Raw genomic sequence first — 57,671 nt, 5'->3', positions numbered from 1 at the left:
TATTGCGCAGTTGATCAAATCTTACCCGATCAAAAGTGAGGTAGTGATTAGCCACATCCGCCAAGCGAATCGTGGCCAAGTGTCGTTAGAAAATACCCATCCGTTCACTCGAGAGTTGTGGGGGCGTTATTGGAGTTACGCGCATAATGGTCAGTTATCGGATTATCAACAAATGTTGGCAACGCATCGGTTTCAACCCGTGGGTGAAACCGATAGTGAGATGGCGTTTTGCTGGATTTTAGAAGCCGTCGCTAATGAATTCGGGGCGATTCCTCCGGTGGAGATGCGGCCTGTATTTGAATTTATCGCCCAGTTGGCGGAGCAGATCCGCCACAAGGGGATTTTTAACCTGATTATCTCTGATGGTGATTACTTGATGTGTTTTTGCAGTAATAACCTCAGCTACATCACCCGTAGAGCACCGTTTGGTAACGCTAAGCTGATTGATACGGATGTGGTGATCGACTTTGATAAAGAAACCACGCCAAACGACGTGGTGTCTATTATTGCGACGCGGCCGTTAACCGATAATGAGAATTGGCATGTGATGCAGCCCGGCGAATGGAAGCTATTCCGCCTTGGCGAGATCATCACTGAAGGTGGTAGTGCCGAATTGTGCGCGAGTTAGGCTCAGCTCTAGTGCGCTATCACCTTTTTTCTGGTGGATAAATTTCACGGGTAGATAACCTAGATCAGGTGCCATCCATGCGACGGTGCGACGTTTATCGGTGTTGCGCTTAACTTCTAATTTGATCGTTTGATACTTATGGCCATTAACGATCACCGTTGCTGGCCCCAAGTTGGTAAAGGTATAGTCATTGATTTTGTTATCTTTGACCATGTTATAAGCCAACGCTTGCTTGCCTAGGCTCAAATCCAATCTAAATTGCAGTTGCACCATCATGGCATCGTACAAGGGACCGCTGTAGTCCAGCGTTTTTGTCTCGGCTTTGTACACGGAAAATACTTTGTTGAGATCTTTATCAAAGCGCACTTGCTCTGAAAAATCTGATCCAGTCCCCGTGCGCTGATGGTCAAATCTTTGTGGCAGTAGCTGTTCTCCATTACGGGTAAAGTCACTGCTGATCACTCGTTCATCGGAGACAATAAGCAAACTTAGTTTACTCTGTAGCGCGTAATGGTAGTGATTGTCGACTGGCTTATCGAGGACAAAGGTGGCATCCCCCAAACCAATGCTGCCGTACTGCACGTGATATTCTGCTACTTGCGGCGCTAGCGGGTCTTCAGCGGCAAACAGGCTCAAAGGTAATAATGTTGCGATACCGGCAAATACTGCGGCTAGTTTCAATCTGTCACTCCTTTTTAGAACGGCATTCCTAGCACTAACGTGGCGACATCTGGGTGCCACTCATACTCAGACCAGCGAATTTTGCCTTGGTTCACCATGACGCCTTCGCTGCGTAGTAATTGGGCTTGCTCACGAAATGGTGCGCTATCTGCGGGAAAAGCGATTTTACCTTGTGCATTCACCACGCGGTGCCACGGTAAGCTTAGTTCAGTTGGCGCAAGTTTGAGTGCACGTGATACATAGCGGGCTCGCCCCGGTAATCCCGCCATATCAGCGACTTTGCCATAACTGGTGATCGTCCCAGATGGGATCATCGCCACAATCCACCAGATGCGCTGCATTGGCGATAGTGGCTCGGGATTCTCAGACGTCATCAGTAGCCTGCGTTAGCCTTAGGTGAGTTATAACTACGATTGTAGAGAATTGTACTCCGTGCGGTAAAGCCTTAGCCATAGATTGCCGTTGCGACGCGAAAATTAGCTATATACGTGCTTAAATTCTGGGCGATTAATGGTAAAAGTCGGTAGCCGAGGTGAACACTCTCCTGCGTAGATCTATTGCAAGGTGCCAAAATCGCACTATACTGTATAAAAATACAGTACTTGGTGTTTTTATGCATTTACCTTCACAACCCGCACTGACATCACTGCTCAATCGACAAGATTTATGGCTCGGTGAGCAAGCTGCAACTCAGCTAACAGGTCTGAGTACCGGCTTTGCCGAGCTTACCCAGCACTTGCCGTATTGGCCCGCCCACGGAGTATGCGAGTTATATAGCCAAGGCTTAGGTTGTGGTGAGTTAGGGCTGTTACATCCCTTAATGCGGGCGTTATGTACCGAGCAGCCGCTAGCGCCCATTATGTTGATAGCACCGCCAGCGTTGCCCAATGCACTGGGGCTGGCATTGCTACAGCTGCCGCCAGAACGGTTTATCTGGCTAAACATCTCATCAGCTCGTGAAGCGTTATGGGCGATGGAACAAGCGCTACACAGTGGTAGTTGCAGTTTAGTGCTTGGTTGGTTTGCCCATTTGTCATTAAAAGCGGCGCGTCGTCTGCAGTTGGCGGCAGAAGAGGGTAACAGCTTGGGGTTTTGTGTTTTGCCATTATCGCAAGCTGGTAATCAACATCCGTTACCGCTGAAATTAGCGCTGCAGGCCGATAGCTCGGCTATTCGTCTGAGTATTCTCAAACGTCGTGGTGGTTGGCCAGTCAGTGATATTGCCTTACCTAATATCGCGGTACCTATCTGGCGCAAAATGGCGCTCGCGGCGACAGCATCCCCCGCCATGTTTACTGCGCCGCGTGATCATCAGACGCGGCAACAAACGGGTGTTGATGTATCTCTCGCGCGATTGAATGCGGCAAACGACCATGCTCAGCATGAGGCGCAAGATGGCTGAATGTTGGCTTGCGGTGTATTTCCCAGGATTGCTATTACAGTTTCATGCGTGGAGTCTAGGCACTGGTCATGCTGAAAACGCTGATGTCTTTAGTGGCTTAGCACCACAGGCGCTATTCGATCAGCGTTCGCGGCAAATTGTAGCAGCATCTCCTGAGGCGCAGGCTGAAGGTGTGACCGTGGGGTTGAGTACTACCACCGCACAAGCATTGCTGCCGACGTTACAACTGACCGAATACACCCAAGTAGATCGCGCTCGGCTTACTCAATGGTTGTGCCAATGGCATTACGATTTTAGCGCCCGTATATTGCCGGCATTGGTTGATGCGCCTAGTGCCAGTAAAGCGAGTAGCTTGGCACAGCAATCTTTACAGTTGGCGATTTGGCCACAAGAGACGCTAGTGCTTGAGGTCGGCTCCATGCTGAAGTTATTTGCTGGTGTTGACAAGTTACTGGCGAGATATCAGCAGCGACTTAGCCATTATGGGTTACACGCACAATGGGCATTAGCCAAACAACCGCTACAAGCTGCAGTACTGGCGGCACAACATACCGACATTAGCGCGCCTGAAATTACGCCGCATCACGCATCGACTCCAAGACAAACGCGGTTTAGCCCAGCAATGGCGACGGCGAGCTACACAGTTACTGCGAACATGAGTGCTGAGCTGATAGCGAGTGAATTACCCGATCATTTAGCGATCAGCCAATTGCCATTAGCACCACAAACACGGCACCGATTACAACAGATGGGCATTCATTGTTGGCAACAGTTACGCCAACTCCCGCGTGCTGAGCTTGGCAAACGGTTTGGGCAAGCGTTGTTAACCTTACTACTGCAATTAGAAGGGCGACTGAGCTGTCAGCGGCAGGCATATCAATTACCCGCAACGTTTGCACTAGCGGTGTTATTGCCACACGATGTGGAGTTTATTGAAGGGCTGACGTTTCCGCTCGCGCCAATGTTAACGCAACTGGCGGATTATCTACGCGGACGACAGTTAGCCGTGCGTCAGCTGCAACTGATGCTGGTTTATCGCGAACGAGAGCAACTGCCACTCACTCTTACCATCGATTATCCATTGGGAGAGTATCGTGCCGATGGGCTATTGCAGTTGTGTCGCTTACAGTTAGCGCGCTTAACCTTGGTATCGCCTGTGACCGAGATTAAATTGCTGGCAGAGCACTTCATTGAGCCAGAAATTCCGAGCACGGCCTTAGCCAATGATAGTCAAACCCAGCAGCCATTTACGCAACTACTGGCAAAGCTACAAGCGAGGTTGGGCGTGGAACAAGTACGCGGCTTAATTGCCAGCCCGCATCCATTACCGGAGCAGGCAAGTGCTAGCCAAGCCATCAGCCAATGGCCCCCGAAACCGCAGCCTCCACAGGTAGCATTAGCATTACGACCGTTATGGCTATTGGATGAGCCAGAAGCCATCGCCGCGGCTGATGTGACTTTGCTGCGAGGGCCTGAACGCATCAGTTATTGCTGGTCAACCGCTCGCTATCCACAACGGGATTATTATGTGGCATTGCATCAATCTGGACGATATTGCTGGGTGTTCCGCAGTCAACAACAACTGTTATTGCATGGGTGGATGTCGTGAATTACGCCGAGTTACACACCATCTCGAACTATAGCTTTTTGCGTGGAGCCTCTCATCCACAGGAGCTGGTGGCTCGAGCGGCCGAGTTGGGCTACCACGCGATTGCATTGACGGATGAATGCTCACTGGCCGGTGTAGTTAAAGCACACGATGCAGCATTGCAACATGGCATCAAACTGCTGGTAGGGGCTGAATTTCATTTAGCTGAAGGTTTGCTGGTGGTGCTGGCGCAAAATCGGCAAGGTTATGCTGGCCTCAGTCAATTGATCACTTTGGGGCGACGCCGCGCAGAGAAAGGTAGTTATCAGTTGGCATTGGCCGATTTTGCCTCTTTACAGCATTGCTTCTGTCTCTGGCGACCGCCGCTATATGCGGAGCTGGTCGCTGAACACCCTGACAAGGATATTGCGTTTGCAGAGCAGCAGTTGGCTACCTTAGCTGAACGCCTGAATGAAACGCTGACGCAACTGCCTTGCTATCTGTTAGCTGAGCGGCAGTTAAATGCGGGGGAAGCATGGCAGCTTGAAACATTGCAGCGGCTGTCAGAGCGTTGGCAATTCCCCTGTGTTGCCGCGGGCAATGTCCATATGCACCATGTTAGCGAGCAGCGCATGTTAGATGTGTTGACCTGTATTCGTCATGGTAAAGCGATAGATGACGCGATGGGCCTGCTGCCTCAAAATGCTGAAACAGCCATGAAACCAATTGATGCCATCGCCAAACGCTTTCCTATCGAATGGCTTGAAAATAGCGTGCGCATTGCCGATAGCTGCCAATTTCAGCTAACAGAATTACGTTATGAATACCCGGCGGAGCTGGTTCCTCAGGGATTGACTGCGACACAGTATCTAGCGCAAGAGGTCAACAAAGGTGCCATCAAACGCTTTGATGGTAATATTCCTCTGTCAGTAAGAAGACAATACTCACGCGAACTCGAGATCATCGCTGAACTGGGTTATGAGTATTTCTTTTTGACCATTTATGACTTGGTTTCCTTTGCTAAAAGTAGCCATATTCTGCATCAGGGGCGCGGTTCGGCAGCTAACTCTATTGTGTGTTACTGCCTCGGTATTACCGAGGTGGACCCAACTAAAGTCAATATGTTGTTTGAACGATTTATTTCAAAGGAACGGCATGAACCACCAGATATCGACGTAGATTTTGAGCACGAGCGCCGTGAAGAAGTCATTCAATATATCTACCAAAAATATGGGCGTGACCGCGCCGCGTTAGCCGCCAGCGTGATCACTTACCGGTTTCGCAGCGCCATGCGTGATGTGGGTAAATCGCTAGGCTTGGATGAACAACGAGTAGAACAGCTGTTGGCGAGTGTCGATCGGCGCGACAACGAGGCTTGGACGCAGCAACTGCAGACGCAAAACCTCATTGCTAGTGCTGGTCATGCACAGTGGTTACTGCCATTAGTTGAACGTTTGATGGGATTCCCTCGGCATCTGTCACAGCATGTTGGCGGTTTTATTATTTCTGCAGGACCACTGGCGGAGTTAGTGCCGATAGAAAATGCTGCCATGGCAGATCGCACGGTGATCCAGTGGGACAAAGATGATTTAGAGAGTTTAGGGCTGCTCAAAGTCGATGTGCTGGCTTTGGGGATGCTCACCGCCATTCGCAAGTGCTTTAGCTTGCTCACTCGCCACTATTATCCCTTTTCGATGGCACAGGTCGCGTGGGAAGATCCTCAGGTGTATCGCATGCTGCAACAAGCGGACAGTATGGGCGTGTTTCAGGTGGAATCGCGGGCGCAAATGTCGATGTTGCCGCGCTTGAAGCCAAACTGTTACTACGACTTAGTGGTGCAGATCGCCATTGTGCGACCGGGGCCGATTCAAGGTGATATGGTGCATCCTTATTTACGGCGGCGCGATGGAATAGAGCAGGTTGATTATCCTTCAGACGCCGTACGTTCCGTGTTAGAGCGCACCCTCGGAGTGCCCATTTTCCAAGAGCAGGTGATCCAATTGGCGATGGTTGCTGCGGGGTTTTCTGGCGGCGAGGCGGATCAGCTACGCCGAGCCATGGCGAGTTGGAAACGTACTGGCGAACTCAGTAAGTTTGAGAAAAAACTGACTGAGGGCATGGCAGCTAATGGTTATAGTGCGCAGTTTTCGCAGCAGATATTTCAGCAAATTCGAGGCTTTGGTGAATACGGCTTTCCCGAGTCTCACTCGGCAAGCTTCGCTTTGCTGGCGTATGTTTCCGCCTATCTCAAATACTATTATCCAGCCGCTTTTTGCTGCGCATTGCTTAACAGTCAGCCGATGGGGTTTTATAGTCCGTCGCAGTTGCTACAAGATCTCCAACACCACCAAGGCCGCGTGTTGCCAGTGTGCATCAATCGCAGTGAATGGGATTGTACTTTAGAGCCTCTCGCCAATGGCGATTATGGTTTACGGCTTGGCTTACGTTTAGTCAAAGGGTTGAGTGAGCATAGTGCTAAGCGGTTGTTGGCTGGACGCCAGCAGGATTTTGCTAGCATGGCTGAGCTTACCCTGTTCGCCATTGCCCGTGATGAATTAGAAGCACTTGCCAGTGCCAACGCGTTTGCCGCATTGAGTGGCGATCGCCATCAGGCGCGCTGGCAATTGGCCGCGAGTCAGCAGCTTACATTGCCGTTACTTGCTCAAGCTGATCAGCAAGAGCAATGTGTCGCACTGCCCGCGGTGGATGAAGTCAGCGCCATGCTGGCAGATTATCAGCAACTTGGGTTGACCTTAGGCAAGCATCCCATGACGATGCTGCGGGCGAGCGGTCAGCTTCGTGGTTGCCACACCGCAGAGCAGCTTTGGCAGTGTCGGCATGGACAAGTGGTGCGGGTTGCGGGATTGGTGGTTGGGCGACAGCGGCCTAGCACGGCCAGTGGTGTGACATTTATTACCTTGGAAGATGAAACCGGTCACACCAATCTGGTGGTATGGGCGGCAACAGCTAGCGCGCAGCGTCAGCCGTTCCTATCCGCCCGGATCTTACAGGTCACTGGTGTGGTGGAGTTCGCAGATGGCGTGTTGCATGTGATAGCTGGGCAGCTCACCGACATTTCCAAGCTAATGGCTAAACTGGCGGTGAGCTCGCGTGATTTTCACTAATTACCGATTTGGGATCACGGTGAGATAGATACACAGGAAGTGACAGACCGCACCACCCAGCACAAACAGGTGCCAGATGGCATGATTATATGGAATGCGCTTAATTGCATAAAACGGTACGCCTAAGCTATAGCTCAAGCCGCCAGCCACTAATAACCAGAATCCAGTAGTTGAGAGATTCGCCAGCAAATCAGGTAGCACGGCCATACATAACCAGCCCATGGTCAGGTAAAGCCCCAAGCTGAAGAATTTAAATCTGTGCACGAAGAAGCTTTTAAACAATACGCCGCTACCTGCAAGCGCCCAAATCGCGATGAGTACCCATTCGGCATCGCTATTAGCAAGGGCGATCAACATCAACGGCGTATAAGTACCAGCAATCAGCAGGTAGATAGCACAGTGATCTAAGATTTTTAGGCGCCGCTTCCAATGTAATGCGGGCACACTGTGATAGAGGGTTGAGCACAGAAACAGCAAGACGAAACTGCTACCGTAAAGGATGACACCTGTAAGTTGAATGTTGGTAAGTGATGAATCACCTTTCAGTACCATTAATACCAAACCGACAATACCCAACAGCACACCAATGCCATGCGTAATACTGTTAATTAGCTCTTCTGGTGCCGAATAATCGGCTGAATATACTGTGGGAGATGCGTAATTAGACATAAGTTTGTTCAAAGCACTAAGTTTACTTGAGTCTACCAAGTCAGTCGCATAAAGACTATCAAAATTAGAATACACGTGTACGCCGAATTAAAAATGGCTGTATTTGCCGTCCATGTTCAGCATTAATCTGACACAACTCATTGAACTATCAATAGGTTACATGTTCAAACGTTTTAGCTAACTACTGATAACATTTGCATGGACGCATGACAACTTTGGAACATAACGAGTATTACTCTCGTCAACACTCTACACTAGAGTCAATCCCGATCACGGCGCCTTTGTGGCGATTCCTGATCGTTGTCGCTGCGATCCATGCTGCGATCTTGAGTTGGCTCTCGTTACGGCCCGCGTTGCCAATATTGCCTGATACAGTTGACGCGCCTCGTTCAATTCGCTCATTTCTGTATCATGCGCCTGCCGCCCCTAAGGAACTAAGCGCCCCCGCTAACACCACGGCTGCTAGCGAGAATTCAACACCGACCACGCCGATTGAGCCAGCACCAGCAACATCAACCACGAATACAGCCACAGAATTGAACCAACAGCATACCGTTAACCCTACCGCACCACGTCAAGTCGCTGTCAAAGTTAACGCACCCGCGAAAGTAAATATCCGAGCTGCCACGGCTAATTACTTACAGCAACAACGTACGCAGGTAATAGGGCGGTTCGATGATGGGTACGCCACAGCGGCTCATCCACAGCGTCAGAGTGATATGGGCACACCATCAAAGTCGCTACAGCTACCACAACAACCGTTGGCCGAACGCAACGGCTCGTTAGACTCGGCGTTAGATCCTAACCGGATTGTTAAAGTCGGCAGTACCTGTTATCGCGTGGTCAAAACACCGACTCAGCTTAACCCGAATGCAAAAAATCTCGGGTTTCCGTTCAAATGCGGTCAAACCGATGATGAGCGGCTGCTTGATGCTTCCTTAAAGGCGCGCATTCAACAACACCGACATTAAGGCTTAGCGAGTTGATTGCATGGCTCAATGTTGGAAAATTTTAATCGTTCCGACACCTTAGATAATGCTCGCACTCTGTAAGCCATTCAGCAGATAAGAGCTGTAACTGCGCTTGAACGATCCCGTCACGACATCGCTGCAAATCTTCCTCGATAAAGGCGGTAGTGAGGCTGTACATTTGTTAGTGAATGCACAATAATTAAGCGATGCATCATGCTCGTTATTCTCGTGTGATATTACCGTTTACTCGCGCATGATATTTATTCCGCAAGGAGACCGATATGCAAATCCAATCTGCCTTTAACGCTGGTGTTCAAGGGTTACAAAATGCCCAGAATGGCCTCATGCAAGCCACTATTGAAGTCGCTAAGCCAACAGAAAACCAACAAGCACAAAGCGGCGTAGAATCTCCTCAAGCTGTCGATCAAACTGGCGCTATCGTTTCTGCGTTAGCTTCTGAACGTCAAGGTGAAGCCTCTGCAAATGTGATTTCACGTGCGAATGAAGCCATTGGCAGCATAATCGACATCGAGGTGTAACGTGCTTACGGCGCTTTCTAGCGGAAATGCGCCATCACTGACATCGGTGAATGTCAGCAGGTCTCAGCGTGCGATTGCCGAAGCGCCAGCAGCTGTCGCAGTAACTAAGGCGCCAAGTGCCGCTCCTGTGGTGGCATCACCCTCAGTCAGTTCAACCTCAACCGCTCACCTAGCAGCGGTTACCCATCCCACTAATGCCCAACCTCATGATTCAACCGAGTCAGCGGCAACAGGTCAATCTCGCGATGGTTTGGTCAGTCTCAGTAAAGGCTTTCTCGGGGCTAGCGGTTTAGCAAGTGCCGCCAGCTCGACCGATGATGTTACTGTATCTGAGCCGGAGACAAATGCTGAAGATACTACTAACGCTGACGAGACCGGAGAGCAGCAAAACGCAGCCAGTACAGAGTTAAGCGCTGAGGCATCTGCATCACAACCGACCAGTCCCAACAGGGTGCCGTTAACCGAGCAAGAGATACAAGAGCTGGACGAGCTAGCACAGCGGGATGAAGAGGTCCGCGCCCATGAGCAAGCTCATGCCGCTGTCGGCGGTAATTTAGCGGGCCAGCCGGGTTTGGAATATCAGCAAGGTCCAGATGGCAAACGCTATGCGGTCAGTGGTGAAGTGCAGATCGATATCTCCGTTGTGGAAGGCGACCCAGAGGAGACCATGCAAAAAATGCGGCAGGTGTATTCCGCTGCCATGGCACCGGTGGAACCTTCGGCAGCTGATATGCGGATCGCGGCCGATGCGATGCGTAAATATAACGACGCGCGGCAAGAGCTTACTGATGAACGTATGGCAGAACTTAAAACGACAGAGACTGACGCCGAAACTGAAACCAGTGGCCAACCTTCGTTAGCCGACGCCGCTAATAGCGAAAGCGATAATCAAGCGCCAACCTACAATATGGGCATTGCGTTGGTGATGGCTAAACTTGGGCCAAAAAACGATGAAGCGAGTAATCAAACTGCTAGTGTTGAGCGTTTGGATAATTTAACGCCCCCGAATGCTAATCTCAATGCTCGGGAGCGAGCGGCTAATGGCGAGTTTTATCGTTCCAGCATGTAGGGGGTAAGTTCGGATGACGTTTGCGCGTGTTGCTCTAAAATAATTGATTCGAGCAATTTACAGGCGGGTCCTTGATTATCTCTTTGCGGTACTACCAGCGTTAATACGATACGGCGAGTACTGGCACCTTTGACTTTCAAGCGTACTAATTTACCCGTTTTGATCTCATCCTCGACCAAGTGACGTGGTACCCAGCAAAAACCAATCCCTTTGGATAAAATCACCTTAGCTTCGTGGAAATTGCTCACTGTCCAACGCTGCTCGGCTTTGAGCCAACCAATCTCTTGCGCAGGATTGACGCCAGTATCTTTGATCACTAACTGTAGATGTTGAGCTAGCTCATGATCGTCTTCTAATTCACCAACCTCGGCCAACGGGTGCTGCGGATGGCATACCAAGTAAAACTCTAAATCGCATAACGGCTCAGCAATGTAGCCTTTGGGTGGCATGCCGCAAATGGCGAGATCCACTTCGTTATTCACAATCAGCTCACTTGTGCCGTTGATCACCGTATCCACTACTGTAATGCGTGTACCACGACTTTCTGGTAAGAATTTCGCCAGCGCATCGGTCAATATATCCATCGGATACACCAGCTCACGGGCGATAACTAACGATGGTTCCCAACCTTGTTCTAGATTACTCGCGAGTTGTTCTAATTCGTTAACAGTTTGGGTGAGGTGGCGAGAGCGGCGTAACAGTACTTCGCCTTGTTCGGTGAGATATGCCTTGCGACCACGAACTTCCAGCAACTGAATCCCTAACTGATATTGCAGCTTTGCCACCGCATGGTTAAGTGAAGACTGGCTTTTGTTGAGGTGTTCTGCAGCTTGAGCATAACCGCCGTAATCTACCACGGCTTGCAGAATACGCCATTGTTCGAGAGTGGATTTGGGTCTATGCATATGTACAATTAAATCGAATTGTTTCGCTGATAGTGCCCTGAAAAATCGAATTAATCAAATCATTGCATTCGCTATGTTGATGAAAACATGCTTTATATCAAACTGAACGCGTTAACATGTCCACTGCCACACCTACAAAGAGCCTGTTCTTATCATGTCAAATCTGGTGCTAGAGGCAAGACTCAGGGGCGAACATACTCATGAATGCTAGCTATTTGGCGCTGGTTACTTTTAAGTAGATACAGGCATTGTGCGGCGGATCATGGTCATCGGCACGCGTAGCATGGTGGTGCAGCAGACTCTGCGTCGCGTCCACGGTTTAATGCAAGCGCTGTGCAACTGTGAGCTAACCTAACGCTCGGCGAGCTCAAGTATAGTAGGGCAAACCTCGCTAGCGGTATCGTCATTAGAAGCTAATTGCTGGATAAATCCGTCAATGCCATTAGGCCAGAATTGCTGCAACAATGGCTCTAGTGGTTGCTGTTGCTCATTCACCACTAGAGTGTTAAACAGCATGGCAGGTGAACAATGGGTGGTACGCTGTACTAATGCGCTAGCTAATTGCTGTTGCAGTAGATGACTGAAATAAAGTGGGCCACTATCAGCAATACCAGCAAAGGTGTAGGGCAACATCGCGGCTTGTGACCAATCATGGCCGAAAGAACGCTTAAAGGCATCTGATAAGTTGATACTGCTATCTCGCGTGTAAAACTTTAACGCGGCTAGGGCATTGATACGTTCAAATTGTTGCTGGTATTGCTGATATAACGCTTCTCGCGACTGCGGCGCGTAGCTGATTGTCATTTGCTTATCTAAATAGTCTGTTAGCCAATTTGCTGCCAACGACTGTGTATCAGCTTGCTGTGAAAATTCGTTGATCAGCGAGTAGCGTCCACCGGCAGCCATCATGGTGACCATGTGTGCAACTGCTTCGTTGGCGCGCTCAACATGTACTGGGCGGTTGAAACTTTCCGGCAAACTCAGATAACTTATGCCCGTTTGATGACCAACAACGCTGCGGCGCATTAGTAGTGCGGCAGGTTTACCTTCCGACAGCATCACATCCCCCAGCAGCCGTTGCTGGTGCCATAGCCTTAGCCATTCATGGTTAACGTTTTCTAGTGTTATCCCTAGCGTGGCTAACGCCGAGGTCAACTGCTGCAGATATTCTGACTTAGGTAACGGCGTGAACGGCGTCTTAGGTGCCGCTCGCAGTTGTTGTCCGATACTCCACGGCGACACCCCTACGGGGTGCTGCATCGCTTGTAAAAAGGCTTTAGCCGTCGCAGCATTGCCAACCAAAGTATGCCTAAACACTAACTCGGCATAGTCGTGGTAGCCTTGGGCTTGCGCTTGTTTATCGCGAATATCGGTTAAGGTTGCTAAATCAGTTTTAACCGCAGCTACGGCACGCGTTTGAAATGCTGACCATACCTTGTAGCGACAATCTTCATCGTTTTGTGCCATGAGATAGCGAGCTATCGATTGGTTAAATGGCTGTGGTTCTTCGGCGGGGGGGCCGAGTGCACAACTGCCTAAATCCATCTGAAAACTACTGCTGTTGAGACGTTGTTTTATCGCCGTTTGCGCCGTAGTTAGCCGAATTTTGTCAGCGTCGTTAAGCTGCTGCTGTTGAAAAAACTGATAGCGGGCGGCGAGCGCACGATGTTGTGGTTGCGAAGAGCTTGCCAACTGCTGCAGTAATTCGGGTAATTCGGCAGAATGCAATATTTTAGACGTCGTTGCGGCGACCGATAACTGACATTGCAGCAACCATTCCTGATCATCACTGGAAAGCTGAAACTGGCGGTAGTATTGCACTCGGTCATTAAGATTTTGTAGCCCGAGCGTTTGTCGCTCTAGCGCGGTGGCATCGGTGAAGTCAGCACTGAAGTTGTCGTTGTACTCTAAGCATTGATTGACGAACAGTGACACTGCGTCCAGTGCATGCGCTGGTGTAGTGGCTAAACAGCAGAATATGGACGCTGCGATCAAATAAAATGGACGGTATTTGCCTTTATTTACTGTACTGTTAGTTAATCGCATTGGCCGTCCATGTTTCCTTTGTCAAATTATTTGATGGCAATAAATGTCGCTCGGCGTGGTGCCGGGTGGCCCTCAACCGTTAATGCTGGATTGCTTGGGTCAAGAAAGTCTGGCAGCGATTCATTACGCATCCATTCGGTGGTACGTTGCTCGTCAAGCGATGTTTCATCAACGTTTACACAACGCACGTCAGTGAATTCACATTTCTTCAGCCACAACTCTAGTGCCGCAACCGAGGGAATAAACCATACGTTGTTCATTTTGCCGTAACGGTCTGGTGGCACCAATACTGTATTTTCATCGCCTTCAATGACCAAGGTTTCTAGCACCAATTCTCCGCCATCGCGCAGTTGGTCGCGCAACTGCAACAGATGATCAATCGGTGAGCGGCGATGATATAACACCCCCATCGAGAACACGGTATCAAAGGTGTCATATGCTGGCAGCTCTTCAATCCCCAATGGCAGTAGATGCACCGGAAGATGTTCACCCGCTAAACGTTTAATGGCTTCAAATTGGCATAAAAATAGTGACGAAGGATCAATCCCCACCACAAACTTAGCGCCTTCCCCGTACATGCGCCACATGTGATAACCGCTACCACAACCGACATCGAGCACGGTGCGATTTTCAAGTGGAGAGATATGCGGCAACACGCGATCCCATTTCCAATCGGAGCGCCATTCCGTATCAATGTGAATGCCGTGGACGTAGAACGGCCCTTTACGCCATGGGTGCAGCAGTTGCAGCAGATTTTCGAGTTTTTCTTTTGGTCCTTCAGCTAACTGGTCGCCACTGCCGATTGTCACTGAGGTTTTCAAATCAAGCTTATCTGGCGCGGGGTAGTTAAGCTTAGCCAGCACCTTTTCCCACTTGGGTAAGGCGCCATGTTTATTTTCACGCTGCCATGTGGCTAATTTAGCGGGCAGATGTTCTAACCAAACTTGCAGTTGATTTTCAGCAATATCTTTATAAAAACGTGTAAAACTAATCACTTGACCGCCACCATTGAGGCAAAATTTAAACACTGAAACCACACGTTGTGGTGGGTAAAACCCACCTCACTAAAGCGCGCTTGATGAATGGCAAGCGTGTCGGTTTTCATCACATTTTCGATTGCGCTGCGCTTTTGGCTGATTTCCAATTCGCTGTAACCATTGGCCCGTTTGAAATCTAGATGGTGCTCGTCAATCACTTGCTGAATCACATCATCTTCAAAGCGCAGTTTCTCGGACAAAATCAATGCGCCGCCTGGTACTAAGCCTTGGTAGACTTTGCTCAGTAAGGTACGACGATCTTCGGGCGGCAAAAATTGCAGGGTAAAGTTGAGCACCACCATGGAGGCGTTGTTAATCTCAACATCACGAATGTCGGCACATATCAGTTCAACTGGCGTGTCACTCACGTAGGCGTTGAGATGTTCGCGGCAGCGCTCTGTCATAGCGGCGGAGTTGTCGACGGCTATAATTTTGCAGTTTCTGCCACCGATATGACGGCGCATGCTCAACGTGGCCGCGCCAAGAGAACAGCCTAAGTCATATACCTGCGTATCGTTTTTAGCAAAACGATACGCAAAGTCGCCAATAGAATTCACAATTTGAGCGTAACCCGGCACTGAACGCTGGATCATATCGCTAAACACGCCAGCCACTCGGTCGTCAAAGGTAAAGTCGGTCACTTTACCAAGTGCGGAGGCGTAAATATTGTCTTGAGAAGATTGCATCGGTAGGTTCTTAAATACGAAAACGGGCGTATTTTACAGATTTCTGCCCACCAGCAGCAAGGGATTCGCTCAATCGAGACCGTTTCAAGCGGCGAACAGCTAAATTTTGTTGGTATTTTGGCCGTTTATCTTCACGGACTCAGTCTGGCTATGGTCAAAAACCTTAAAGTGTTTGATACTTCACCGTCTAGTAAAGCGGGGCTTTGGTAAATGGCATTAATTCAATATAATGCTGCCCCAAAATCTATTTTCGTACCGGCGCCATCCGGCAGCAACAAAGGATAATACGATGCGCAGCCATTATTGTGGGGACGTAAACAAGTCTCACGTTGGACAAGAAGTAACTTTGGTAGGTTGGGTTAACCGCAGCCGTGACTTAGGCGGTGTGGTATTTTTGGATCTTCGCGACCGCGAAGGCCTGATCCAAGTAGTTTATGATCCCGATTTGCCAGAAGTATTCGACGTTGCCAGCTCGCTGCGTAGCGAATTTTGTGTGCAAGTAAAAGGCGTGGTGCGTGCTCGCCCTGACAGCCAAGTAAATGCACAGATGCGCACCGGCGAAATTGAAGTGTTAGGTACTGCACTGACCATTATCAACGCGTCTGAACCGCTGCCGCTGAGTATGGATAACTTCCAGAACAACAGCGAAGAGCAACGTCTGAAATATCGTTATTTAGACCTGCGTCGTCCAGAGATGACTCAGCGCTTGATCTTCCGTGCCAAAGTGACCAGCGCTGTGCGCCGTTATCTTGATGGCAACGGTTTCCTCGATATTGAAACCCCAATTCTGACCAAAGCCACACCTGAAGGTGCCCGTGACTATTTAGTTCCTAGCCGTACTTATAAAGGTCACTTCTTTGCCTTGCCACAATCACCACAGCTGTTCAAACAGCTGCTGATGATGTCTGGTTTTGATCGTTACTATCAAATCGTTAAATGCTTCCGTGATGAAGATTTACGTGCTGACCGTCAGCCAGAATTTACCCAGATTGATATCGAAACTTCGTTCATGACCTCTGAGCAGGTGATGGAAAAAACCGAAGAGATGGTACGCGGTCTGTTCCAAGAGTTGCTGAATGTTGATCTTGGCGAATTCCCGAAGATGACTTGGGACGAAGCGATGCGTCGTTTCGGCTCAGACAAACCGGATCTGCGTAACCCGCTGGAGCTAGTTGACGTAGCGGACTTGGTAAAAGACGTCGATTTCGCCGTTTTCAAGGGCCCCGCTAATGACGCAGAAGGCCGTGTTGCCGCGATTAAAGTGCCGAATGGCGTGAGCTTGTCGCGTAAACAAATTGATGACTACACCAAGTACGTTAGCATCTACGGAGCTAAAGGCTTGGCATGGATGAAAGTTAACGATATCGATGCGGGCTTGGACGGTATCCAATCGCCAGTATTGAAATTCTTGAACGAAGAGATTGTTAGCAACATCCTCGCACGCGTTGATGCCAAAACAGGTGACATTATTCTGTTTGGTGCTGATAAGGCTAACGTAGTGGCTGAAGCCATGGGCGCGCTGCGCTTGAAACTGGGCCAAGATTTTGACTTATTGCAAGGCGAGTGGAAGCCGCTGTGGGTGGTTGATTTCCCAATGTTTGAGAAAGCGGATGGCCGTTGGTATGCCGTGCATCATCCATTTACTGCGCCAAGCACAGTGAATGCGCAAGAGTTAGCTGCAAATCCAGGTGCTGCAGTATCTGATGCCTACGACATGGTACTGAACGGCGTAGAGCTGGGCGGTGGTTCGGTGCGTATCCACAAACAAGATATGCAGGCCACAGTATTTAAGGTTTTGGGTATCTCCGATGAAGAAGCCCAAGAAAAATTTGGCTTCCTGTTGGAAGCGTTGCGCTACGGTACGCCACCACACGCGGGCTTGGCCTTCGGTCTGGACCGTATGGTGATGTTGATGACTGGCGCTACGTCAATCCGTGATGTTATGGCGTTCCCTAAAACAACGACAGCGGCATGTCCTTTGACTGACGCGCCAAGTCTAGCGAATCCACAACAACTGGTTGAGCTTGGCATCGACGTGACTAAAGCTGAAAAAGCCGCTGAAAAATCAGAGTAATTTTATTTAATTTGAACTAAGCCGAGGCATTTGCCTCGGTCTGTTTATCTATCGGGCGACCATTTCCCGATAATAAAGAGGAGTAATTTATGGCAGGTCATAGTAAATGGGCCAACATCAAGCACCGCAAAGGTCGTCAGGACGCGAAGCGCGGCAAACTGTTCACCAAATTCATTCGCGAACTGACTGTATCAGCGCGTGAAGGTGGTTCAGATCCTGATTCCAACCCACGTCTGCGTGCCGCCATGGATAAAGCGTTATCTAACAACATGACGCGTGATACCGTCGAGCGCGCTATCAAGCGTGGTGCGGGGGAGTTGGATGGTGAAAACTTAGAAACCATCACCTACGAAGGATACGGACCAGGCGGCACCGCGGTATTGGTTGAATGTATGACTGACAACCGCAACCGTACCGTCACTGGCGTACGTAACGCTTTCAACAAGTCTGGCGGTAACTTAGGTACTGATGGTTCTGTCGCTTACTTGTTTACCAAACAAGGCGTTATCAGCTATGACACCGGTATCGATGAAGACGAAATCATGGAAGCTGCGTTGGAAGCGGGCGCTGACGACGTACAAGTCAATGATGATGGTTCTATCGACGTTTATACTGAACCAGCCGCTTTCGGTACCGTGAAAGATGCCTTAGATGCCGCGGGCTTTGAATCAGTGAATGCCGAAGTGACTATGGTGCCTTCAACAAAATCTGATCTGGATGAAGAAACTGCCGCTAAATTCCTGCGCTTGATCGACACCTTAGAAGACCACGATGACGTGCAAGAAGTTTATCACAACGCAGAAATCTCTGACGAAGTGATGGAAAAACTCGACTAATCCCTATGCCCATCATTCTAGGGATTGACCCCGGCTCACGGATCACCGGTTATGGCGTGATCCAGTGCCAGGGTCGCCATCAAATTTACCTCGGTAGCGGCTGCATACGCACCGTTTCCGATGACTTACCGCAACGTCTGCAACAAATTTTTACCGGCATCAGCGAAATTATTCGACAATATCAGCCTGATCAAATGGCAATTGAACGAGTGTTTCTTGCAAAAAATGCTGACTCAGCGTTAAAGCTTGGGCAAGCCCGTGGTGCTGCTATTGTGGCATCAACCAACGCTGGGTTACCGGTATCGGAATATAGTGCCACGCAGATTAAAAGTGCGGTGGTGGGCACTGGACGAGCGCAAAAAGCGCAGGTGCAACATATGATTACGCAAATTCTCAAGTTGCCCGGTAAGCCACAAGCGGACGCTGCAGATGCGCTCAGTGTTGCAGTGTGTCATTATCATACCTGTCAAAGCTTGGTTGCCTTTAGTGGTCAAGCTACCACCAGAACTTACGGAAGATATCGATGATTGGTCGTCTACAGGGCGTTATTATTGAAAAGCAAGCGCCAGAACTGCTGATTGATGTGCATGGTGTCGGCTATGAATTGCAGATGCCGCTCACCAGTTTCTATGAGCTACCTGAACTCAATCAGTCGGCGACTATCTACACCCATTTTGTGGTACGTGAAGATGCGCAACTGTTGTACGGTTTTATGACGAAACAGGAACGTTCACTGTTTCGTCTGTTGATCAAAGCCAATGGTGTCGGTCCTAAACTCGCATTGACCATTTTATCCGGCATGACGGCTAACGAATTTGTGGGTTGTGTAGAGCGTGATGATATTGCAACCTTAGTGAAACTACCGGGCGTTGGTAAAAAGACGGCTGAGCGCTTGCTGGTAGAAATGCGCGACAAGCTTAAGAGCCTGATGGAAGCCTCCAGTGGCAGCGAACGTGAGTTTGTGCTCAAGTCTAACTTCACGCCAGCACCGGTGGAAAACACTGCCGAAGAAGATGCCATTGCAGCGTTATTATCGCTGGGGTACAAGCCCGCTCAAGCAAGCAAGGCTGTTTCCGGCGTGTTCGTTGAAGGCATGGATTCAGAAACCCTCATTAAAGCTGCGCTTAAATCGATGTTATAGGAACTAAGCATTCATGATTGAAGCAGATCGTCTTATTCAGCCCCACAATAATAATCCGCAAGAGGAGCTGATTGACCGTGCGATGCGGCCTAAGTTACTCGATGAATATACCGGGCAAAATGAAGCACGCGAGCAGCTTAAAGTGTTTATTCAGGCGGCCAAAAACCGTAACGAAGCTCTCGATCATATGTTGATTTATGGTCCTCCAGGTTTAGGTAAAACCACTTTGGCGATGATTGTTGCCAATGAGATGGGCGTGAACATCAAATCCACCTCCGGCCCTGTGTTGGAAAAGGCTGGCGATTTAGCTGCGCTGTTGACCAATCTGGAGGCGGGGGATGTGCTATTTATTGATGAAATTCACCGCCTAAGCCCAGTGGTAGAAGAGATCCTTTACCCGGCGATGGAAGACTACCAGTTGGATATCATGATTGGTGAAGGCCCTGCCGCACGTTCCATTAAACTGGATATTCCGCCATTTACCTTAATCGGTGCCACCACGCGGGCAGGGGCGTTAACTTCGCCACTGCGAGCACGTTTTGGCATTCCATTGCGATTAGAGTTTTATAACGTCGATGATCTCAGCACCATTGTAGCGCGTTCTGCCACCATGTTAGATCTTCCGCTCGATGCCGAGGGCGCTCGTGAAATTGCCATGCGCTCACGTGGCACGCCACGTATTGCTAACCGTTTGCTACGCCGCGTGCGTGATTATGCCGAAGTTAAACATGATGGCCATGTCACCCAACACGTGGCTCAACAAGCGCTGGATATGTTGGATGTTGACGGTGAAGGCTTCGATTACATGGACCGTAAGTTACTGCTTGCCATTATCGACAAGTTTATGGGGGGCCCTGTTGGCCTCGATAACTTAGCGGCGGCGATTGGTGAAGAGCGTGAGACCATTGAAGATGTGTTAGAGCCGTTCTTAATCCAACAAGGTTTTATTCAGCGTACCCCGCGTGGACGAATCGCCACCGATCGCGCTTATCGTCACTTCGAGATAATGAAACCAGCATAATCTCCGCAAAGTAGACCAGTGTTTTTTTTGCTGACTCGACTGATAAAAAGCCGCTCAGTGAGCGGCTTTTTATCGTTAGTTATCCAGCCAAATCTTAATGTTCAGCTTTATCGTGATGATGTCCATGTGGCAGCACTAAGTTTAACAAGATTGCCACGATACCGCACAAGCTAATGCCAGTTAGACTGAAATCGCCGATACCAAATGCCATACCGCCGATGCCAAATACCAACGTCACACCGACAATGGCCAAATTACGAGGCTCGTTCAGATCCACCTGTGCTTTAATCATCGCATTCAAACCTACCGCCGCAATGGAGCCAAACAGCAAACACATAATACCGCCCATCACTGGGACAGGAATGGTTTGCAGTGCTGCACCCAACTTACCGACAAATGCCAGCACAATGGCGCAAACTGCCGCCCAAGTCATCACGACAGGGTTGAAGTTTTTGGTCAGTGTTACTGCCCCTGTCACTTCAGAATAAGTCGTGTTTGGTGGGCCTCCCAGAGCGGTTGCTGCAATTGTTGCTAAACCATCACCGGCGAGTGTGCGGTGTAAGCCTGGCTTTTTGAAGAAGTCCTTGCCAGTGACGTTGGAAATCGCGATGACATCACCGATATGTTCCACTGCGGGGGCAATGGCGACGGGAATCATATAAGCAATGGCGTACCAGTTAAACTCAGGGGTAATGAAATCGGGCATCGCGAACCAAGACGCTTCAGCTATTTTGTCAAAGCTAACAATGCCTAAGTAAAGGCTCGCCAGATAACCAACGACGATCCCTGATAGAATCGGCATCAACCGCAGCAGACCCTTAGCGAAAATAGCCACCGCGATGGTCGTTACCAGTGACAGCATAGAGATAATCAACGCTGGCTCGGCAGCAACCAACACCAGTTTACCATCGCCACTTTTACCCAGCGCCATGTTGACGGCTGTGGGTGCTAAGCCCAAACCAATGATCATGATCACCGGCCCAACAACTACGGGCGGCAATAATTTTTTGATAAAGCCTGAACCACGCAGTTTGATAATGGTGGCTAACACGACGTAGACACAGCCTGCAGCAATCAAACCGCCCATGGTGGCGGCAATGCCGAAATTGCTCACGCCAAATTGAATCGGTGCGATGAACGCAAATGATGATGCCAAAAATACTGGCACTTCGCGTTTGGTACAAAGCTGAAAGATCAGTGTACCGAGACCTGCAGTAAATAGCGCAACGCTGGCGTTGAGTCCCGTCAGTAACGGCACCAACACCAATGCGCCGAAGGCGACAAATAACATCTGTGCGCCTTGCAGTGGAAGGGTGAGGTTTTTCATTATTATGCCCTTGGCTGTTAAAATTCGGCATATGCTACCAGCATGCCGTTTTCGCTTCAGAATATTTTTGACGATTTAGTTCAAATTTTTGTCAATCCATTGGCTTTCATAACGGTTGCTGACTGAATAGCCGCAAAGCACTCGCTGACGGATTTGCTGAATCAATATCTGTGGTACACTTGCGCCACATCAATCGTAGGCAACCAAGCACGTATGCTCAAATATCTTTCAGGGATTTTCGCCACTATAAGCTTACTGTTGGCGACACAAATGGCAGCTGCGGTCGAAATTGACCAGCTTGATAGTTCAACCGTAACCGTTGATTCGCGAGCTAATAATGATCGTAGCGATGCTTTGCAACAAGCGTTGTTTAATGTGTTGTTACTTAACTCGGGTGCAAAAGAGTTACGCGGTAATGCACAGATCCAAGCGGCATTATCCAATGCGTCCTCTTTAGTGGTGCAATATTCCTACGAACAAGCAGAAGATGGCCTGCAATTAAGAGCGACCTTCGAACATGATAAAGTGATTCGCCTATTGCGCGAGGCGGGATTACCAGTGTGGGGCAAACAGCGGCCATTAACATTAGTTTGGCTAGCGTCAGACACCGAAGGCGAGCGTCATTTAGTGGCAGATGAATCGGCCGCTGAAGAGCGTCAAGCATTTGCCAAAGCCTCCCGTCAACGCGGTATTCCATTGATGTTTCCGTTATTGGATCTGGATGACTTAATGGCGGTCAATGTTAACGATGTACGCGGTCAATTTGCTGATACAGTTGCTAAAGCGTCTGCCCGTTATCAAGCCGACTATTTTGCCATGGTAACCTTCGATAGCAGCCCCGATAATCAGGTACAATACCAAATGAGCTTATACGCCAGAAGCGCTTTGGCTACGCCGTTTTTCACCGCATTAGTGAGCCGCAACGGTGCTGCGCAAGATAGGGCCGCTGCGATAGATGAAATTATGCTGTCGTTATCTGACTACTTCGTACAGCAATACGCAGTTACTGATTCTGGTCAAGCCGATGTCGCCCAAATTGAATTTAACAACGTGGCGCACATGCGGCAGTTGGTCGAGATTGAAAGCTTCTTTAGCCAATTGTCGGCAGTAAAACATTTTTATATTAAGTCGGTGCAGGGTAATCACGTAGTTTATCAGTTGCAACTGTTTGGCAGTCGTGATGATTTGAGTAATGTATTGCGGCTGGAGCAGCGTATTCGTCTCGATGAAAACCAACCAATAGGTTCGCCCATGGATAGCACCACAAATAACCTGATAGGTGTTTATCGCTGGGATGCGAAGTAGTCATTATTGCCAACGTGGACGTTCGATTGAGTCAAAATAATCCAATACAACTATCGTTGCCGGTTTATCTTCCCGATGACGAAACTTTTGAGAGTTATTATCCCGCGAGTGGTAATGACGAATTGATTAAAGCCTTGTGTGCTGCGGCCGAAGGGCACAAACAACAATCTTTATACGTGTGGGGCCCAGAGAAATCCGGCAGAACGCATCTGTTACATGCTGCTTGTGCTCACGCCAACGAATTAGAACGCAGTAACTTTTATGTGCCACTCAGTATCCATGCCAGTATTTCACCTGCATTACTTGAGCACCTAGAACAATTGGACTTAGTGTGTATTGATGATGTAGACGCCATAGCTGGCCATCCGTTATGGGAAGAGGCGTTATTTGATCTCTATAACCGAGTGGCAGAGTTAGGGCGTTGTGCCTTGATTGTTTCAGGCCGCAATGCACCGGTTGATGCTGGGTTCTCGTTGCCCGATTTAGTGTCGCGTATGCAGTGGGGCTTAAGCTACCAACTTAACCCTATGGCTGATGATGAAAAATTAGCGGCGCTGCAACGTCGAGCTGCAATGCGTGGCCTGCAATTGCCGGAGGAAACTGGCAAGTTCTTGCTAACGCGTCTAGCGCGAGATTTACGCACGTTGTTTGATGTGCTCGATAAACTCGATAAAGCGTCGATGGTGCATCAACGTAAGCTGACGATTCCATTTGTAAAAGAGATCCTACGTCTTTAGGAGCTTCTCTATTATCTAAGCATTATGGGGATTTGTGAGCGAAGCGAAGCAAAGCTATGTCTTACACATCCCGCGTTTGGCGCAGGCTTTATCGCACCTTCCCTCGGTCAGTGTTTGCGGCAAGTAACTGTTGAGTTATCGGCGGTTGCGGCGTAAATATCACGGCGGTTGTTAGCTGAAGTGTTCTTTACGTAAGGCACATCTCGATTGATTTGGTTATATAAAAAGGCCGCAACAAAATTGCGGCCTTTTTATATACGGTTAGCGTTAAATAATCTCCAGTACGTTCTCAGGTGGACGACCCAGCGCCACCCGGTCACCATTAATGGCAATTGGGCGTTCAATTAGCTTAGGTGTCGCTGCCATCGCTTGCAGTAGCTGACTACTTGTCAATGCACTGTCATCCAAACCTTGCTCTTTATATTCGGCTTCTTTGGTACGCATCAATTGGCGTGGGCTATCAAATCCGAGTTTTTCTACCAGCCAATGTAGCTGTTCAACACTTGGCGGGTTTTTCAGATATTCCACGACAGTGACATTCACATCTTGCTGTTCTAATAGCGCTAAGGTTTCGCGGCTTTTAGAGCATCGAGGATTGTGAAATAGAGTGATATCAGTCATGCAGTTTCTCCGTCTGTTGCGGTGGGGCCCAAAATGCTAAGGGTTATCCCTCAAAACGTTTCATCAGTTCATCGGCATCACGGAACTGGCGCAGTTGCGCTTCAATGCGGGCAATCAGTAATGGCCTACCTGTTGCTTCGCGATAGGCGAAGTTAAGTTGGTCAATGGCCCCTTTATAATCGGCACGTAGCGCACGCAATTGTGCGTTGGTATAAAACTCCTGCGCCTTGTCGCCGAGCTGACGATAAGCTTCACCGAGCATCTGTACTGGCAATAAGTTATTCTTATCGTCGTAGGTCATCTGCTCAAGGATTGGAATCGCTTTATCGGGTTGCTTATTTTCTAAGTACACATTGGCCAAGTTGGTATTTAGTACCAAAGATGACGGCCGATATTTCAGTTGATGGGTTAACAGTTCGATAGCCTTGTCGTAATCTTTACGCTGAGTATAGATATCGGTTTTGGTATCGAGATAAAACACGTTGTCTGGATCTTGTTTTAATAATTTATCGACGATCGCTTCCGCTTTACTGAACTCGTTAAGCCGGAACAGGGCGAGCGCTTTACCGTAGAGCGCAGCGGCTTCAATGGCAAAATCGCGTTTTTCTAATTGCTTCTCAAAGAGTGATAGCGCCGCTTGTGCTGAATAGCTAGAGAAGCGGACTTCAATACGCGCTTTGGCCAATTGAAAGTTAAGACTGGGTGGCACTCGCATCGGCGAGTACTGCGCCGCACGGTCGCGAGCTTCAGATACACGAGACTCAGGAATAGGGTGGGTCAGCAACATCGGTGGCAATTTGCTGGTATAGCGATATTTTGCCGCCAATTTACCAAAGAAATCTGCTGCGGCTTTGGGATCAAATCCTGCCGCGACCATGACGCGCATCCCGATGCGGTCCGCTTCTTGCTCATTACCGCGCGTAAAGTTAATGCGACTTTGGGTGCTCAGTGCTTGGGTGCCCATCAAGGTTGCCATGCCTGCCTGGGGGGCGGCAACGGTCAACAAAATTGCTCCCAGTACCCCAGCCAAAGTGAGCGGTGCATTACGGCTTTGCGCTTCCATTGAACGCGCTAGGTGACGTTGGGTAACGTGGGTAATTTCGTGCGCCAGCACAGAGGCGAGTTCGCTTTCATTATCAGCATACAAAAACAGCCCGCTATGTACGGCCACGTGGCCACCGAAAAAAGCAAAGGCGTTAATCTCATCATTATTTAGCATGAAGAAATAAAATGGTGTCCGTACATCATTTGCATGGGACACCAGTTTTCCACCCAGCTCAGAGATATATTGTTCCAATAGCGGGTCATACAACACGGGGGCCTGCGCGCGGATCACACGCATATAGATGTCGCCGTATTGTAGCTCGCGATCCATGCTTAACGTATTCACTGCTGCGGTACCTAAATCGGGCAGGTCGTTGCGCGCAAAGCTTTGCGTAGCGCAACTTAAGGAGAGCGCGACAGTAACACTGAGTAGGGATTTTCTGAGTAAACGACGTGTAAGAGTATTCAAACTAAACCTTTGGTGTTCTATGGAATATCCAACGGGTGGCGCCTTGGGAAGATGCGAACATTCCCGAGCGTGCTCTGCGTGGGCATACAGCTTTCAGATGCAAGGCGCAGTTAGCAGCCTAGACTAGAACTGCTACGGCTTACAAATCCAGCATGTCACAAAGACTTGTTTGCACCGCCCTTAGCATAATGAGGGTGGTCGATGAATTGCAAGCGTGATATGACAAACCCAAGCTTTTGAGAATCAAATGCTTTATATCGTAACCAAATTGCTGCGTTACTGCACAACATCTGGCAAATACCCGCTAAATTGAGACTCATTTGACGGGTTGATGTTCCCGCCTTCCCAAAAAAATGGCATATTCTTAGGCTGATTTTAGCGTCATGCCAGATATTGCCACATCGTTGCCTAATATAGGGCTGTTACAGGTTAATTCGAATGTTTGAATATGTACGTCGTTGGTATTTAGCGCGCTTTAGTGATCCGCAAGCGGTCACCTTACTGTTTTTTATGTTGATATTGGGCGGCGTGATTTTGTACGCCGGTCATCTGCTGATGCCACTATTGCTGGGGTTGGTGTTAGCGTACCTGTTGGAATGGCCAGTCGCTAAAATGGCCAAGATCGGCATTAATCGCACCATGGCGGCTTCGTTAGTATTGGTGGTGTTTATCACCATCATGCTGCTGATCACTTTTGGTTTGATGCCAAGCATCTGGCGGCAGGCATCCGCCTTTGTCGCCGAGTTCCCCAATATGGTTGATAAAGGCGTAGCGCTGCTGCAGCGTATCGCCAGTGATTATCCGCAATATATCAGTGCTGACCAGTTAGATACTTTGCTGCAAGAGAGCAAAAAGTTGGTTGATTCCGAGCATCTGGTCAATTTTGCTAAGCAGTTACTGGGCTTCTCAGCATCACTGTTAGTATTATTGGTGTACGCTATTTTGGTGCCGCTACTGGTGTTTTTCTTCCTTAAAGATAAAGATCAACTGATTAACGGCTCGCGCCGTTTTTTGCCACGTAATCGTGAGCTGGTGAAAGTGGTATGGTTAGAGATGGATCAGCAGATCTTTAACTACATTCGCGGCAAGATCATTGAGTTAGTTATTGTCGGTGTCGTCAGCTACATCTTCTTCGCATTGATGGGGCTCAACTACGCCGCATTGCTGGGTGTGTCGGTGGGGATGTCTGTGTTGATCCCATACGTTGGCGCAACATTAGTAACACTGCCTATTGCCGCAGTGGCCTTCTTTCAGTGGGGCTGGAGCGCTGAGTTTGGCCAACTGATGATTGGCTATGGCGTGATTCAGGCACTTGATGGCAACCTATTGGTGCCAGTGTTGTTTTCTGATGCAGTCGATCTGCACCCAGTATTTATTATCGCCGCAGTATTGGTGTTTGGCGGTTTGTGGGGCGTATGGGGCGTGTTCTTCGCCATTCCATTGGCATCGTTGGTTAAAGCGGTGATTAACGTTTGGCCGAATGATGGCATAGACAAGCCGAAAGACCCTCATAATCTCAGCGCGCAATAGCGCTTATCATCGTAAATAGCAAAAGGCGTGCATGATGCAGGCCTTTGTTTTTGTCAGCTTAGCGACCGAAAAGCCATCGGTCTCGCGTTGATTAATACTCGATATGACAGCTAGGTAAGTTGTTCTTTTGAATATAATCCTGGTGGTAATCTTCGGCGCGATGAAACTGCTGTGCTGGCACAATCTCAGTGACAATCTGGCGCGCACCCCATTTGCCACTTTTCATTAGCGCCAATTTGGATGCCTCGGCTTCCGCTTTCTGGGTTTTGTCATGGAAAAACACCACACTGCGGTATTGCGTGCCCATGTCAGCCCCTTGTTTGTTCAGGCTGGTTGGATTGTGATTTTTCCAGAAAATTTGCAGTAAGTCGTCGTAGCTCACTTTGGCCGGGTCATACTCAACTTGTACCACTTCAGCGTGACCGGTTTCGCCAGTTTTGACTTCTTTATAGGTGGTGGCTTTGTTATCGCCGCCCATGTAGCCACTGGTGGCATTGATAACGCCATCAACTTGGCGGAAAAAATACTCTACGCCCCAAAAACAACCGGCACCAAATGTTGCAACTGCCATAATAAAACTCATTTTAGATGTCTAGATGGCTGCAATTTTGACAGGGCGCGCGATACTACGCAAGTGTTTCGCGTTGCATTCGTAAGCGGTTGAACTATGACGCTGTGGGTGATACCTGCTAAGATGTGCGCCATTGCCATTCAGCACCTGCCAACATAAGGATATATATGGGCGCAAAGATGTTCCCTAACGATGATTTTTTACAGTCGCTTTTGACTGGGGAGCCGCCCCTTTGCGACACCGTTACCCATGAACATTTTAGTGCGCAGCTGTTAGCAGAGGGTATTTTGCTGATTGAGCCTCATCAAGCAGGCGAGCAGGACATCGTGTTGTCCTGCGGGATTCATGGCAATGAAACCGCGCCCATTGAGTTGTGTAATCAACTGCTGCAACAGATTTTTGCTGGCACATTGGTGCCGAAACAGCGGCTGTTGTTCATCTTTGGTAATCCGCCTGCGATGCGCCAAGCCACACGCTTTGTTGATGAGAACTTAAATCGTCTATTTTGTGGCAGTCATCAGCAGGCCGAAGCCAATCTTGAACGCAGCCGAGCCGCAGAATTAGAGCAAGCGTTAGTGAGTTTTTTCCGCGATGCAACGCGCTCGCGACTGCATTGGGATTTACATACGGCTATCCGTGGTTCTATACATGAGAAATTTGCGGTGTGCCCTTATCAACCGCAGCGCGGTTACCGTGCTGACACACTAGCGCTGTTGGCTTGCGCTGGCATTGAAGCGTTTTTATTTAATCATGCTCCGGCATTTACCTTTAGCTATCACAGCTCGTACACCTTTGGTGCAGATGCTTTCACGGTGGAATTAGGCAAAGTTGCACCATTTGGTGAGAACGATTTAAGCCGGCTTAGTGCGCTTGAACGCGTGCTTCGGGCCTTAATCACGCAGCAGCCGTTAGCCAGTGATGATGCTTTAGCTGAGGTGAAGTTTTATCAAGTAAAACGGGTTATTACCCGAGAGCAACCCGAGTTTAGTTTTGCATTTTCGGACGATACGGCTAATTTCACCACCTTTACTCAAGGCGATGTTATTGCAAAAAATGGCGACAAAACGATTTTTTGTGATGTAACAGGCGAAGCGGTGGTGTTTCCTAATGCTAAGGTAGCCATCGGTCAGCGTGCCGCACTTTGTGTTGTTCCGGTCACCTTAAAAGATGTTTGTATGTAAAGCATTTTATACGCAACTGAACGCGCTAAAATGTTCAAAATAGGCTAGAGAATGTTGCCGTTCGCGTAAACTTCCCCTAGTGTCAACTCGCATATAACAATACCATATTGAGCTAATAAGCTCCGTTGAATGAGATGAAGAGCACTCTATGAGTCAATCTAATTTTTCGCAATCAGTGGTACATCGAGCGTCGTTTCTCGATCGTGACTCACTCGAGATCCCAATCCTTAAAATTTTGCAGGCAGACGGCACCACGTACGATAAGGCGCAGTTACCACAAATCGACCAGGCTTTGTCACAACGCATTTTTGATACTTGTGTGTTTACCCGAGTGTTGGACGAACGCATGTTGGCGGCGCAGCGGCAAGGGCGCATCAGTTTTTATATGACCTGTACCGGTGAAGAAGCGGCAGTGATTGGTAGCGCCGCCGCGTTAGACGCTGACGATATCATTTTGGCGCAGTACCGCGAACATGCGGCGTTGCGTTATCGTGGCTTTACCACGCAGCAGTTTATGGACCAGATGTTCAGTAATGCGCAGGACTTAGGTAAAGGCCGTCAGATGCCGATTCACTACGGTGCTAAGGCGCTTAATTTCCAAACTATCTCTTCGCCATTGGCGACGCAGATACCGCAAGCGTCCGGTGTCGGCTATTCGTTAAAGCTGCAACAAAAACCGAATGTGGCAGTGTGCTATTTCGGTGAAGGTGCCGCATCGGAAGGTGATTTCCATGCTGGGCTAAACATGGCAGCGGTTCATAAAGTGCCAGTGATATTCTTCTGCCGTAATAACGGCTACGCGATCTCGACACCAACCGAAGAGCAGTTTGCGGGTAACGGCATTGCTAGCCGTGGTTTAGGTTACGGCATGCATACTATTCGTGTAGACGGCAACGATATGTTGGCGGTACTGGCCGCCACGCAGCAAGCGCGTGCGTATGCCGTTAAACACTCTGCACCAGTGTTGATTGAAGCGATGACGTATCGCCTTGGCGCACATTCATCATCAGATGATCCATCAGGCTATCGTTCCAAAGATGAAGAGGCTAAGTGGCGCCAACATGATCCGGTACAACGCTTTAAGTTGTGGTTGGTCAATCAAGGTTGGCTAACCGAAGCGGACGAGCAAGCGCTTTACAGCCAATATCGTGATGAAGTCTTAGCCGCAGTAAAAACGGCGGAGAAAGTGCCTGCACCACACATCGATTTGTTGATTGAAGATGTTTACGACCAGCCAACGCCGCGACTTAAACAGCAATTAGCTGAGCTGAAACAACATATCGAAAAATATCCAAAAGCTTATCCAAAAACGGCAGGGAGACTGTAACCGTGGCAAAGATGAACATGTTACAGGCCATCAATCAGGCGCTGACCTTAGAGATGGAACGCAATCAACAGATGCTGGTTTTTGGGGAAGATGTCGGCCACTTTGGTGGGGTATTCCGCGCTACTTCAGGGCTACAAGACAAATTCGGTAAAGACCGCTGCTTTAATACGCCACTGACTGAGCAAGGCATTGCGGGTTTTGCGAACGGCTTAGCATCTAACGGCATGACGCCCGTCGCTGAAATCCAGTTTGCGGATTATATTTTCCCAGCATTTGATCAAATTGTGAATGAAGCGGCCAAGTTCCGCTATCGCTCTGGCGACCAATTTCATGTGGGTGGGTTAACGATTCGCACCCCGTACGGCGGCGGTATCGCCGGTGGTCACTACCACTCACAATCACCAGAAGCTTACTTTACCCAAGTTGCCGGTTTAAAAGTGGTCGTGCCGCGTAATGCCTACCAAGCTAAAGGCTTGTTGCTATCGAGTATTCGCGATGCCAACCCCGTGGTTTTCTTCGAACCTAAGCGCTTGTATCGTGCCTCCGTTAATGATGTACCCGAAGACGAATACACCTTGCCATTAGGACAAGCTGAAGTGGTGCAAGAGGGCAGCGATATCACGGTATTGGCCTGGGGCGCGCAAGTGAGCGTAATTGAGCAAGCTGCCGACATGGCAAAAGAACAAGACATCAGTTGCGAAATCATCGATTTACGTACGCTGGCGCCTTGGGATATTGAAACGGTGGCGAAGTCTGTCACCAAAACAGGCCGCTTGATCGTTAGCCATGAAGCACCGTTGACCGGCGGCTTTGCCGGCGAAATTGCCGCGACGATTCAGCAGGAATGTTTCCTATATCTAGAATCGCCAATCATGCGTATTTGTGGGTTGGACACACCGTATCCGCTCGTTCATGAAAAAGAGTACATGCCGGATGCCACTAAAGTCTTCGAAGCGATTAAAGCGTCGATTAATTTCTAGGAGTTGTGAATGATTAAGGATTTTATTCTTCCTGATATCGGCGAAGGCGTAGTGGAATGTGAACTCACCGAATGGCTTATCGCTGAAGGCGACGCCATCGCTGAAGATCAACCGGTATGCGAAGTCATGACCGATAAAGCCTTGGTACAAATTCCGGCACCATATGCGGGCGTTGTCCAAAAACTTTATTATCCGCAAGGTGCCATTGCCCAAGTACATCAGCCGCTGTTTTCGGTTGATGTCACCGACGAGGACTCTGCGTCAGCAACCACCTCAGCAGCGACAAAAGATGCTGTGGCAACCGCCGAGTCGCAAACTGAAGATTTTCTGTTACCTGATATTGGCGAAGGCATCGTTGAGTGTGAGTTGGTTGAGTGGTTAGTGGCCGAGGGCGACACCATTGATGAAGACCAGCCAGTGTGTGATGTGATGACGGATAAAGCGCTGGTGCAGATCCCCGCGATAAAAGCCGGAGTGGTCAGCAAGCTTTACTGGCAAAAAGGCGATATTGCCAAAGTGCATAGCCCGCTATTCCAAATCACCACTGTTAGTGAATCATCATCAACGACGACTGACAAACCTGTTGCGGCAAATGCTAAACCAGCAGCTGCGCTAGTTGATGTTGCGGTTAACACTGACAATAGTGCTCGTGCTGGTAAAGCGGTAGCCAGTCCCGCCGTGCGCCGTATGGCTCGCAGCCACGATATTGATTTATCGTTAGTACCCGGCAGTGGCAAGCACGGTCGTGTACATAAAGAAGATATTGCCCGCTATTTAGAAGATGGTGGTGCGGTGTCTTCAACACCTACTGCGACAGCCACCGCGACGCCGACTAGTGCGCCTCAGCCTGTGGCAGCGACAAGTGGCGCTGATACTGTACGTCCAATTAAAGGCGTGCAAGCGGCAATGGCACGGCAGATGAGCGAATCCGCATCAACCATTCCGCACTTTACCTATTGCGAAGAGATTGATGTCACCGCATTGGTCGCGTTGCGTGAACGCTTAAAAGCTAAGTACACCACAGATGAGCGCAAACTCACGTTGATGCCATTTATTATGAAAGCGCTATCGATGGCGTTGAGCGAATTCCCGACCATAAATAGCCGTGTTAATGGGGATTGTACTGAGTTGACCTTATTGTCAAGCCATAACATCGGCATGGCAGTCGATGCCAAAGTCGGTTTATTGGTGCCCAACATCAAAGATGTGCAAAGCAAATCGATTCTGACCTTGGCCGCTGACATAACTCGTCTGACGAACGCTGCCCGTCAAGGACGTTTGGCACCAGACGATATGAAAGGTGGAACGATTACTATCTCCAATATCGGCGTGATTGGTGGCACAGTTGCGACGCCAATCATCAACAAACCCGAAGTGGCTATTGTCGCTTTGGGGAAAATCCAAACGCTGCCGCGTTTTGATGAAGACGGCCAAGTCGTGGCTCGACAACTGATGCAAATTAGTTGGTCTGGCGACCATCGCGTGATTGATGGCGCTACCATGGCGCGTTTCTGCAACCTGTGGAAACAGTATTTAGAAACGCCAGAAGAGATGCTGGTCGCGATTTAACGATGCCGCTGTAGTTATACAAAAGCTCTGACTTAGGTCGGAGCTTTTTCGTTGGCGACTGCAATTTCCCCGTATGTCATTAGCTATCGCAGCAGATTAGACTTTTGGCCGCAATCAACGCTATTGAACATAAAACGGTTACGCTCTGGTGACAGTTTTCGTATACTTTGCAAACCGTTTTTTTACAGTTGCTCGAGTTATGTCGCAAGAATTGCTGTCATCTACCACTGTTTATCCGTTTCCAGCGAAACCGCAACCACTTAACGATGCTGATAAAGCATTTTACCAAGCAGAGATTAAAAAGCTGCTGCGGCAAAAAAATGCAGCGTTAGTGGCGCACTACTACACAGCCCCTGAGATCCAAGCCTTAGCGGAAGAAACTGGTGGCTGTGTGTCTGACTCATTGGAAATGGCGCGATTTGGTAAGCATCACGATGCATCAACCTTGATTGTGGCTGGCGTGAAGTTTATGGGTGAGACCGCCAAGATCCTTTCACCAGAAAAGACCGTGCTGATGCCAACGCTTGAAGCGACCTGTTCACTGGATGTTGGTTGTCAGATTGAAGATTTCAGTCGCTTTTGTGATGCTCATCCAGACCATACAGTCGTGGTGTACGCCAACACCTCCGCCGCGGTTAAAGCTCGCGCAGATTGGGTGGTGACCTCCAGTATCGCATTAGAGATTGTTGAACACCTCGACAGCCAAGGTAAGAAAATTATCTGGGGGCCAGACCGTCACCTTGGCAGTTATATTGCCAAACAAACGGGGGCGGACATGTTGCTATGGCAGGGCGAGTGCATCGTGCACGACGAATTTAAAGCCAAAGCGCTGCATGAGCTGAAGCAGCAATATCCAACCGCAGCGGTATTGGTTCACCCTGAATCTCCGGCCAGTGTGGTAGAGATGGCTGATGCCGTTGGCTCTACCAGCCAGTTGATCAATGCTGCGCAAAACATGCCGCATGACACCTTTATCGTGGCAACGGATAAAGGTATTTTCTACAAAATGCAGCAAGCTGCACCGGGTAAAACGCTGATTGAAGCGCCAACCGGTGGGCATGGAGCAACTTGTCGCAGTTGCGCGCATTGTCCGTGGATGGCGATGAACGGCTTAAAAGCGATCTATACCGCGCTCAGCGCCGAAAGTGATCAGCTTGCTGACCATCAAGTGTTTGTGGATGACGGCCTAAGGCAACAAGCGTTAGTGCCGCTCACTCGTATGCTAGATTTTGCCGCAGAACTCAAACTGCAAGTAAAAGGTAACGCGTAGCATTTTTGTGATGTTAGAACGGCCTGATATTTATCGGAATATCAGGCTTTTTGTCGTTAAGAAGTGAGCGCTCTTGCATCGGTTGACTATACTCAGAAGCATTCGCTGAATTAACAGCCCCTAGTGTAGAGAGGAAACTTAATGAACTTCCAATGGATTGGCGACCTGTCGATTAAAGTTAAATTTCTCATTGTAATTATTCCTCCCTTGCTGCTTGCCACGCTGTTTGGCGCGCTCAATATTAATGAATATGTCGCTAGTGCACAGACCACGCAGCGGGTCTTACTGTTGTCAAATTTAGCCAAAATTCACAGTAATTTAGTACATGAGTTGCAAAAGGAACGCGGCATGAGCGCGGGCTTTCTCGGCTCAAAAGGGCGGTCATTTGCCACGGCTTTGCCTGGGCAACTTAAGTTAACTGACACAGAGCTACAGCGTTACAACGAATTTACCGCAAACAATCGTTTTAGTGCCTCAATTAGCGCCCGCATTAACGAGATACGTCAAGAGATCGCAAAACTGGCACAGATTCGCCAGCAGGTGTCGCAGTTTAAAATTAGCGTTGCTGATGAAGTGGCTTACTACACTAAGCTCAACACGCAGTTGCTATCGATTGTCGATCTGATCGTAAAAACGGGAGAAAACAAACAGATTGCTGTGGAAACGGCCGCATTTTCCGCTTATCTGCAGATGAAGGAACGCGCGGGTATTGAGCGCGCCGTGCTAAGTTCAACCTTTGGTCAACAAGGGTTTAGCGCAGGCATGTTCCGACGTTTTGTTACTTTGGTGTCTGAGCAGGACAGCTTTCAAAGTCGCTTCCTCGGTTTAGCCGCAGACAATAACGCCAAGCAGTATCAGGCGCTTTTACAAGATGCCAAAACTGCCGAAGTCACTCGCTACCGCCAGATCGCTTTTAGCCAAAACGCGCAAGAGATTGCGGCACAATCCGCCGAGCAATGGTTTGCCGCGTCGACGGCTCGCATAGAGTTACTGCGGCAATTTGAGGTACTGCTGCAGCAATCGCTACTGGACGAAACACAATCCCACTTAAACGCATTATTAGCGAGAAGCTGGACTATCGGCGGCACCATGCTAGCCGCATTGGTCATTATCTCGCTCTTAGGTTATCTGCTCATCAGTAACATGCTTTCCCGTTTGAAGGTGCTGCGGCATGGCATCAGCCATATTAAAGACAGCTTTGATCTGACGTTAAAACTGCCAGTAACCGGCGCAGATGAACTGGGGGCTATCAGTCAAACCTTTAACAGCATGATGAACGAGTTCGAAAAGTTGATTAATACGGTGCGCAACAATTGCAACACCTTAGCAAACGCAGTCATACAGATGGACCATTATTCCAGCCAGCTTAACAATAATGTTGCCGCAGGCCATACCGAAGCGGCGCAAGTGGCGTCAGCGATGACACAAATGAGCGCTACCGTTCAGGAGGTTGCCACACATGCTGTTAAGGTCACCGATGCTACCCGCATCGCTAGCCAAGAAGCAAAAGAAGGTAATCTTGAAGTCCGCAAAACCGCCGATGCCATCAGTCAACTGGCCAGCGAAATCACCTCAGCGGCAAATTCGATTCAGCAATTGGATGCCGATATTCATAGTATTGTCGGCTTGTTAGAAGAGATTAACGGCATTGCCGAGCAAACCAACCTGCTAGCACTGAATGCGGCCATTGAGGCGGCAAGGGCAGGTGAGATGGGACGGGGTTTCGCCGTGGTTGCAGATGAAGTTCGCAATCTGGCACAACGCTCACAAAGTTCGACAGAAGATATTCGCAAAATGACCGACCGGCTCAAAGTCGGCGCTCAACAAGCGGTGTCTGCAATAAACAAAGGCAAACAACGTGCAGAGTCGAGCGTTAACGAAGCCAATCGCGCGGGGGAAGAGCTTTATCAAATCGTTACGCAAGTCGAACTGATTGAAAGTATGAACGAACAGATCGCCGCCGCTACACATGAACAGTCGGTCGTATCGGAGGAAGTGAACCGAAACGCATTGCAGATCAGTGAGAGCTACAACAGCACTAAACAGATCGCAGAGGAGTTCAGAACGTTAAATAAATCGTTGCAAGAAGACGCAGAGCATTTAAAGCAACAAATCCTACGTTTTAAAACAACTGCTAATTAAAAATCATAGACTTGCTCAGCAAATACTCATCCAACATCGTCAGCGGTATTTTTGCTTGACCCGTAATAGGGTTTTGCGTAAAGTACCGCTCCGTTGTCACCGTTGCTCTATTATCAACGGCTGTCACAAACAATATGGTGAGTTGTCCGAGTGGCTGAAGGAGCACGCCTGGAAAGTGTGTATACGGCAACGTATCGAGAGTTCGAATCTCTCACTCACCGCCAGAATTTAGAAGCGGGGTTCAGTGAAAACTGAACCCCGCTTTGCTTTTCATATTCCATTCCGATGATGTGCTTAACCCCACCTGAGATATTGTAATATAGCTGCGCTAACTGGTTGAAAATTAGTCATTTTGATAGTGATTTATTATCTGTATATCTGGCATAGTGAGCGGCTTATTTTTGTCGTTCATTAGAGGTTGCTTAATGTCGTTCAACCTACGACTGGTGCTTGTGCTGTGCTTGCTATCAGCACCGGCGCATGCACTGGTAAAGAAATCAGCCAGTGGCTTGTGCCATGATGAATCTAGCCGCTACTTTGCCAATACTCAACACTTTACGCCGTTCAAGTCGCTAGATGACTGTTTGCGCTCCGGCGGTAAACTGCCAAAGCAAGGCAGCCGCCAATCGCAAAGCCAAGTCGAAGGCTATGCCAGAGACAAATTTGGTCATGGCTGGAAAGATGTCGATCAGGACGGTCACGATACCCGCCAAGAGGTGTTAATGTCTCAAAACACGGGCAATTTGGTCGTGAATAGTAAAGGGCGGGTCATTCACGGTCGATGGATATCGTTTTACTCTGGCCAAGTATTCACCGATGCATCGCAATTAGATATTGACCACGTGGTGCCGTTGAGCTGGGCGTGGAAACACGGTGCCGATAAATGGAGCCAAGCTAAGCGTGAGCAGTTCGCTAATGATGAGCGCAATCTAGTGGCAGTAGAGGCGTCACTTAATCGTCAGAAAGGTGATAAGGGCTTAGATGAGTGGCTGCCGCCAAGTAATCAACAACAATACCAAGCCCGTTTTATGCGTATCGTCACGCTCTATGGATTTACCAGCTAACATCCCTGCTGTAGTCCTCTGTGCCGAATAGGTGCAGGGGATTAAGTAAGGTCTTCGAAATCGAATGCACACAGCATATGAATATGATTCATCTATAGTGAGCCATAAAAGATGCCAATAGATGGAAAACCGCCAGCTATGCTGGAGGGTATTTTTGGTGCTTTTGCGATATCGTGTTTTATCTCCCCGCTAAATTCAGAATTTCACCAATTAACCCAAGGTTTTTTGCGCTTAGTCTATGTCGCGTTAACGAGTGATGGTATAACTGTCGGCAACAAGCTCTACTCAGCACAGCACAGGAAAAAGTGATGATATTTACCAACGTGATTGCCGCTCCCGCTGACCCAATTCTCGGTTTGACGGACGCGTTTAAACAGGATCCTCGGCAGGAAAAAGTTAACCTAGGGGTTGGCGTTTATAAAACTGATGCAGGTGATACACCTGTGCTGGCATCCGTTAAGCTTGCCGAAGAAAAGCTACTTAAAGAAGAAACCAGTAAAAACTACCTCGGTATTGAAGGCGTGCAGCTGTACAACAAAATGGTGCAGGAGCTGCTATTTGGTGCCGACAGCGCGCTGTTCAAACAACAACGCACAGTTACCGCACAAGCGCCAGGAGGTACTGGTTCACTGCGTGTTGCGGCAGAATTTGTGCTGCGCAACACTGATAGCCGCACGATTTGGGTAAGTAACCCAACATGGGCTAACCACAAAAATATTTTCGAAACCGCCGGCCTTAGTATCAAAGAATACGAATACTACGACGCGAGCACTCATGGTTTGAACTTTACTGCCATGTTAGCGGATCTGCAGCAAGCACAAGCTGGCGATCTGGTACTGCTACATGGCTGCTGCCATAACCCGTCAGGTATCGACCCAACCGCAGAGCAATGGCAGGCGATTGGCGAACTATGTGCGAGTAAAGCTTTAGTGCCGTTGTTCGATTTCGCTTACCAAGGTTTTGGTGATGGCGTTGAAGAGGATGCTATCGGGTTGCGTACCGTAGCGGCCATGGTGCCAGAACTTATCGTCGCTAACTCGTTTTCTAAAAACTTTGGTTTGTACAACGAGCGTATTGGTGCCGTGACATTAGTGGCGGAAGACCAAGCGGCTGCGGAGAAGGCCTTTAGCCAAGTGAAGCGCACTATTCGTGCTAACTACTCCAACCCACCGGCACACGGTGCGTTGATTGTGAGCACTATTCTATCAACGCCAGAACTGCGCAGTATTTGGGAAAACGAAGTTAAGGAGATGCGTGAACGTATTGCTAAAATGCGTACCTTGTTTGTTGAGACGTTGGCGGCTGAAGGAGTTAAACAAGACTTCTCGTTTATCTCTGGACAGAAAGGTATGTTCAGTTTTTCTGGCTTGGATAAAGCGCAAGTCGAACAGCTGAAAGAGCAGTTTGCTATCTACATTGTTGGCTCAGGCCGTATCAGTGTGGCCGGTATGACCACTAGCAATGTACCAGTAATTTGCAAGGCAATCGCCGCAATATTGGATTGATTTCATAGCCATTATCAACAGAAGGCCGCAGAAATGCGGCCTTTTTTATGCCGCTCACTAGCGCTACTACCACGCTTAAATTTTGTTAAATCGCCGAGCTCGCTTATAATCACAGGTTATTCAATTCTCTTGAGCATGGCTAAGGGGGCTGTTTGAGAACAGGAAGAGTCGGTTCATCAGTGTTAGCAATCGCTGTCGTGATTGCCGCAGTTATCGCTTTACGAGTTATTTTTATTCCAATTAATGACTCAGATCCGTCGATCACACCACTGGTAGAAAAGAACCAACTTGGCATTAATCTGATCCCAGATTTTTCAGAAATGACGGATGTAGAAGCCAAAAAGAAAGCTTTCTTTGATTTCCTTCGACCTGCGGTGCGCAAGCAAAACCGAGTTATCGCTGGCGAACGTAAATTTTTGCTGTCAGTAAGATCGCATTTAGAAAACGGTTTGGACTTAGATAACGCTGAAGTCTACCGAGTACAAACGCTGGCAGAAAAGTATGACTATGGCATACGTAATATCGACATATCCTCTGTGAAGGAACTGCTACGTCGCGTCGATATTATTCCAGAGTCTATGGTACTTGTTCAGGCCGCCAACGAATCAGGTTGGGGCAGCTCGCGCTTTGCGCGTGAAGGGTTTAACTTCTTTGGTCAATGGTGTTTCTCTGAAGGCTGTGGTTTGGTGCCGCAATCACGCGGTGATGGCCAAGTACACGAAGTAAAAGTGTTTGCTAGCGTTGACGAGTCGATCGCATCTTACATGCGCAACCTCAATTCTAATGGGGCATATCGATTGTTTCGCTCAATCCGTGCGGATTTACGTGCCCAGTCTGAGCCGCTAAGCGCTGAAAAATTGATTTATGGCTTAGTAAATTATTCAGAGCGACAAGATGCATATATCGATGAATTGCTCGATATGTTGCGTCACAATGAAGAGTTTTTACAGACAGCCGTCACTACAACGGCGCTTGTGAACAGCTAAAAACCACGAAAATAGCACATTGTTAGCATCTAACTCTGTGCTATTTTTTTTACTATAAAACCCAAGAATTATACTTATATCATATAAATTAAGGCGTTATCCGTTCAATAATTTTCACTCATTCAATATTTATTTATCATACAAAACTATTGCTTAGCGAATAATTCTGTGGCTATACTTTTGGCTCTTGTCGGAGTGCCCAACTGGGCTGAGACCGTTAATTCGGGATCCGTTGAACCTGATCAGGCTAGCACCTGCGAAGGAAACAAGCTGCGCGTTTAACCTGTCTGCGTATACTGTGCAGACAGGTTAAACGTTTGGTGATAGTAGATAGTTCTGCCTTTCGGCGTGGCCGCTGACAGCGTTATCCTATCGCTAATGCTTTGCTATCAACTCTCCTGACAAGCAACTTTCTTTCAACCAAAAGTGAGCTTGCTTATGTCAAATCGTCGTACTCAGCGCCAGCAGGCGCAATCGTTTATTGCTAACCTCACCCCACAACTTGCCGAAGGTACGCGCAAACATTATGTTCAGGGCAGCCGTGCTGATCTGCGTGTTGGCATGTGTGTTATCAGCCAAACCGACAGTCTCGTTACCAAAGCCGATGGTAGCGTAACGGCCATCTCCAACCCTGACATTCCGCTGTATGACACCGCGGGGGTCTACACTGATGCAGATGCAGTTATCGATTTGCAGCGTGGTTTAGCGCGGTTTCGTGAAGTTTGGATTAACGAACGCCAAGATAGTGAACCTCTTGATGATGTTAGTGCCGCTTTTACTAAGCAGCGGCGTACGCAACCGCCATTAACGCTACCGCGTTTCGGAAATCTGCCGACAGTTCGTCGAGCTAAGCCAAATCACAGTGTCACCCAACTACATTACGCCCGCCGCGGTGTGATTACTCCTGAAATGGAGTATGTCGCTATTCGCGAAAATATGGCGTTACATGAGATAAGTGATGAGCAGCTTAATCGGCGTCAGCCAGGGCAGGCGTTTGGCGCTAACATTCCGGCGCAGATCACGCCTGAATTCGTGCGGCAGGAGATCGCCGCAGGGCGCGCCATTATTCCCCTCAATATCAATCATCCAGAAGCGGAGCCAATGATTATTGGCCGTAATTTCCTCGTTAAAGTCAATGCGAATATCGGCAATTCCTCCGTGTCGTCAGGTGTTGAAGAGGAGGTTGAAAAGTTAGTGTGGGCCACCCGTTGGGGCGCAGACACGGTAATGGATCTGTCAACGGGCCGCCACATTCACGAAATCCGTGAATGGATTATCCGTAACTCACCGGTGCCGATTGGCACTGTACCTATTTATCAGGCACTGGAAAAAGTCAATGGCGTGGCAGAAGACCTCAATTGGCAAATCTTCAAAGATACCTTGATTGAACAGGCGGAGCAGGGCGTGGATTACCTCACCATTCATGCTGGGGTGTTGCTGCGGTTCGTGCCGTTAACAGCTAATCGTACGACTGGCATTGTGTCTCGCGGCGGCTCGATTATGGCGAAATGGTGCTTGAGCCATCATCAAGAGAACTTTCTGTATCAGCATTTTCGCGATATCTGTGAAATCTGTGCTGCCTATGATGTGTCGTTATCGTTGGGGGATGGTATGCGCCCCGGCTGTATCAGTGATGCCAACGATGCTGCGCAATTTTCCGAGCTCGAAGTATTAGGCGAACTGGTGAAGGTTGCTTGGGAATATGACGTGCAAACCATCATTGAAGGCCCCGGACATGTCCCGATGCAATTGATTAAGGAGAATATGGACAAGCAGCTAGATTGCTGCGATGAGGCGCCATTTTATACGCTTGGCCCACAAATTACCGACATCGCACCGGGATATGACCACTTCACCTCGGGTATAGGCGCGGCAATGATCGCTTGGTACGGTTGCGCCATGTTGTGCTACGTGACGCCAAAAGAGCACCTAGGGCTGCCCAATAAGGAGGATGTGAAGCAGGGGTTGATTGCCTATAAAATTGCAGCGCACGCGGCCGATGTAGCGAAAGGTCATCCATCTGCGCAACTGCGTGACAACGCCATGTCGAAAGCGCGTTTTGAGTTTCGCTGGCAAGATCAATTCAACCTCGGGCTCGATCCGCAAACCGCGCGTGAATTTCACGATGAATCCTTGCCACAAGCCTCAGCTAAAGTAGCGCACTTTTGCTCGATGTGCGGTCCCAAGTTTTGCTCCATGAAAATCAGCCAAGAGGTGCGCGAATACGCTGCAAGTCAGCAACGAGGCATGCAGCAAATGGCCGATAACTTTAACCAGCAGGGGGCACAACTCTACCAACCGCTGATTATCGAGGAGGCCGAGCAATGACCAACACCTCATCTAGCCGCCCAATTGTTTGGTGCATTGCCGGTAGCGATAGCGGCGGCGGTGCAGGAATTACCGCTGATGTGCGCACGGTCAGTGACTTAGGTTGTCACCCTTGCGCTGTTGTTACCGCGATTACCGCCCAGAACTCACAAGCCATTAATGCGGTGTCAGCTGTGTCCAATGCCATGCTACTTGATCAGCTCGATACCTTGCTTAGCGATATGCCGCCGGCCGCTATTAAAATCGGCTTGCTTGCTAACCAAGCACAGCTTGAATGCCTTGCCAGTTGGTTGGCTCAGCATGTGAGTCACGTTCCGTTAGTGCTTGATCCGGTGCTATGTGCCACCAGTGGAAGTGATTTTGGCCGCGGTCCATTGGACTTTAGTCCGCTATTGGCGCTAACCACAGTATTTACCCCCAATGTCGCTGAAGTCGCGGCGCTGATAGATCAGCAATGCGATAGCTTCGCTGACTTAATTACCGCGTTACCGCAAATTGCTGCGCTGACCGACGCTCATCTGTTGCTCAAAGGTGGCGATCTCCAGCAATCAGCATCGGCCGAGGATTTGCTGTATTTAAGGCAGCCTGCATTCTGTGCTGAGCAACATGCCAATCAAGCCTATCGGTTGTGTTCAACACGGGTGGCGACACGCAATAATCACGGCACGGGCTGCATGTTATCCAGCGCGATAGCGGCATTTATTGCCCAAGCGTGGGTGATACCTGATGCCATCGTGCTGGCTAAAGCTTATGTGCATCATGGTTTGGTCCAAAGCTATGCTGTTGGAGGTGGTGCTGGGTCGCCCAGTCATAGCGGATTTCCACAGCGCTTTAGCAATTTTCCGCAAGTCATCCCGTTACATTCGGCGTGCATCAAGCGGTCGCAGCAGCGCCAATTCGCTTTTGTTAGCCCAATCTATCCAGTCGTTAGCAGCTATGAACAGCTGGCTGAATTGCTGCAGGCAGGGTGCTTAACCGTGCAATTACGGCTGAAAACTAGCAACCATTCGTTGCTGGAATCCACCATTCAACAGGCAATTGCTCTAGCTAAGCGGTATCACGCGCAGCTGTTTATCAATGACCACTGGCAGTTAGCGCTCAAGTATCACGCCTACGGTGTGCATCTAGGGCAAGAGGACGTGGCACAAGCAGATTTGGTGGCAATCCGTGCCGTCGGCATCGTCGTAGGATTGTCTAGCCACAGCTTTTTTGAAGCACTTATTGCATTGAACTACCAACCCGATTATTTAGCACTCGGACACATTTTTGCCACGACCACCAAAGTCATGCCGTCACTGCCACAGGGGCTTAATCGTTTGCAGCATTATGCCAACGTCCTTGCCGATGTGGTTCCTACCGTGGCAATTGGTGGCATCAATATAAGCAACTTGGCTAAGGTTCACGCGACAGGCGTACAAGCGGCGGCGGTAGTGCGCGCGGTGACAGAGGCGGACAATATCGCTGCGGCTTATCGCTATCTACAGCAACTGTGGCAGCAAAAGCTGCCCGCGCTGGAGGTGTGCCATGACTGAGCAACTCAAGGCGCTGAGCAGTCGCCAATTTATCCGCTATTCAAGACAGATCATGTTACCCAGTTGCGGTGAGAACGGGCAGCTCAAGTTATTAAATGCACATGCAGTAATCGTTGGCGTGGGGGGATTAGGCCAACAAGCGGCACAACTACTGGCTGCGGCTGGCGTGGGCAGATTAACCTTGATTGATCCCGATACCATCGCGCTGGATAACTTACCGCGACAAACCCTGTACCGCGACAGTCATATTGGTCAAGCCAAGGTGCTAGTCGCGGCCCGTAAACTGCGGCAACGCTATAGCGACTGCCAAATTACCCCCGTAATCGAACCGTTTGGTGCAGAGTCTACTCAGCATCTGCCAACCGCGGATGTGATTCTCGACTGTTCCGATAATTTTGCGTGTCGGCATGCGCTGAGCCAAGCGACATATCGACAGCGATTGCCGTTAGTGAGTGCGGCGATTGCGGCAGAAAAAGCGTGGTTAGCGATGTTTACCGCCAGCGACATTGAGAAGTTTGGCTGCTTACATTGTGTTTTTCCTAGTGACACGCAAACGCAGCAACACTGCGCCAGTATGGGAGTGATGGGGGCTGCAGTCGCTACTGTGGCATCACTGCAAGCCCAACTCGCCCTCGGTTATCTATACGGACAAAGTCAACCGTTAAACGGTCAACTGCTACATGTCGATTTTGCCACACTGCAATTTAGACCAGTACAACGTAGCCGCGATCCACAGTGCGACAACTGTGCTACGTCACTAAGGAGATGTTCATGAAGTTACTGATTAACGGTCAGTCCTTGGAGGTTGACCAGCAAATCACCCTGCAAGCATTGGTGGAGTCACAACAGATTGCCGCCAACAGTGTGGCGTTAGTGCGTAATGGGGTGATTGCTCCACGCAGCTGTTGGCCCAATATTCAGTGCCAGCCAAATGACCAAATCGATATTTTCTCTGCCGTAGCCGGAGGCTAACCATGCTTACAATTGCTGACACCCCATTTTCTAGTCGGTTGTTTACCGGTACTGGTAAGTTCGCCAATGCAGCTACCATGTTGGCGGCCATTACCGCCAGTGAAGCATCGTTAGTAACGGTGGCACTAAAACGTTTGGACTTTAAGCGCGGATCCGATGAAATTCTCAAACCGCTGCAAGCGGCGGGTCACAAACTGTTACCCAACACATCGGGGGCTCGTACCGCCAAAGAGGCGATATTTGCCGCTGAGCTCGGGCGAGAAATGCTCGGAACAGAGTGGGTCAAAGTCGAGATCCATCCCGACCCGCGCTATCTCATGCCCGATCCACTAGAAACATTCCACGCCTGTAAAGAACTGGTAGCGCAAGGTTTCAAGGTGCTGCCGTATGTTCATGCCGATCCGGTGTTGTGTTGTCGGTTGCAGGAGATCGGCTGTGCCGCCGTCATGCCGCTTGGTAGTCCGATTGGCTCTAATCAAGGACTCGCTAGTGCGCCGTTTTTGAAAATCATCATTGAGCAAGCTCAGGTGCCAGTGGTGATTGACGCGGGAATTGGCTCGCCAGCACAAGCAACGCAGGCGATGGAGTTAGGCGCCGACGCTGTGTTGGTGAATACAGCTATTGCTTCTGCGCGTGATCCATTGGCGATGGCGGCTTGTTTTCGACAAGCAGTTGTCACGGGGCGCTGCGCTTATGAAGCGGGTTTGGGCGCGGTACAGCGCCAAGCCGAAGCCTCCAGCCCGTTAACAGGATTTTTGCAGCAGCAAGGAGCCGCATGACATGGATCAAACGTTCTCAAGCCGCTTGGCGCAACTCATTCACGATGATGGCTTAGATAGACTGCAGCTTAAGCTCAATAGCTTTACTACGGCAGATGTTGAAGCTTACTTAGCCACCCCGCAACGCATTGAGGCCAATACCGATGCGCTTGCAGCACTGTTATCACCGGTAGCAATGCAGTACTTAGAACCACTAGCGCAGTTGGCGGCGACGCTGACGCGGCAACGTTTTGGCAGCAATATCCAGTTATACGCGCCGCTGTATGTATCTAACTTATGTGCCAATGATTGTGACTACTGTGGTTTTAGTAGTCACAATCCCATTAAACGCAAAGTATTAGACGATGACGAGTTAGATGCTGAAATTGCCATTTTGGAGCAACGAGGGTTTGACTCGGTGTTATTAGTGGCGGGTGAACATGAACGTAAGGTGGGGGTCGATTATTTTATTAATGCGCTCGCGCGATGTTCACCACATTTCAGTTATTTGGCGCTAGAGATTCAGCCTTTGGCAACCGAGCAATATCAAACGCTCGTGGCGCACGGGTTAGACGCAGTCATGGTTTACCAAGAGAGCTACCAACCTGCTGTTTATGCGGCGCACCATCATCGTGGTAAAAAACGGGATTTTGCATGGCGCGTAAATTGCCCCGACCGCGCCGCAACCGCTGGTGTCGATAAACTCGGTATTGGCGCGTTATTGGGGTTAGCCGATTGGCGCATCGAAAGTTTATTGCTGGGGCATCATTTACACTATCTGCAGCAGCGTTATTGGCGCAGCCGTTTCAGTGTCTCCGTACCGAGATTACGCCCCTGTGCCGGCAGCAGCATTGAGGTACAGGCGATGGCCGACCGACAGTTAGTGCAGTTGTTGTGCGCCATGCGGCTATTTTCGCCCAATGTCGAGCTGAGTTTATCTACCCGCGAGTCTGCTACGCTGCGCGATAATCTGATGGCATTGGGCATCACCCATATGAGCGCCGAGAGTTCAACGGAGCCGGGCGGCTATGCTAACCCTCAATCGGCGTTAGACCAGTTTGCCATCAATGATGGGCGTAGCGTGCCGCAGGTCGTCAAAGCGATAAAAGCCCGCGGCTTTCAGCCAGTGTTTAAAGATTGGCAGATGCAGTGGTAATGCAATAGTAAAAAAGCCCGCGACATCGGGCTTTCATCATGCTCGATAGTCAACGAAAATTATGCATCGCCATCAAGGTAGGCAAGCACAACTTCATGGTGATCTTTGGTTTTAAATTTATTGAAGAACTTCTCCACTTTGCCATCTTGGCCGACCAAGAAACTCAGGCGATGAATGCCGTCATAAACCTTGCCCATAAACTTCTTTTCACCCCAGACGCCAAAGGCGTCAGCCACTTTATGGTCCTCATCGCTGAGCAGAGTAAAATTGAGTTCGTGTTTGTCTTCAAATTTTTTCAACTTAGCAGGCGCATCTGGGCTAATACCAAACACGGTAACGCCACGTTGAGCCAACTCAGCGTAGGTGTCACGCAGACCACAGGCTTGCACGGTGCAACCTGGTGTCATTGCTTTAGGGTAGAAGTACACCAGCACGCGTTGAGTTTTCAGGGTTTCGCTGAGTGATACATCCTCGCCATTTTGATTTTTTAAGGTGAATGCAGGTGCCTGTTGGCCCTCGATTAATGGTGTCATGAGGTTATCCTTCATCTTTATGGTTTAGCTAATATCAGGAACTTGTACGCCTTGCATACGTTTGATGCTGCAAGAAAGATTAAGTGATTGCGCTTCAGCGGCAATACTTTGCTCTAGATCTTCTAAGTTAACGTTTTCAGGGATGTTGATCGCTAAAAACAGATGTTGTGTATTGGCATCATCATCGGTAGAAAACGAGCGCACCGCCCCCAAATCGAGAGAACGCTCAGCCAAAAACGTAGTGATTTTGCGCATGGTTCCGCGTTGGTCTTGGCCTTGTAATGTCACCTCAAGGCGGGAAGCGTAGTTCTGCGGCGTATGCTTAGATGTACGCTTCATCACGGTCAGCAGTTCTAACTCCACACTTAGTTGCGGTAATTGGCTTTCTAACTGGGTGATAGCCGGCCATGAGCCAGACATCATCATGATCATAGTGAATTCATTGCCGAACCCCGCCATTCTGCTATCAACAATGTCGCAATCGCAGTCGCTGGCCAGTTTGGCGAGCCGTGCCACCAAGCCAGGACGATCGGTGCCCATGGCGGTGACGACCAAGTAGTTGGTCATGAATTTTCCTTATGTGATTTATTGCACTAAAGAGGTGTTAACTATGTTGTCGCGCAACAATTTTTGTGCTGTCGCTAATCCTACCACAACTAATTCCAAATGTTAGCTCAGCAAGCCCTTGTCATCTAAATGCAGCGTAAGTACCATAGCGAAGCCTTTATTTTTGGGGAATTCTCATGATTGACGGAAGCATCGTTGCCTTAGTAACACCAATGAACCCGGATGGTTCGGTAGACTACGCTAGTCTCGAACGTTTGGTGGAGTTTCATATCACCGAAGGCACAGACGCAATTGTGTCTGTTGGCACTACGGGTGAGTCGGCAACGCTACCGATGAAAGAACACGTTGAAGTAGTTAAACACACGCTGCAATTCGCTGCGGGCCGTATTCCGGTCATCGGTGGTAACGGTGCAAATGCTACGGACGAAGCGATTGAACTGACCCATGCCCTTAACCAGCTCGATGTTGCTGGTATGCTGGGCGTAACACCTTATTACAACAAGCCGACACAAAAAGGGCTTATTGCGCATTATAAAGCAATTGCGGCATCGACTGATGCACCGCAAATTCTGTACAACGTGCCAGGCCGTACTGCGGTCGATATGAAGCCAGAAACGGTGGCTGAGTTGAGCCAAGTAAGCAATATCGTGGCAGTGAAAGAAGCAACGGGTGATTTGAGCCGTGTTGCTAAGCTGCGTGAACTGTGTGGCGCTGATTTCAAACTGTACAGTGGTGATGATGCCACAGCATGCCAATTCCTTCTGCTAGGCGGTAATGGTGTGATTTCTGTTGCTAACAACATTGTGCCACGCCAATTCAAAGCGATGTGTGATGCGGCGTTAGCGGGTAACCCAGCTGCAGCTGAACTGGCTGAAGCCGATATTCGCGATCTGTACACTTCCTTGTTCAGTGAATCTAACCCAATCCCAGTAAAATGGGCTGTTCATAAGATGGGACTGATCACTCATGGCGCAATTCGTTTACCTTTAACTGAACTTTCTAGTGAGTTTCATGGTCTGTTGATCCAAGCCATGAAAAAAGCCCGAATAGAGGTCCAATAAATTAATGCCAACATTTAAACATCTTAGCGTTGCTGTTGCAGTCCTGTCAGTTACCGCTTGTAGTACGCCGATTGAACGTAGACAGCCAAATGGCACCTTTGATTATGTCAATGCAAAAAATCAGGCTCCTCTGGTCATTCCTAACGGATTGAATACACCAAAGTACAGCAAAGAATATGAGATCCCATCCATTGGGGATAAAGCCGATGCCACGCTTTACGGCAAAAATCTCGACATTCGCCCACCACTGCAAATTCTGCCATTGGCGGAAGGTACTCATGTAGAAGAGGGCAGCAGTGACATTAAAATCGTGGTGGAATCAATCAAAGGCTCAGCTGATCTTAAACAAGAAATGCTGTCAGTTATTGAAGGCTTCCTAGCCAAATACAACTATCCAATTGCATCTCAAGATAAAGAGCAAGGCGTTATCACCACAGATTGGATTGATAGTTCACAGATTATCGATAGCCCTTGGATCGCTGAAGACAAAGTATTCACCGTACGCCAACGTTATCAATTCGATGTAGAAGTTCGCCCCCACGGCCGTACTGGTTACTTGAAAATTAGCGTGTTGGATAGCCAAGAAAGCTACAACGGCGAAGAACAGCAGATCCTGCTTAAAGGCGAAAACAAAGATCGCTACGCGATTGAGATGTTGAACCGCACTATCTCTTTCATGAGCGTTGAGCGCGGTAATATCATTCGCGCTAACCGCGAAGCGCAGAGTCAGGGTCTGGCAATTAACTACGTTGCTCCTGCTACCGATAGTGATGAAGGCGTGTTCGTAGTAGATGCTCCGTTGAAACGTACATGGGATCGTTTGACCTTGGTACTGCCAGATGTCGGTTTTAACGTTGTAGATATGGACTCGAACAAAGGTCTGTACTACTTGTCGTTTAAAGATAACACGGGATTCTGGTCATCATTGTTTGGTAGCAAGAAGATGAATCTTGAAAACGGCAACTACCGTATGGTGGTAACGAAAGCCGCCAACGATACTGAGAAAACCGAGATTCGTTTCCACGACAATGAAGATAAGCCTGTCGATGCAGATGTATTGCAGTCAGTTTATGACAACGTCGCCGAGATGATGACAAAAAATCGTATGGACAACTAAGTGCTCCATATGAAAAAAGCCGCGCATTGAAAAATGGGCGGCTTAATTTTTATACTTGCAGTTTAGCGATTAGGGCTGAAACAATTCAACGACATCAATGCGTTTCGCGGCATTATCTAAGTCGATATGGCCACTGTTGGACACATCCATAAAATCGAACGCAGGTAAGTCTGCTTCTGCCACATCTCCGGCCATGGTAGCAGTTGGGTCTTTGGTCAATGACACAAAATCAAATGCGGCACGATCAACACCTTGTGAAGGCGCGGTGTTTTGCATAGCGGTAAAGATAGTTTCAATTCGGCCTGGGAACTGTTTGTCCCAACTCTTTAGCAGTGCTTTGACCTCGGCACGCTTCAGGTTTTCTTGCGAGCCGCACAAGTTGCACGGAATAATTGGGAACGATTTTAACGCTGCATATTCGGCAATGTCTTTCTCACGCGAGTAGGCGAGAGGACGAATCACCACGTTGGCACCATCGTCAGACAACAACTTAGGTGGCATCGCTTTCATCTTGCCACCATAAAACATATTCAAAAACAGCGTTTCGATAATGTCATCACGATGATGGCCCAATGCGATCTTAGTTGCGCCGATACGATGCGCGAAACCGTATAACGTGCCACGACGTAAGCGAGAGCAGAGCGAACAGGTGGTTTTACCTTCCGGAATTTTCTCTTTAACGATCGAGTATGTGTCTTTTTCCAGAATATGGTAAGGCACGTTGAGACTGTCGAGATACGCTGGCAGTACATCTTCTGGGAAGCCAGGTTGCTTTTGATCGAGATTAACTACCACAATCTCAAAATCCACTGGCGCACGTTGTTGGAGATTTACCAAAATATCCAGCATGGTGTAGCTGTCTTTACCACCGGACAAACACACCATCACGCGATCACCAGCTTCAATCATGTTGTAATCTGCAATCGCACTGCCCACTTCTCTACGTAACCGCTTTTGCAGTTTATTGAGGCGGGTGATCTGTTTTTTATCCAGTTCACTAACGTCAGACATAAAAATAGCGCCCTGTGAAATAACCAATAAGTTCAGGGCGCGTATTATTCCAGCTAACGGTCAACGGGTAAAGGGCGTTAACCGACAGGTGACTTATATCCGTCCGGTTTTATCGCTAGTAAGTCACAATTGATGGAGTCGATGACGTGTTCAGCGGTGTTACCAATCAACGCTGCTGACAGCCCAGTACGACCAACAGTCCCTAACACCACTAACTCGACGTTGAGATCATCAGCAATTTCGGGGATCACGTCTTCAGGTAAGCCTTCTTTGACATGGCAGTTGGCGTTGGGCAGGCCATACTCATTCGCCAAATAATTTACCCGCTGCTCATGCTGCATACGAATGGTTTCGTTATAAGTGCGGGCATCAAAGTCAGGTAACTCAATCGCCAAATTTACCGGTGTGCCGGGATAGCCATTAACTAAGTGCACATTGGCATTGAATTGGTGGGCGAGGGAATTGGCATGCTCAATAATTTTACTATTGAGTGTCAAATGCGCTTCATCTTCACAGGCGACATTAACGGCACACAGAATGTTACCTTGGTGCTGCCACTCTTTATCTTTTACCAATAACACCGGTACTGGTGATTTACGCAGTAAATGCCAATCGGTTGGCGTAAAAATAACGGCTTTGAGTTTGTCGTGTTGGTGCGTGCCTTTGACGATTAAATCAAAACTCCCTTCTTGGGTAAATTTGATAATGCTTTCGTAAGGGCGGTTGTGCCATAACACTTGCTGTTGAATTTCGATGCCTTGCGCAGCAAACGGTGCGATTAAGTCGGCTAACCATGCTTTGCGCTGATTAACCACGCCCAATCGCATCGCTTCACGTTCTTGAGATGACAGGATAGATGTCATCTCATAGGACAGATCGAAAATGGAAAGAAAGGCGGTAATTGAGGCCTGATTCCCTTTGGCAAGCTCGACTGCACGAGAAAGTGCAGGCTGGATGTCTGAGGTTGGATCGACAACAACCAGAATCTTTTTATAGTCCATAATAACGTTCTCCGTATCGGGATGACGTACCTATATCATGTGCTATATCAGTTGCTTTGTCTCGTCAAAGATCAAAGAAAATACAAAAATTCTTCACTCTGTTACGCTTTGTTAGCCTGACCCGCAAGTTGCTCTAAAGCTGTGCTGTCGAGCACAGTAATATACTTACCTTTTACCTCAATTAAGTTCATTTTTTGGAAGCGGCCAAGCAAGCGGCTAATGGTTTCAACTGTTAAGCCAAGATAGTTGCCAATGTCGCCACGAGTCATACTTAAGCGAAACTCTTTCGGTGAAAAACCGCGTTCGCCGTAACGGGTAGACAAGCTATAAATGAAGGCGGCAAGGCGTTCTTCCGCATTCTTTTTACTCAGCAATAAAATCATGCCTTGGTCGGTCATAATTTCACTGCTCATCATGCGCATAATCTGTTGGCGTAGCTTCGGCATGGTGCCAGATAGTTCATCCAAAGTGTTATACGGGATCTCACACACCATCGACGTCTCTAGCGCTTGGGCAAAGCTTTGGTGTTGCTGCAGATGAATGCCATCAAAACCGATGACGTCACCCGCCAAATGAAAGCCAGTGATCTGCTCATCACCTTGTTCGGTAATGGTGTAGCTTTTCAGCGTGCCAGAACGGATAGCAAACAGCGATTTGAGCGCATCACCAGATTTGAACAACTGTTCACCTTTCTGGATTGGCTTTTTACGCTCAATAATATTGTCGAGTTGATCTAACTCATTATTATTTAGCGTAAATGGAATGCATAAAGTACCCATGCTACAGTCATGACAATGGATGGCACAACCTGTGGTCATTGGGCGACGAGCCTTGCTGTTATCAATAGCCATAGTTTTTCCTGATTAAAACTATTGCGTCATCTTAACGATGTTTCTGGTCGCTATCTACAGCCGACTTGAGCCAGATCAAAAAAACATGCCTCTGTCCGCAAAACGGATGACCACATTTGATTTTCTCAATAAAAGTTGATTACAGCAGCCGCTAAATTAACGAGCGAGGAATTACCACATAATTGCGCGGCAATTTTGAGCGAATAACAGCGCGGGACGGTGTTAGTTACTAATGGTGTGAATGAGAGTCGGAGTTTGCTGGGTTTGATGGAACCTCTTCGTTATCCCGTGCTGCAGCAGCGCTAACAGCGCGTACTTTCGTTACCCAAAACAATGCACCTAACGCCAGTAAAATAACTAGCATGGCCAGAGGTAACAACACGAACATCACGTTCATCGATGCAAAATCCTTGCAATGAAAAAGTAAAATCCAACGAATGTTACTGCTACTTGCTGAGGTTTACCAGTCTCAATCAGCTAACGTAGCTATCCAAAGCTAATATTACCGCAAATACTGGGGATAAAGTTGTCAGATGCCCAACAATAGCGGTTAACATAGCCGCAGATGTAGGCAAAAAAGTGGAGAGCCATCGCTGATGAAAGTTGCGCAACGTACCGAACAAATAGACCCGTTTTACGCTATGGAACTGACGAAACGCGCCACCGAGATTGAGCAGCAGCTCACACCAGAACAGCCTCCGATGATCCACCTCTCCCTAGGGGAACCTGATTTCACTGCGCCCGAGCTCGTTCAACAAGCGGCTATCAGCGCGATTAATGCGGGCACCACTAAGTACACTTCCGCATTGGGGCTAACGCCGCTGCGACAAAAGATCAGCGATTGGTATCAACAACGCTTCGGCTTAGCTATCGATCCTGAGCGAATAATTGTCACCGCAGGGGCTTCAGCGGCGTTGCAACTGGTATGTATGGCGCTAGTAGAGCCGGGCGATGAAGTACTCATGCCCGATCCTTGTTATCCCTGTAATCGCCACTTTGTCAGTAGCGTTGGCGGTACTGCGACCTTAATCCCAACCACGGCAGCGGATCGCTTTCAACTGACGCAAGCCAAGGTGGCTGAGCATTGGTGTCCTACTAGCCGCGGTGTGCTAATTGCCTCACCATCAAATCCGACCGGAACATCAATTCCTGCCAGTGAACTCAGTGGCATCAATAACTTCGTCAAACAGCAGGGCGGTTACACCATCGTCGACGAGTTGTATCTTGGTTTGAGCTACGATAAAAGTTTCGGTCAATCCGCATTGGCGCTTGATGACAACATCATCTCGATCAATAGCTTCTCCAAATACTTCTCTATGACGGGATGGCGCTTAGGCTGGATGGTCGTGCCACAACAGCTAGTTGCCACCATTGAAAAACTGGCGCAAAACTTCTTTATCTGCCCCAGCACCATTGCCCAGCAAGCAGCGATTGCATGTTTTGCCCCCCAGAGCATCGCCGAATATGAACAGCGGCGCTTAGCATATTTACGGCGACGCGATTGGTTTATTCCTGCTTTGAATGAACTTGGCTTAACGGTGCCAGTGGTGCCTGACGGCGCGTTTTACGCGTGGGCAAACTGCCAGCAATGGTGCGATGCCATGGGGTTAGCATCAAGTTGGGAGTTCGCTTTTGAACTGATGCAACGCTGCCATATCGCGGTAACACCAGGGCGAGATTTCGGCGCGGCTGGCACCGAGAATTATGTGCGATTCTCCACTGCGAATTCGATGGAGAATCTACAGCAAGCTGTGGCGCGACTCGCCAAACTCAAAGCAAGTTTGGCGTTCTAAAATAAACGCCGCGGACCGATTTATAGAGGCTGTTGACCTTTGTAATATTAGTTTTTCCCAAATTAAACGCGTGATGAACGAGGCATGACCAGTAAAGCTTAGGCAACTAAGTGAGCTGGATGCAACAAAGTTCAGCGTGCGTTTAGATTAACCCTCCGGGCTGCGACAGAGCGGATTCTATCCAGCGTTAGGTGCTATTGCGCAGAATGACCACATGGCACATCAGTTGCATCATCTTAATCCCGCGCTAACACTGCAAAAACGCTCAGCAGCACGTAAATCTAATGAATTATTTGTCCATCCGCTGTTTCTTTTTGGCTGAGGCTGCGCGGTCGTGCAGATCGGTATGGGTGTAGATATTCGTTGTAGATAAATCAACGTGGCGCGCATCATCGCGCACATGAACCGTATTGCGGCCCTCGGCCAAATCTGTCGAAATGCCACTGTGGCGTAACCAGTGCACCGTGGCGGCTTTCATACCATGGGCTTCAGCAATCAGCTCATCTTTATCGGGGGACTGTTCAGCATCTTTTAGCAGCAGTTCTGCCGCATAATCAAAGACTTCCTGCATCAAGTAACGCACGGATCGCACCGATAAACCATCACGGATCTGTCCATTAACCAGAATTTTTGGCAGTAGCGGGATTGGCTCTTCAGGGGCTGGCAAGTCAGGCAGCTCTAGACCTGTTTGCGCAGTGATTTGCCGGCGATAAAGCTTTAATTCTTCGAGTAACTCTGGTGGTATGGTAACCAAATCGCTCTTGTTATTCTTGCTGGTACCCGCGGGAATATAGAAGAACCAGTCGCCAGACACACGTTGGAAACAGCCCATGGTTGGCGTATAAGTTTGCCAGCCGCGAACCGTGTGACGTGAGATCTCTGAAATGCGTAAATAGCGGTGAAATAGCAGGGCAACCGCAAAGCGTGCTTTAGCCCATTTTACCGGATTGAGCTGCGCCATCTGTCGAGATGCCAACGTAAGATATTGCACCTGCGTGGCAGTAAACAGCTTAGTGGTGATCTCTTGCGTAGGTGCGGCACTAGCAATACTGCGTTTTCGGGCGGAAAGTGCTGGATTGCCCATGGCAATTTCCGCATCATCCACCAAAAACTGATAAAAAGCGCTGATAGATGCCAGCATCGCCTTGATCGAGCTTTGCGTAGGAGCAGGGCGGTTGGCCACACAAGGGCGCCATTGCGGATTGAATTCCTCACCGTTGGTAAATCGTTTTACCTGACAAGGGCTACACCAATCCTTAGGCGGATTACTATAAAAGCGCACCATATCAAGTAAATCACTCGGACGCAGTACCGTTACCGACACCTGTTTTACCGTCCACGCCCATAACAATAGCTTCTCGATGTCACGCCGATAGGAGCGAAACGTATTAGGGCGATTTTGCACACCACGAAGAAAACGACACGCTTCTTGATATTCCTGCAAACTGGCATCGACCGTGTTAAATACACCATCAGCATGGTGATAATTAGCGAGTGTAAGTTCAATATCCGAATTATGGTCGCCAGCAAAGAGCGGCTGTAACAGTGGTCGCATAATAAATGGTGGTCCGTAATAAAGTCGGCCGAGCATAACACGTTTTTGCTGATAACCTAGATTATCGGCAAAAATTAATAGGGGTTTTAATAGGGGGACTTTCAGGACTTTGAGCAAATTTGCTCATATATAATAATCAATAAGTTATTGGTTTAAATCGATTACTTTGATTTTTCTTCGCGAAAGTTCTGCTACTTCCAATCAATCACTAACCACCAACAACAGAATCCAGCGTCAGTAATCGTGCTACTGCTAAACCGCTATTTCGGTATCTCTCTGCTAAATGCAATTGCATCAATGCATCCAATTCCGCACGCCTTGTTCATGGGCCTTTATCGACTAACAAAGCATTGCATTCGCCCAGATTACGACTGAGTTCGTCCCAATCTACCGAGTTGAATTTAGCGCGTCGTACCTTGCCTGAAATCGGCGTTGCTTACAGTAGGTGCCACAGATTTTAAATCTGGCCGCTATATCATTAGCCTGTAACTGTTAAATCTGCTTTTTATTGAGTCATCATCGGATTGACGCCGGCGGCCGATATGGCGGCAAATGGCTATAGCCATCAGTATGTATGATGCAGGATTGGCTTTGACTTAGCTTGGTATCCAGCAAGCATGCAGCGCGGAATGAATCTGTTGATGACAGTGTGCGACAATGTAGGCGTGGTAGAAAGCAACGAGAGTCTGACGTTGATAAAGTCGCAATAGTCATCAAGATATGGTTCCATGCATGGCACTTAACAAAGCTTCTTGATGTACGTTACGAATGACGCCTAATAATTAACTACTATGACGCTGATTAGTACCAAAGCTGTTTTACGCCATAAACCACCAATCACAGCTCAAACCCCAAGCAGCCACACAGCGCCATATCTAAATGCGCACAATGTATATTATGTTAAATACTATATTGTTAACTGTATAAGGTATCAGTACACCGTGATTGACAATTCTCACTGAGAATCAGAATGTTCTCACCATTCTGATTTAGGTGCTCTATTCTGAAATACATGAGAATTTTGTGCCTGAGTGTTGATGACAACAGTCGCTCTGATTTATGCACACTTCGACACGTGCCCGTGCTGCACTAATTCTTGTGTTGGACTATTTAGTGCCGCGTACAGAGTTGGCTTGGCACCACAGAGTGCGTATTTCGGTGATTGCGATCGCTTGTTTCGGTTTATTCCGATCACCTCAAAGCTTCAACCCCCAAACTTTCTACCTTGCTTCTACTGCCACTCAATACAAGCTCAATAGCCGTTAATATAGTACTCTTTCCTGCTTCATTATCTCCAACCACAATGTTTCTTTGTAAGCGGTTAATAAACCCCACATACCAATAGTACCCACACTTTGACATAGTGCCTTTTTCAACGGAGGCACTATGA

The 57,671-nt window shown here is 48.8% G+C and carries 51 protein-coding genes, 1 tRNA gene and 1 riboswitch (1 of these 53 running past the window's edge); of the genes, 34 read left to right on the top strand and 18 right to left on the bottom strand.

Annotated features, from left to right (window positions below):
* A protein-coding gene (locus tag ACN0TT_RS02755; protein WP_417760613.1) for a class II glutamine amidotransferase crosses the window boundary here: on the top strand, positions 1–628 show its 3' portion. The gene continues 176 nt to the left of window position 1, outside the view; the window shows 628 of its 804 coding nt (coding positions 177–804); its start codon lies off the left edge, out of view; it ends in the stop codon at positions 626–628.
* Here the strand turns inward: ACN0TT_RS02755 and ACN0TT_RS02750 are convergent.
* Positions 569–1,309, bottom strand: coding sequence for a DUF3108 domain-containing protein (locus tag ACN0TT_RS02750; protein ID WP_417760612.1), 741 nt, complete (start codon positions 1,307–1,309; stop codon positions 569–571). The two genes, ACN0TT_RS02755 and ACN0TT_RS02750, sit on opposite strands and share 60 nt — an antisense overlap.
* Before the next feature lie 14 nt (positions 1,310–1,323).
* The gene (locus ACN0TT_RS02745) at positions 1,324–1,683 is read right to left on the bottom strand and encodes an MGMT family protein (protein ID WP_417760611.1); all 360 of its coding nucleotides are present in this window, start codon (positions 1,681–1,683) and stop codon (positions 1,324–1,326) included.
* Positions 1,684–1,922: 239 nt separating this feature from the next.
* On the opposite strand from ACN0TT_RS02745, the gene imuA reads away from it, so the two are divergent.
* The 3 genes from imuA to ACN0TT_RS02730 are packed head-to-tail and all read left to right on the top strand — an operon-like array spanning position 1,923 to position 7,424.
* Positions 1,923–2,711 carry a translesion DNA synthesis-associated protein ImuA gene (gene imuA / locus ACN0TT_RS02740; RefSeq protein WP_417760610.1) on the top strand — a complete coding sequence of 263 codons (789 nt, stop codon included), beginning with the start codon at positions 1,923–1,925 and terminating at the stop codon, positions 2,709–2,711.
* Positions 2,704–4,320 (top strand): Y-family DNA polymerase, encoded by a 1,617-nt coding sequence (locus ACN0TT_RS02735; protein ID WP_417760609.1) that lies wholly within the window; start codon positions 2,704–2,706, stop codon positions 4,318–4,320. The genes imuA and ACN0TT_RS02735 overlap by 8 nt, the downstream gene beginning before the upstream one ends.
* Positions 4,317–7,424 (top strand): error-prone DNA polymerase, encoded by a 3,108-nt coding sequence (locus ACN0TT_RS02730; protein ID WP_417760608.1) that lies wholly within the window; start codon positions 4,317–4,319, stop codon positions 7,422–7,424. The genes ACN0TT_RS02735 and ACN0TT_RS02730 overlap by 4 nt, the downstream gene beginning before the upstream one ends.
* On the opposite strand, the gene trhA is transcribed toward ACN0TT_RS02730, so the two are convergent.
* Positions 7,425–8,093, bottom strand: coding sequence for a PAQR family membrane homeostasis protein TrhA (gene trhA / locus ACN0TT_RS02725; RefSeq protein WP_417760607.1), 669 nt, complete (start codon positions 8,091–8,093; stop codon positions 7,425–7,427).
* Between the two features lie 326 nt (positions 8,094–8,419).
* On the opposite strand from trhA, the gene ACN0TT_RS02720 reads away from it, so the two are divergent.
* From ACN0TT_RS02720 to ACN0TT_RS02710, 3 genes are all read left to right on the top strand, one after another.
* Complete coding sequence (locus ACN0TT_RS02720; RefSeq protein ID WP_417760606.1) at positions 8,420–9,064, top strand: hypothetical protein; 645 nt, start codon at positions 8,420–8,422, stop codon at positions 9,062–9,064.
* A gap of 281 nt (positions 9,065–9,345) precedes the next feature.
* Complete coding sequence (locus tag ACN0TT_RS02715; RefSeq protein ID WP_417760605.1) at positions 9,346–9,603, top strand: chemotaxis protein; 258 nt, start codon at positions 9,346–9,348, stop codon at positions 9,601–9,603.
* A gap of 1 nt (position 9,604) precedes the next feature.
* Positions 9,605–10,672, top strand: coding sequence for a putative metalloprotease CJM1_0395 family protein (locus ACN0TT_RS02710; protein ID WP_417760604.1), 1,068 nt, complete (start codon positions 9,605–9,607; stop codon positions 10,670–10,672).
* Here the strand turns inward: ACN0TT_RS02710 and ACN0TT_RS02705 are convergent.
* From ACN0TT_RS02705 to cmoA, 4 genes are all read right to left on the bottom strand, one after another.
* Positions 10,654–11,577, bottom strand: coding sequence for a LysR family transcriptional regulator (locus ACN0TT_RS02705; protein WP_417760603.1), 924 nt, complete (start codon positions 11,575–11,577; stop codon positions 10,654–10,656). The two genes, ACN0TT_RS02710 and ACN0TT_RS02705, sit on opposite strands and share 19 nt — an antisense overlap.
* A gap of 351 nt (positions 11,578–11,928) precedes the next feature.
* Complete coding sequence (locus ACN0TT_RS02700) at positions 11,929–13,623, bottom strand: hypothetical protein (protein WP_417760602.1); 1,695 nt, start codon at positions 13,621–13,623, stop codon at positions 11,929–11,931.
* Positions 13,624–13,649: 26 nt separating this feature from the next.
* The gene (gene cmoB, locus ACN0TT_RS02695) at positions 13,650–14,618 is read right to left on the bottom strand and encodes a tRNA 5-methoxyuridine(34)/uridine 5-oxyacetic acid(34) synthase CmoB (protein ID WP_417760601.1); all 969 of its coding nucleotides are present in this window, start codon (positions 14,616–14,618) and stop codon (positions 13,650–13,652) included.
* Entirely contained in the window at positions 14,615–15,346 is a 732-nt protein-coding gene (gene cmoA, locus ACN0TT_RS02690; RefSeq protein ID WP_417760600.1) for a carboxy-S-adenosyl-L-methionine synthase CmoA, read from the bottom strand. The genes cmoB and cmoA overlap by 4 nt, the downstream gene beginning before the upstream one ends.
* A gap of 289 nt (positions 15,347–15,635) precedes the next feature.
* Here cmoA and aspS point away from each other — a divergent pair, with 289 nt between their 5' ends.
* The 5 genes from aspS (at position 15,636) to ruvB (ending at position 20,418) form a co-directional block, all read left to right on the top strand.
* Entirely contained in the window at positions 15,636–17,420 is a 1,785-nt protein-coding gene (gene aspS / locus ACN0TT_RS02685; RefSeq protein WP_417760599.1) for an aspartate--tRNA ligase, read from the top strand.
* A gap of 89 nt (positions 17,421–17,509) precedes the next feature.
* The gene (locus ACN0TT_RS02680; protein WP_417760598.1) at positions 17,510–18,256 is read left to right on the top strand and encodes a YebC/PmpR family DNA-binding transcriptional regulator; all 747 of its coding nucleotides are present in this window, start codon (positions 17,510–17,512) and stop codon (positions 18,254–18,256) included.
* Positions 18,257–18,261: 5 nt separating this feature from the next.
* Positions 18,262–18,783 (top strand): crossover junction endodeoxyribonuclease RuvC, encoded by a 522-nt coding sequence (gene ruvC / locus ACN0TT_RS02675; RefSeq protein ID WP_417760597.1) that lies wholly within the window; start codon positions 18,262–18,264, stop codon positions 18,781–18,783.
* Entirely contained in the window at positions 18,780–19,397 is a 618-nt protein-coding gene (gene ruvA / locus ACN0TT_RS02670; protein WP_417760596.1) for a Holliday junction branch migration protein RuvA, read from the top strand. The genes ruvC and ruvA overlap by 4 nt, the downstream gene beginning before the upstream one ends.
* A gap of 13 nt (positions 19,398–19,410) precedes the next feature.
* Positions 19,411–20,418, top strand: coding sequence for a Holliday junction branch migration DNA helicase RuvB (gene ruvB, locus ACN0TT_RS02665; protein WP_417760595.1), 1,008 nt, complete (start codon positions 19,411–19,413; stop codon positions 20,416–20,418).
* 94 nt (positions 20,419–20,512) lie between these two features.
* Here ruvB and ACN0TT_RS02660 read toward each other — a convergent pair whose 3' ends face one another.
* The gene (locus ACN0TT_RS02660) at positions 20,513–21,745 is read right to left on the bottom strand and encodes a uracil-xanthine permease family protein (protein ID WP_417760594.1); all 1,233 of its coding nucleotides are present in this window, start codon (positions 21,743–21,745) and stop codon (positions 20,513–20,515) included.
* 270 nt (positions 21,746–22,015) lie between these two features.
* Between ACN0TT_RS02660 and ACN0TT_RS02655 the strand changes: the two genes are divergently transcribed.
* Both ACN0TT_RS02655 and hda read left to right on the top strand, forming a co-directional pair.
* Positions 22,016–23,050, top strand: a complete 1,035-nt coding sequence (locus ACN0TT_RS02655; protein ID WP_417760593.1) for a DUF2066 domain-containing protein — start codon at positions 22,016–22,018, stop codon at positions 23,048–23,050.
* A gap of 26 nt (positions 23,051–23,076) precedes the next feature.
* Positions 23,077–23,787, top strand: coding sequence for a DnaA inactivator Hda (hda, locus tag ACN0TT_RS02650; RefSeq protein ID WP_417760592.1), 711 nt, complete (start codon positions 23,077–23,079; stop codon positions 23,785–23,787).
* Positions 23,788–24,054: 267 nt separating this feature from the next.
* Here hda and arsC read toward each other — a convergent pair whose 3' ends face one another.
* The gene (gene arsC / locus ACN0TT_RS02645; protein WP_417760591.1) at positions 24,055–24,408 is read right to left on the bottom strand and encodes an arsenate reductase (glutaredoxin); all 354 of its coding nucleotides are present in this window, start codon (positions 24,406–24,408) and stop codon (positions 24,055–24,057) included.
* A 43-nt stretch (positions 24,409–24,451) separates the two neighbouring features.
* Complete coding sequence (locus ACN0TT_RS02640; RefSeq protein ID WP_417760590.1) at positions 24,452–25,921, bottom strand: M48 family metalloprotease; 1,470 nt, start codon at positions 25,919–25,921, stop codon at positions 24,452–24,454.
* A 438-nt stretch (positions 25,922–26,359) separates the two neighbouring features.
* On the opposite strand from ACN0TT_RS02640, the gene ACN0TT_RS02635 reads away from it, so the two are divergent.
* Positions 26,360–27,451, top strand: coding sequence for an AI-2E family transporter (locus ACN0TT_RS02635; RefSeq protein WP_417760589.1), 1,092 nt, complete (start codon positions 26,360–26,362; stop codon positions 27,449–27,451).
* Positions 27,452–27,542: 91 nt separating this feature from the next.
* Here ACN0TT_RS02635 and msrA read toward each other — a convergent pair whose 3' ends face one another.
* Positions 27,543–28,022: a peptide-methionine (S)-S-oxide reductase MsrA gene (msrA, locus tag ACN0TT_RS02630; protein WP_417760588.1), complete on the bottom strand. Its 480-nt coding sequence runs from the start codon at positions 28,020–28,022 to the stop codon at positions 27,543–27,545.
* 167 nt (positions 28,023–28,189) lie between these two features.
* Between msrA and astE the strand changes: the two genes are divergently transcribed.
* From astE to thiH, 16 genes are all read left to right on the top strand, one after another.
* Positions 28,190–29,203 (top strand): succinylglutamate desuccinylase, encoded by a 1,014-nt coding sequence (gene astE / locus ACN0TT_RS02625; protein WP_417760587.1) that lies wholly within the window; start codon positions 28,190–28,192, stop codon positions 29,201–29,203.
* Between the two features lie 148 nt (positions 29,204–29,351).
* The gene (locus tag ACN0TT_RS02620; RefSeq protein WP_417760586.1) at positions 29,352–30,530 is read left to right on the top strand and encodes a thiamine pyrophosphate-dependent dehydrogenase E1 component subunit alpha; all 1,179 of its coding nucleotides are present in this window, start codon (positions 29,352–29,354) and stop codon (positions 30,528–30,530) included.
* Positions 30,531–30,532: 2 nt separating this feature from the next.
* Positions 30,533–31,510, top strand: coding sequence for an alpha-ketoacid dehydrogenase subunit beta (locus ACN0TT_RS02615; RefSeq protein WP_417760585.1), 978 nt, complete (start codon positions 30,533–30,535; stop codon positions 31,508–31,510).
* A gap of 9 nt (positions 31,511–31,519) precedes the next feature.
* Positions 31,520–33,079 (top strand): dihydrolipoyllysine-residue acetyltransferase, encoded by a 1,560-nt coding sequence (locus ACN0TT_RS02610; RefSeq protein ID WP_417760584.1) that lies wholly within the window; start codon positions 31,520–31,522, stop codon positions 33,077–33,079.
* Positions 33,080–33,278: 199 nt separating this feature from the next.
* On the top strand, positions 33,279–34,349 hold the full coding sequence (gene nadA, locus ACN0TT_RS02605) for a quinolinate synthase NadA (protein ID WP_417760583.1): 1,071 nt from the start codon (positions 33,279–33,281) through the stop codon (positions 34,347–34,349).
* Positions 34,350–34,490: 141 nt separating this feature from the next.
* The gene (locus ACN0TT_RS02600; protein ID WP_417760582.1) at positions 34,491–36,491 is read left to right on the top strand and encodes a methyl-accepting chemotaxis protein; all 2,001 of its coding nucleotides are present in this window, start codon (positions 34,491–34,493) and stop codon (positions 36,489–36,491) included.
* Between the two features lie 136 nt (positions 36,492–36,627).
* Positions 36,628–36,715: transfer RNA gene (locus ACN0TT_RS02595), tRNA-Ser, on the top strand.
* Positions 36,716–36,916: 201 nt separating this feature from the next.
* Positions 36,917–37,555, top strand: a complete 639-nt coding sequence (locus ACN0TT_RS02590; protein ID WP_417760581.1) for an HNH endonuclease family protein — start codon at positions 36,917–36,919, stop codon at positions 37,553–37,555.
* A 308-nt stretch (positions 37,556–37,863) separates the two neighbouring features.
* Positions 37,864–39,060, top strand: a complete 1,197-nt coding sequence (locus ACN0TT_RS02585; RefSeq protein ID WP_417760580.1) for an amino acid aminotransferase — start codon at positions 37,864–37,866, stop codon at positions 39,058–39,060.
* Between the two features lie 152 nt (positions 39,061–39,212).
* Positions 39,213–40,046: a glucosaminidase domain-containing protein gene (locus ACN0TT_RS02580; RefSeq protein ID WP_417760579.1), complete on the top strand. Its 834-nt coding sequence runs from the start codon at positions 39,213–39,215 to the stop codon at positions 40,044–40,046.
* A 181-nt stretch (positions 40,047–40,227) separates the two neighbouring features.
* Positions 40,228–40,328: riboswitch (TPP riboswitch) on the top strand.
* Positions 40,329–40,484: 156 nt separating this feature from the next.
* Positions 40,485–42,374 (top strand): phosphomethylpyrimidine synthase ThiC, encoded by a 1,890-nt coding sequence (gene thiC / locus ACN0TT_RS02575; protein WP_417760578.1) that lies wholly within the window; start codon positions 40,485–40,487, stop codon positions 42,372–42,374.
* Positions 42,371–43,906 (top strand): thiamine phosphate synthase, encoded by a 1,536-nt coding sequence (thiE, locus tag ACN0TT_RS02570; RefSeq protein ID WP_417760577.1) that lies wholly within the window; start codon positions 42,371–42,373, stop codon positions 43,904–43,906. Before thiC ends, thiE begins: the two co-directional genes overlap by 4 nt.
* Entirely contained in the window at positions 43,899–44,681 is a 783-nt protein-coding gene (locus tag ACN0TT_RS02565; protein ID WP_417760576.1) for a HesA/MoeB/ThiF family protein, read from the top strand. The genes thiE and ACN0TT_RS02565 overlap by 8 nt, the downstream gene beginning before the upstream one ends.
* Positions 44,678–44,878 carry a sulfur carrier protein ThiS gene (gene thiS / locus ACN0TT_RS02560; protein WP_417760575.1) on the top strand — a complete coding sequence of 67 codons (201 nt, stop codon included), beginning with the start codon at positions 44,678–44,680 and terminating at the stop codon, positions 44,876–44,878. Before ACN0TT_RS02565 ends, thiS begins: the two co-directional genes overlap by 4 nt.
* Before the next feature lie 2 nt (positions 44,879–44,880).
* Complete coding sequence (locus ACN0TT_RS02555) at positions 44,881–45,657, top strand: thiazole synthase (RefSeq protein WP_417760574.1); 777 nt, start codon at positions 44,881–44,883, stop codon at positions 45,655–45,657.
* Between the two features lies 1 nt (position 45,658).
* Positions 45,659–46,792 (top strand): 2-iminoacetate synthase ThiH, encoded by a 1,134-nt coding sequence (gene thiH / locus ACN0TT_RS02550; protein WP_417760573.1) that lies wholly within the window; start codon positions 45,659–45,661, stop codon positions 46,790–46,792.
* A 59-nt stretch (positions 46,793–46,851) separates the two neighbouring features.
* On the opposite strand, the gene bcp is transcribed toward thiH, so the two are convergent.
* Both bcp and ACN0TT_RS02540 read right to left on the bottom strand, forming a co-directional pair.
* On the bottom strand, positions 46,852–47,325 hold the full coding sequence (bcp, locus tag ACN0TT_RS02545; RefSeq protein WP_417760572.1) for a thioredoxin-dependent thiol peroxidase: 474 nt from the start codon (positions 47,323–47,325) through the stop codon (positions 46,852–46,854).
* A 24-nt stretch (positions 47,326–47,349) separates the two neighbouring features.
* Entirely contained in the window at positions 47,350–47,892 is a 543-nt protein-coding gene (locus ACN0TT_RS02540; protein WP_417760571.1) for a glycine cleavage system protein R, read from the bottom strand.
* A gap of 176 nt (positions 47,893–48,068) precedes the next feature.
* On the opposite strand from ACN0TT_RS02540, the gene dapA reads away from it, so the two are divergent.
* The gene (dapA, locus tag ACN0TT_RS02535; protein WP_417760570.1) at positions 48,069–48,953 is read left to right on the top strand and encodes a 4-hydroxy-tetrahydrodipicolinate synthase; all 885 of its coding nucleotides are present in this window, start codon (positions 48,069–48,071) and stop codon (positions 48,951–48,953) included.
* 4 nt (positions 48,954–48,957) lie between these two features.
* The gene (bamC, locus tag ACN0TT_RS02530) at positions 48,958–50,070 is read left to right on the top strand and encodes an outer membrane protein assembly factor BamC (protein WP_417760569.1); all 1,113 of its coding nucleotides are present in this window, start codon (positions 48,958–48,960) and stop codon (positions 50,068–50,070) included.
* A 69-nt stretch (positions 50,071–50,139) separates the two neighbouring features.
* Here bamC and ttcA read toward each other — a convergent pair whose 3' ends face one another.
* The 3 genes from ttcA to etrA form a co-directional block, all read right to left on the bottom strand.
* The gene (gene ttcA, locus ACN0TT_RS02525; protein ID WP_417760568.1) at positions 50,140–51,081 is read right to left on the bottom strand and encodes a tRNA 2-thiocytidine(32) synthetase TtcA; all 942 of its coding nucleotides are present in this window, start codon (positions 51,079–51,081) and stop codon (positions 50,140–50,142) included.
* Between the two features lie 77 nt (positions 51,082–51,158).
* Positions 51,159–52,085: a universal stress protein UspE gene (gene uspE, locus ACN0TT_RS02520; RefSeq protein ID WP_417760758.1), complete on the bottom strand. Its 927-nt coding sequence runs from the start codon at positions 52,083–52,085 to the stop codon at positions 51,159–51,161.
* A 98-nt stretch (positions 52,086–52,183) separates the two neighbouring features.
* The gene (gene etrA / locus ACN0TT_RS02515; RefSeq protein ID WP_417760567.1) at positions 52,184–52,933 is read right to left on the bottom strand and encodes an electron transport transcriptional regulator EtrA; all 750 of its coding nucleotides are present in this window, start codon (positions 52,931–52,933) and stop codon (positions 52,184–52,186) included.
* Positions 52,934–53,529: 596 nt separating this feature from the next.
* Here etrA and ACN0TT_RS02510 point away from each other — a divergent pair.
* Positions 53,530–54,726 carry a pyridoxal phosphate-dependent aminotransferase gene (locus ACN0TT_RS02510; RefSeq protein ID WP_417760566.1) on the top strand — a complete coding sequence of 399 codons (1,197 nt, stop codon included), beginning with the start codon at positions 53,530–53,532 and terminating at the stop codon, positions 54,724–54,726.
* A gap of 289 nt (positions 54,727–55,015) precedes the next feature.
* Here ACN0TT_RS02510 and ACN0TT_RS02505 read toward each other — a convergent pair whose 3' ends face one another.
* Positions 55,016–56,281 carry a tyrosine-type recombinase/integrase gene (locus tag ACN0TT_RS02505; RefSeq protein ID WP_417760565.1) on the bottom strand — a complete coding sequence of 422 codons (1,266 nt, stop codon included), beginning with the start codon at positions 56,279–56,281 and terminating at the stop codon, positions 55,016–55,018.
* Between the two features lie 1,191 nt (positions 56,282–57,472).
* The coding region (locus ACN0TT_RS02500) for an AAA family ATPase (RefSeq protein ID WP_417760564.1) at positions 57,473–57,671 on the bottom strand (199 nt) is incomplete at its 5' end.

This window comes from Shewanella sp. (assembly GCF_048265805.1).
In the GTDB taxonomy this organism is placed as follows: domain Bacteria; phylum Pseudomonadota; class Gammaproteobacteria; order Enterobacterales; family Shewanellaceae; genus Shewanella.
The sequence above is the reverse complement of the archived record's forward strand: the minus strand, read 5'-3'. Positions and strand labels throughout refer to the sequence as shown.

Excerpts from the sequence above, each read along its gene's own strand:
- ACN0TT_RS02745 (WP_417760611.1), bottom strand. The coding sequence starts at position 1,683 with ATGACGTCTGAGAATCCCGAGCCACTATCGCCAATGCAGCGCATCTGG.
- imuA (WP_417760610.1), top strand. The coding sequence starts at position 1,923 with ATGCATTTACCTTCACAACCCGCACTGACATCACTGCTCAATCGACAA.
- ACN0TT_RS02735 (WP_417760609.1), top strand. The coding sequence starts at position 2,704 with ATGGCTGAATGTTGGCTTGCGGTGTATTTCCCAGGATTGCTATTACAG.
- trhA (WP_417760607.1), bottom strand. The coding sequence starts at position 8,093 with ATGTCTAATTACGCATCTCCCACAGTATATTCAGCCGATTATTCGGCA.
- ACN0TT_RS02715 (WP_417760605.1), top strand. The coding sequence starts at position 9,346 with ATGCAAATCCAATCTGCCTTTAACGCTGGTGTTCAAGGGTTACAAAAT.
- ACN0TT_RS02705 (WP_417760603.1), bottom strand. The coding sequence starts at position 11,577 with ATGCATAGACCCAAATCCACTCTCGAACAATGGCGTATTCTGCAAGCC.
- ACN0TT_RS02700 (WP_417760602.1), bottom strand. The coding sequence starts at position 13,623 with ATGCGATTAACTAACAGTACAGTAAATAAAGGCAAATACCGTCCATTT.
- cmoA (WP_417760600.1), bottom strand. The coding sequence starts at position 15,346 with ATGCAATCTTCTCAAGACAATATTTACGCCTCCGCACTTGGTAAAGTG.
- aspS (WP_417760599.1), top strand. The coding sequence starts at position 15,636 with ATGCGCAGCCATTATTGTGGGGACGTAAACAAGTCTCACGTTGGACAA.
- ACN0TT_RS02680 (WP_417760598.1), top strand. The coding sequence starts at position 17,510 with ATGGCAGGTCATAGTAAATGGGCCAACATCAAGCACCGCAAAGGTCGT.
- ruvC (WP_417760597.1), top strand. The coding sequence starts at position 18,262 with ATGCCCATCATTCTAGGGATTGACCCCGGCTCACGGATCACCGGTTAT.
- ruvA (WP_417760596.1), top strand. The coding sequence starts at position 18,780 with ATGATTGGTCGTCTACAGGGCGTTATTATTGAAAAGCAAGCGCCAGAA.
- ruvB (WP_417760595.1), top strand. The coding sequence starts at position 19,411 with ATGATTGAAGCAGATCGTCTTATTCAGCCCCACAATAATAATCCGCAA.
- ACN0TT_RS02660 (WP_417760594.1), bottom strand. The coding sequence starts at position 21,745 with ATGAAAAACCTCACCCTTCCACTGCAAGGCGCACAGATGTTATTTGTC.
- ACN0TT_RS02655 (WP_417760593.1), top strand. The coding sequence starts at position 22,016 with ATGGCAGCTGCGGTCGAAATTGACCAGCTTGATAGTTCAACCGTAACC.
- arsC (WP_417760591.1), bottom strand. The coding sequence starts at position 24,408 with ATGACTGATATCACTCTATTTCACAATCCTCGATGCTCTAAAAGCCGC.
- ACN0TT_RS02635 (WP_417760589.1), top strand. The coding sequence starts at position 26,360 with ATGTTTGAATATGTACGTCGTTGGTATTTAGCGCGCTTTAGTGATCCG.
- msrA (WP_417760588.1), bottom strand. The coding sequence starts at position 28,022 with ATGGCAGTTGCAACATTTGGTGCCGGTTGTTTTTGGGGCGTAGAGTAT.
- astE (WP_417760587.1), top strand. The coding sequence starts at position 28,190 with ATGGGCGCAAAGATGTTCCCTAACGATGATTTTTTACAGTCGCTTTTG.
- ACN0TT_RS02620 (WP_417760586.1), top strand. The coding sequence starts at position 29,352 with ATGAGTCAATCTAATTTTTCGCAATCAGTGGTACATCGAGCGTCGTTT.
- ACN0TT_RS02610 (WP_417760584.1), top strand. The coding sequence starts at position 31,520 with ATGATTAAGGATTTTATTCTTCCTGATATCGGCGAAGGCGTAGTGGAA.
- nadA (WP_417760583.1), top strand. The coding sequence starts at position 33,279 with ATGTCGCAAGAATTGCTGTCATCTACCACTGTTTATCCGTTTCCAGCG.
- ACN0TT_RS02600 (WP_417760582.1), top strand. The coding sequence starts at position 34,491 with ATGAACTTCCAATGGATTGGCGACCTGTCGATTAAAGTTAAATTTCTC.
- ACN0TT_RS02590 (WP_417760581.1), top strand. The coding sequence starts at position 36,917 with ATGTCGTTCAACCTACGACTGGTGCTTGTGCTGTGCTTGCTATCAGCA.
- ACN0TT_RS02585 (WP_417760580.1), top strand. The coding sequence starts at position 37,864 with ATGATATTTACCAACGTGATTGCCGCTCCCGCTGACCCAATTCTCGGT.
- thiC (WP_417760578.1), top strand. The coding sequence starts at position 40,485 with ATGTCAAATCGTCGTACTCAGCGCCAGCAGGCGCAATCGTTTATTGCT.
- thiE (WP_417760577.1), top strand. The coding sequence starts at position 42,371 with ATGACCAACACCTCATCTAGCCGCCCAATTGTTTGGTGCATTGCCGGT.
- ACN0TT_RS02565 (WP_417760576.1), top strand. The coding sequence starts at position 43,899 with ATGACTGAGCAACTCAAGGCGCTGAGCAGTCGCCAATTTATCCGCTAT.
- thiS (WP_417760575.1), top strand. The coding sequence starts at position 44,678 with ATGAAGTTACTGATTAACGGTCAGTCCTTGGAGGTTGACCAGCAAATC.
- ACN0TT_RS02555 (WP_417760574.1), top strand. The coding sequence starts at position 44,881 with ATGCTTACAATTGCTGACACCCCATTTTCTAGTCGGTTGTTTACCGGT.
- thiH (WP_417760573.1), top strand. The coding sequence starts at position 45,659 with ATGGATCAAACGTTCTCAAGCCGCTTGGCGCAACTCATTCACGATGAT.
- bcp (WP_417760572.1), bottom strand. The coding sequence starts at position 47,325 with ATGACACCATTAATCGAGGGCCAACAGGCACCTGCATTCACCTTAAAA.
- ACN0TT_RS02540 (WP_417760571.1), bottom strand. The coding sequence starts at position 47,892 with ATGACCAACTACTTGGTCGTCACCGCCATGGGCACCGATCGTCCTGGC.
- dapA (WP_417760570.1), top strand. The coding sequence starts at position 48,069 with ATGATTGACGGAAGCATCGTTGCCTTAGTAACACCAATGAACCCGGAT.
- bamC (WP_417760569.1), top strand. The coding sequence starts at position 48,958 with ATGCCAACATTTAAACATCTTAGCGTTGCTGTTGCAGTCCTGTCAGTT.
- ttcA (WP_417760568.1), bottom strand. The coding sequence starts at position 51,081 with ATGTCTGACGTTAGTGAACTGGATAAAAAACAGATCACCCGCCTCAAT.
- etrA (WP_417760567.1), bottom strand. The coding sequence starts at position 52,933 with ATGGCTATTGATAACAGCAAGGCTCGTCGCCCAATGACCACAGGTTGT.
- ACN0TT_RS02510 (WP_417760566.1), top strand. The coding sequence starts at position 53,530 with ATGAAAGTTGCGCAACGTACCGAACAAATAGACCCGTTTTACGCTATG.
- ACN0TT_RS02505 (WP_417760565.1), bottom strand. The coding sequence starts at position 56,281 with ATGCGACCACTGTTACAGCCGCTCTTTGCTGGCGACCATAATTCGGAT.